This is a genomic window from Albimonas marina, assembly GCF_029223255.1.
Classification (GTDB): domain Bacteria; phylum Pseudomonadota; class Alphaproteobacteria; order Rhodobacterales; family Rhodobacteraceae; genus Albimonas.
In genome coordinates this window covers 113,377-170,309 of the sequence record NZ_JARHUC010000010.1, presented here as the reverse complement: position 1 = coordinate 170,309, position 56,933 = coordinate 113,377, and the positions used below count along the sequence as shown (strand labels likewise).

Genomic DNA, 56,933 nt, shown 5'->3' with positions numbered 1-56,933 from the left:
CCGCTGGCGCCATCGCCGGCGCCCTGAAGGCGGACCGCCTGCTGCTGCTGACCGACGTGGCGGGGGTGAAGGGCGCCGACGGCGAGGTGATGACCGACATCACCGAAGAGCAGGCCGAATCGCTGATCGCCTCGGGCGTGATCTCGGGCGGGATGATCCCCAAGTGCCGCACGGCGCTGGACGCGATCGAGGGCGGCGTGGACGCGGTGGTGATCCTCGACGGCCGCGCGCCCCACGCCTGCCTGCTGGAGCTGTTCACCTCCCACGGCGCGGGCACCCTGATCCGCCGCTCCACCCCCGACTGATCCGCCCGGCCCCCCGCGCGGGAGCCGCGGCGCGACGCCCTGCGCCCGGGGCGGGCCTCCGGCTCGCCGCGGCGGGGCGGACGCGGCGCGCGTGGCGGGCGGGGGGCCGTCGCGGCGCCCGGGCCTCCCGCGGCGCGGAGGCCGGTGGCCTTTTCCGCTGAGAAACTTGGCGGCGCCGGCTTCCGGCGGGCGCGTCATGGCCGAGCCCGCCTCGCGGCGGATCGCTTCGCTAGCATTGGGGCGCTCACAGGTCCGCCCGCCGTCCCTGGCTGCTCCACTCCACGGCGGGCTGACCAAGACCCTTCCGTCGCCCGCCCGCCCGGGGCAGGCTGCGCGAAACCGCCCCCCGGGAGGAGTCCATGCCCCACGCCCCGCAGGCCGACGCGCCGCCGCATCCCGCCCGCGACCCCCAGACCGAGACCGTGCGCCGCTACTACGAGGCCTGCACGGCCGGCGACCTCGACGGGCTGCACGCCACGCTCCACCCGGAGGTCGTGCACTATTTCCTCGCCCCCAACACCGGCTCCGCCCCCGTCCGCGGCGCCGCTCATCTCGCCCGCTACTGGCGCAAGGCGACGCGGATGCTCGACGCCCGCTGGGTGGTGGAGAGCGCGATCTCCCAGGGCCCGCAGACTGTCATCGAGTGGTCGATGTGGTGGCGCCCGCCCGGCGCCGCCCCCGAAGCGCCCCGCATCGTCACCCGCGGCGCCGAGTTCTTTCGCTTTCGCGACGGCCGGATCTCCGAGATCCGCTCCTACTACCAGCAGCGCCCCGAGACGACGGAGCTCGATGGCTACGACCACGCCGCCGCCGGCTGGTCCGTGCCGGGACGCGAACGCTCCGCCCTGCATCCGGAGGCAGACCGCGTCTCGGCGCCGAGGGAGTGACCGTCCGGCCCCGGTGAGACGGGCCTCGCCCCCGCACCCACGGCCCCGGCCTCTCCCGCCGCCGCGATCCCGTCGCCGCGACCGTCCTGCCGCCGTAGGCGAGCGCCCCCGTCCGCCTCGCCGGGCCCGTGCCTCGCCGTCCCCGTCTCCGCGCCGGCCCCGGCGAAGGCCCCGCCCCAACGGGGACGCAGGGCGGGCCGGTCGCGGCCGCGCAGCGGACGCGTCGGGGCGCCCGCGTCCCGCGCGGCGGCGCCGGCCGCGATCCGGGCCAGGCAGGGCGCTCGCCCCCCGCTGCGCTGACAGGAGGTTGACAGCAGCCCCCGCGGGACGTCCCGTCGTTCCCCAGACCGCCCCGTCCCGAAGGGAGCCCGCGCCCGATGACCTCCGCCCCCGCCGCCCGCCCCCCGCGCGCCTGACGACCCCATGCGCCGCGCCGACCGCCTGTTCGAGCTCGTCACCCTGCTGCGCGGACGCCGCTTCGCGGTCACCGGCCGCCAGCTCGCCGAGGCCCTCGAGGTCAGCCTGCGCACCGTCTACCGCGACGTCGCCGACCTGCAGGCCCAGGGCGTGCCGATCTCGGGCGAGGCGGGCGTGGGCTACCGCCTCTCGCCCGACTTCGACCTGCCGCCCCTGATGTTCGACCGCCACGAGGTGCTGGCCCTGCTGGTCGGCGGGCGGCTGGTGCAGGCGGTCACCGACCCCGCCCTCGCCGCCGCCGCCCGCTCCGCCGAGGCCAAGATCCGCGCCATCCTAGACGACCGTCTGCTGGCCGAGGCCGACGCGCTGCCCTACCGCGCGCCCGTGATCCCCTCCGACGACGCCATGCGCCTGCGCCACCAGGCGATCCGCGAGGCCTGCGAGGCGCGCCTGAAGCTCCACCTCGATTATCGAGACGCCGCCGGGGAGGCGTCCTCGCGCATCGTCTGGCCGCTGGGCCTGATCGCCTGGACCGGCCGCTGGACCCTGCTCGCCTGGTGCGAGACGCGCGAGGCCTACCGCAATTTCCGCTTCGACCGGATCGAGGCGATGCGGACCCTGACCGAGGTCTTTCCCCAGCGCCCCGACCGCAGCCTCGCCCACTTCCTCGAAACCGTGGACGGGCGCTGAGCCGGACCCGCGCCCGCCGGGCGACCCTCCCGAGCGCCCGCCAGGCGATGCGCGGATCTCGGCCTTCGATCCGTCCGCAGCGCAGGGCGCGGCGGCCCTCGCCGGCCGCTCCGACCCTGCCGCGTCGCGGGCCGATCCCGCCCGTTCCGCGCTCCGATACGCCCTTCATTCCGCCGTCGTTCGCGCCTATAACGCCCCTCCCGGCGCGCCAAGAACGCCGGTCGGAAACCCCAGAGCACCCGCCAGACCCCCGGATACGGCCCATGCCCAGACCCTCGGACGAATTCCACCGCATCAAGCGCCTGCCGCCCTACGTCTTCGCCGAGGTCAACCGCCTGAAGGCAGCCTGCCGCGCCGAGGGCATGGACATCATCGACTTCGGGATGGGCAATCCCGACGGCGACACCCCCGCCCATATCGTCGAGAAGCTGATCGAGACGGTGCAGCGCCCGCGCACCCACCGCTACTCGGCCTCCAAGGGCATCCCGGGCCTGCGACGGGCGCAGGCGGGCTACTACCAGCGCCGCTTCGGCGTGACGCTGGACCCCGAGACCGAGGTGGTGGCGACGCTGGGCTCGAAGGAAGGGCTCGCCAACCTCGCCATGGCGATCACCGCGCCGGGCGACGTGGTGCTGACGCCCTCGCCCTCCTACCCGATCCATCCCTACGGCTTCATCATCGCCGGCGGCGCGCTGCGCCACATCCCCGTGGCGGGCGGGCGCTTCGACCCCGAGCAGTACCTGCGCGACGTCGAGAACGCCTGCATCCACACCGTCCCCGCGCCGACCGCGCTGGTGGTGAACTTCCCCTCGAACCCCACCGCGCAGGTCTGCGACCTCGACTTCTACGCCGAGCTGGTGCGGCTCGCGAAGCGCCACGACATCTGGCTGCTGTCGGACCTCGCCTACGCCGAGATCTATTTCGACGAGACGCCGCCCCCCTCGATCCTCCAGATCCCCGGGGCGAAGGACATCGCGGTGGAGTTCACGTCGCTCTCCAAGACCTACTCGATGCCCGGCTGGCGCATGGGCTTCGCGGTCGGCAACCCGCGGCTGATCGGGGCGCTGGCGCGCATCAAGTCCTACCTCGACTACGGCGCCTTCACGCCGGTGCAGGTGGCCGCCGCCGCCGCGCTGAACGGCCCGCAGGAGTGCGTGGGCGAGATCCGCGCCCTCTACAAGCGCCGCCGCGACGTGCTGGTCGACGCGATGACCCGCGCGGGGTGGGAGATCCCCTCCCCCCCCGCCACCATGTTCGCCTGGGCGCCCGTGCCCGAGCCCTTCCGCGCGCTCGGCTCCATGGCCTTCTCCAAGATCCTGCTGCGCGAGGCGGCGGTCGCCGTCGCCCCCGGCATCGGCTTCGGCGAATACGGCGAGGGCTTCGTGCGCCTGGGCCTCGTCGAGAACGAGCAGCGCATCCGCCAGGCCGCGCGCGGGGTGAAGAAGCTCCTCGCCGACCCCGACGCCGCGCTCGCCCGCCACCACGAGAGCCTCGCGCAGGCGGCCGAGTAAGGCGGGGCGGCGAGCGCCCGGCGCGTCGGCAGGGCCGCGGCGCCGACTGAAGGTCGGCCCCGGACGCGACGGCCGACGCGCCGCTCCCTCCGCGAGAAGGAAGGAGCGGTCATCCCATGTGTCGCCTGGCCCTGTAGTCTCGCCGTCGCGAACGTCCCCCGAGTCGCGCGCCCGCCCGAAATGGGCGGGCGATCGACGGCGGTCCCTGATTTTCACCTTATTTCACTGAAATAATTAGAAAATAATTGGGGCGATCTCCGCCCCGCCCCAATAGCTCCCCCGAACTCTTCGGCATGACATCCGCCCCAGGACGCGCCCGCCCCAGGCGCCTCCGCCGTATCGCGGCGCGGGCTCGACGTCCGCCAGCGGCGCGACCGCCGACGCGCCGCTCCCTTGCCCGGCGTCGCGCGCAGGTCGGGCAGGAGGCCCCGGGTCGAGCCCGGGGCGCGCCTTGCGTCCAGCGTCGTGTGGGAAACGGCGGCCCCGCGCTCAGGCGGCCCGCAGGGCGCCGCGCTCGGACCACAGGCGCGCGGCTTCGGCCTCGGCAGCGGGCAGGTCGGTGCAGGCGCCGGCGGCGAGCAGCGCCGCGGCGGCGGTCGCGACAACCACCGCCTCGGAGAACGCGTCCTCCGCCTCGCCCGTCCACAGCGCCGGCAGCTTCGCGGGATCGGGCGCCTCGTCGGCCAGCCGGCGGGTCTCGTCGATGATCGGCGCGGCCTCGATCTCGATCCGCTCGCCCCCGACCACGCCCTCCAGCGTCACCGACTTCGCCGGGTTGCGCTCGAACTCCCCGCCGCCGCCCTTCAGCGCCATCTGGCGGGGCTGCTCGCGCAGGATCGAGGCCGCCACCTGCAGCGGCCGGTAGGGCGGGTGGAACACCCCCTGGACCGAGCACGCGGCCCCAGACGGGTTCATCACCCGCAGGGTCGTGTTCACCGCCGAGCGCAGGCCCAGCACGTCGCGCAGCCGCAGCAGGCGGTAGAGCTCGGGCGACATCGCCTCCAGCGGGGCGTAGCAGATGCCGCCCGCCTCCAGCGCCGCGCCCGCGGCCTCGGGCGTCTCGACCACGGGGATCCCCAGCGGGCCCAGCATCCCGCGCAGGTCCGCGGCCTCGCGCATGTGCGCGGCCGAGTTCCAGCCGTGCAGGAACACCGGCAGGCCCGCGCCCGCGACCAGCTTCGCCGCCAGCAGGAACAGCGGCAGCCCCCGGCTCTTGCCCGCGGCGTAGCTGGGCCAGTCGATGGCCGGGCGCAGCGCGCGCCAGCCCTCCAGCCCCTCGGTCGCGCCGTCGCAGAAGCCCGCGATCTCCTCGGCGTTCTCGCCGCGATAGCGCATCAGCATCAGCAGCGCCCCGACCGCCTCCGGCGCCGGGGTTCCGGCGAGCATCTGGCGCATCGCCTCCGCCGCCTCCCCCCGTTCGAGGTTGCGGGAACGGCCGGGGCCGCGGCCAAGGGTGCGGACGAGCTGCGAGAAGGTCATGCCGCCAAGGTGCGGTCGCCCATCGTCTTGTCAAGAAGCGCCTGGATCTCCGGTCGGCAGGAGCCGCAGTTGGTCCCCGCCCCCAGCGCCGCGCCGATGGCGGCGACGTCGGCCAGCCCCTGCTCGGCGATGGCCGCCGCGATCGTGTTCACCCCGACCGAGAAGCACGCGCACAGGATCGCGCCCGGATCCGGCCGGTCCGCGCCGGGGCGTCCCGCCAGCAGGTCCGGGGGCGCCTCCGCCTCGGCCAGCATCGCCGCGACATGCCCCCGCGCGACCTCCACCGGCTCCCGCGCCGCGAAGAGCGCGCCCGCGAGCCGCCCCTCGACGAAGAGCGCGAGGCGCACGACCCCGCGGGCCGCATCCTCGACCGCCGCGACCTCGCCCGCGCCGGGGGCGAGGCCGAAGAGCCTGCGCGCGAACGCCGCCCAGTCGGCGGGGGCCTGCGTCCCCGCCAGTTCCGCCCGCCAGCCGCCCTCCGCTCGGGCCAGCGCCCAGTAGTCGGCGCCCGAGCAGTCGGGCCGCGCGGCCGAGATCGCGAAGGCGTGCCAGGCGGCGGCGAACTTCTCCACCCGCACCGCTGCGCCCTTCAGCTCCGGCTGGCCCGAGACCGGGTCCACCTCCGCGCGCACCACCGCGTCCACGCGGCCCGCCGAGGACAGCTCCTCCGTCCAGTGCATCGGCGCGAAGACCGCGCCCTCGGGCGTCCGGCGCGTCACCAGCACCCGCAGCAGCGCCTCCCCCTGCGGGCTCGAGACGCGGGCGAGGTCCGCCGGCCCCACGCCCGCGCGCCGCGCGTCGGCGGGGTGGATCTCGAGGTAGGGCTCGGCGATGTGCTGGCTCAGCCGCGCCGACTTGCCGGTGCGCGTCAGCGTGTGCCAGTGGTCGCGCACCCGCCCGGTGTTGAAGCGCAGCGGGAACGCCTCCGACAGGCGCGAGGCCGGGGCCCGCGGCGTGACGGCGACGAAGCGCGCCCGCCCCGAAGGCGTGTAGAACCGCCCGTCCGCGAAGAACCGCGCCTTGCCGCCCTGCGCCGTCGCGGGCCACTGGAACGGGGCCATCGCGTCATAGGCGTCGTCCGTGATCCCGGCGCGGGCCGAGATGTCGAAGTCCCGCCCCAGCTCTCCGGCCAGCGCCGACAGGGCGGCGTGTTCGCGGAACACCTCGGCGGCGCTCTCGAAGGCGAAGGCCTCGGCGAAGCCCATCCGGGCCGCCACGTCGCAGACGATCTTCCAGTCCGGCCGCGCCAGCCCCGGCGCCGGCAGGAAGGCCCGCTGCCGGGTGATCCGCCGCTCGGAGTTGGTGACGGTGCCCGTCTTCTCCCCCCAGGCCGCGGCGGGGAACAGCACGTCCGCCTCCCGCCCCGTGTCGGTCGAGGCGATGACCTCCGAGACCGCGACGAACGGAACCGCCCGGATCGCCGCGCGCACCGCGTCGGCGTCGGGCATCGAGACGACGGGGTTGGTCGACATGATCCACAGCGCCTTGATCCGCCCCTCGGCGCAGGCGCGGAACAGGTCCACCGCCTTCAGCCCCGGCCGCTCGGCCATCGCGGGCGAGGCCCAGAAGCCCTGCACCGCCGCCCGGTGCGCCGGCTCCTCGAGGTCGAGGTGGGCGGCCAGCATGTTCGCGAGCCCCCCCACCTCCCGCCCGCCCATCGCGTTGGGCTGGCCGGTCATCGAGAACGGCCCCATCCCCGGCCGCCCGATCCGGCCCGTGGCGAGGTGGCAGTTGATGATCGCGTTGCCCTTGTCGGCGCCCGAGCTCGACTGGTTCACGCCCTGGGACCAGAGCGTCACCACCTTCTCGCGCCGCACCCACAGGCGCAGGAACGCCTCCACCTCGGCCAGCGGCAGGCCCGTCGCCTCGGCCGTGCGCTCGGGCGTCCAGTCGCGGGCCGCGCGCAGGGCGGCGGGCAGGCCCTCTGTATGGGCGGCGGCGTATTCGCAGTCGATCGCGCCCTCCGCCTCGATCCGCGCCAGCAGCGCGTTGAACAGCGCCGCGTCCGAGCCCGGCTTCAGCGCCAGGTGCAGGTCCGCGAGGTCCGAGGTCGCCGTGCGCCTTGGATCGAGCGTCGCCACCCGCATCCCCGGCCGCGCCGCCTTCGCCGCCGCCAGCCGCTGGTGGATCACCGGGTGGCACCACGCGAGGTTCGAGCCGACCAGCACCACCAGGTCGGCCTGCTCGAGGTCCTCGTAGCAGGTGGGCACCGTGTCGGTCCCGAAGGCCCGCCGGTAGGCCGCCACCGCCGAGGCCATGCACAGGCGCGAGTTGGTGTCGATGTTGGCCGAGCCGATGAAGCCCTTCATCAGCTTGTTGGCGACGTAGTAGTCCTCGGTCAGCAGCTGGCCCGAGACGTAGAGCGCGACCGAATCCGGCCCGTGCTCGGCCACCGCCTCGCGGAACTTCGTCGCCGTCAGCTCCAGCGCCTCGTCCCAGCCCGCCTCCCGCCCGCCGATGCGCGGCGTCAGCAGCCGGTCGTCGAGCGACAGCGTCTCGCCGAGCGCCGAGCCCTTCGAGCACAGCCGCCCGAAGTTCGCCGGATGCGCCGGATCGCCCGCGATCGCTGCGCCGCCGCGGCCGTCGGGCGTGGCCAGCACCCCGCAGCCGACCCCGCAATAGGGGCAGGCGGTGCGCACCGCGCCGTCGGACAGATCGCTCGCCATCTCGGTCATCCTTCGGACCTCGGATCGGGGGGCCGCGGCCCCGGGGAGGGAGGGCGGGGCGCAAGCCGGCCGGAAAGGCCCCTCGCGCGCCGCGCATCCGGCGCCCGGCCCGCGCGGCAAGCCGCGGGCCGGGCGCCGGGGCCGCGCGGGGAGAAGGCCCCTCCCCGCGCGGCAGGGCTCAGGCGCGGCCGGGCCTGCACGCCGGCCGCGCGCGCCTCATTCCGCGGCCTGCGCCAGCGCGACCGCGCCGCGGTCCACCAGCACCCGCCCGGCGGCCAGCTTCACCGGCACCGTGGGCACCGCCCCCTCGTCCGCGCCCTGGGCGAGCCCGGTGTCGAGCGCGATCACCCAGTTGTGCAGCGGGCAGGTCACGGCGCGGCCGTGCACGATCCCCTCCGACAGCGGGCCGCCCTTGTGGGGGCAGCGGTCGACCAGCGCGAAGACCTCGTTCGCGGCGGTGCGGAACACCCCCACGCAGCCGATCGGGGTCTTGAGCTTGCGCGCGCCGCGGACGGGAATGTCCTCCAGCGCGCCGACGTCCACCCATTCGGTCGTTGAAACCGTCATGGTCCGGGCCTCCTCAGGCGATCTCGGCGAGGGGGGCGAACTCGTGGGCGTCCTTGCCCTCGCTCGCGCGCTCGCTCCACGGGTCCTGCTGCATGAAGGTCTGGGCGTGGTAGAAGCGCGCGGCCAACGCCTTGCGGCTCTCGGCGTCCTCGACCACCCGCGCCTTCACGTGGTCGAGGCCGACGGCGTCGATCCACTTGTACATCCGGTGCAGGTACTGGGCCTCCTCGCGGTAAAGCTGGATGGCCGCCGCGCAGTGCTCGACCACGTCGGCCTCGGAGGTCAGCTTGCACAGCAGCTCCGTCGCCTTCACGTGCAGCCCCGCCGCGCCCCCGATATGGACCTCGAAGCCCGAGTCCACGCAGACCACGCCCAGGTCCTTGCAGGTCGCCTCGGCGCAGTTCCGCGGGCAGCCGGTGACCGCCATCTTCACCTTGTGCGGCGTCCACGAGCCCCAGAGCTTCTTCTCCAGCTCGATGCCCAGCCCCACCGAGTCCTGCGTGCCGAACCGGCAATGGTCGGTCCCCACGCAGGTCTTCACGGTCCGCAGCCCCTTCGCATAGGCCTGGCCCGAGACCAGCCCGGCCGCGTTCAGGTCCTTCCAGATCTTCGGCAGATCGTCCTTCTTCACGCCCAGCAGGTCGATGCGCTGGCCGCCGGTGACCTTCACCGTGGGGACGTTGTACTTCTCCGCCGCGTCCGCGATGGCGCGCAGCTCGGCGGGGTTGGTGATGCCGCCCCACATCCGCGGGACGACGCTGAAGGTGCCGTCCTTCTGGATGTTGGAATGCACCCGCTCGTTGATGAAGCGGGACTGGTAGTCGTCCTCGTACTCCCCCGGCCAGTCGCAGAGCAGGTAGTAGTTCAGCGCCGGCCGGCAGGAGGCGCAGCCGCAGGACGTCTTCCACCCCAGCTCCTGCATCACCGCGGGGATCGACTTCAGCTGCTGGCTCTTGATCAAGCGGCGGACGTCCATGTGGGTCAGCTCGGTGCAGGGGCACATCGGCTTGACCGTCTGCGCCTGGTAGGCGCCCCCCAGCGTCGCCTGCAGGATCTGCTCGACGAGGCCCGAGCAGGTGCCGCAGGAGGACGACGCCTTGGTATGCGCCTTCACCGCGTCGAGGCCGGTCAGCCCCTTCTCGCGGATCGCGGAGACGATGGTTCCCTTGCACACGCCGTTGCAGCCGCAGATCTCCGCATCATCCGGCAAGGCTGCAACGGCCGCCATAGGGTCCAGCCGGGACCCTCCCTGGAAGGCGGCGCCGAAGACGAGCGTGTCGCGCATCTCCGAGACGTCGGCGCGGTCCTTGAGCAGGCCGAAATACCAGTTCCCGTCGCCGGTCTCGCCGTACATCACCGCGCCGATGATGCGGTTCTCGCGCAGCACCAGGCGCTTGTAGACCCCGCGGGAGGGGTCGCGGAACACGATCTCGTCGCGGTCCTCGCCCTCGGCGAAATCCCCGGCGGAGAACAGGTCGACCCCCGTCACCTTCAGCTTCGTGGACATGACCGAGCCCTTGTAGGCCGCGGCCTCCCCCGCCAGCGTGCGGGCCAGCACCTTGCCCATCTCGTAGAGCGGCGCGACCAGCCCGTAGACCGCCCCGTCATGCTCCACGCACTCCCCGACCGCGAGGATGTCGGGATCGGACGTCACCATCTGGTCGTCCACGTGCACGCCCCGCCCGACCGCGAGGCCCGCGGCCTTGGCCAGCGCCGTCTCCGGACGGATGCCCACGGCCATCACCACGATGTCGGCCGCGATCTCGGTCCCGTCCTTCAGGCGCACGCCCTCGACGCGGTCGGACCCGAGGATCTCCGCCGTGTCGGCCTTGCACATCACCCTGATCCCGCGCCCCTCCAGCTCCTTCTGGAGGAGGTAGGCGGCGGCGGGGTCGAGCTGACGCTCCATCAGGTGGGGCATCAGGTGCAGCACCGTCACCTCCATCCCCTGCACCTGCAGCCCCGCCGCGGCCTCGAGCCCCAGCAGGCCGCCGCCGATCACCACCGCCTTCGCGCCGGGCGTCGCCGCGGCCGCGCGCATGGCGGTCACGTCGTCGAGGTCGCGGAAGGTCAGCACCCCGGGCAGGTCCTTGCCCGGCACCGGGATGATGAAGGGCTGCGAGCCGGTGGCCACGATCAGCTTGTCGTAGGGCGTCTCGCCCCGGGCCGAGATCACCACCTTGCGCGCCCGGTCGATGCCGGTCACCGCCTCGCCGAAGCGGCAGGTCACGCGGTTGTCGGCGTACCAGGCGTCGTCATGGGTGACGATCTCCTCCCAGGTCTTCTCGCCGGCCAGCACGGGCGAGAGCATCAGGCGGTTGTAGTTGCCCCGCGGCTCCGCGCCGAACAGCGTCACCTCCCAGCCGCCGGGCGAGAGGGCGAACAGCTCCTCCAGCGCCCGGCCCGAGGCCATGCCGGCCCCGATCACCACCAGCCGGGGCTTCGCGCGCTCGCCCACGGCGAGCGCGTCGGGGGCGTGCTCCATCGCGCCATCCATCACGCGGCCTCCTTCTTCGCGGTCTTCGAGGTGGGGGCGGCCGGCGTGCGGCCATGCTCGTAGTCCTCGAGGAAGCCCAGGACCTCCTCGCGATAGGCGTAGTAGTCGGGGTGCTCCAGCAGCGCCTTGCGGGTGCGGGGGCGGGGCAGGTTCACGTCCATGATCTTGCCGATGGTGGCGTGGGGACCGTTGGTCATCATCACCACGCGGTCGGCCAGCAGGATCGCCTCGTCCACGTCATGGGTGACGCAGACGGCGGTGACGCGGGTGCGCGACCACACCTCCATCAGCACTTCCTGAAGCTCCCAGCGGGTCAGGCTGTCGAGCATCCCGAAGGGCTCGTCGAGCAGCAGCAGCTTCGGGCTCAGCGCGAAGGCCCGCGCGATGCCCACCCGCTGGCGCATGCCGTTCGACATCTCCGAGGCGGGCTTGTCCATCGCGTCGGCCAGGCCCACCCGCTCGAGGTAGTGCTCCACCACCTCCTGCCGCTCCGCCTGGGTGGCCTTGGGATAAACCCGGTCCACGCCCACGGCGACGTTCTGCTTGGCGGTCAGCCAGGGGAACAGGCTCGGGCTCTGGAACACCACCGCGCGCTCGGGGTCCGCCCCCTCGACATGGCGGCCGTCGAGCACGATGGCCCCCTGCGAGATGTCGTTGAGCCCCGCGGTCATCGTCAGCACCGTGGACTTGCCGCAGCCCGAGTGGCCGATGAGGCTCACGAACTCGCCCTTCTTCAGGGTCAGGTCGAAATCCTCGACCACCGTCAGCGGCCCCTTCGGCGTGGGGTAGATCTTGTGGAGCTGCGAGTACTGCAGGTAGCGCTCGTCCGAGGTCGCCTCCGCCGCCTTCGCGTAGGCCGTGGGCAGGGCGTGCAGCGGGATCACGTCGGGCAGGCGGCGGGTCTCGGCCGACTTCGCGTCGATGCCCACGTCCATCAGGTGCTGGGTGATCCGCCCGCGCAGGGCCTTGAAGGCCGCGTCATGGTTCATCGCGGCCCGCTCCCGCGGGCGGGGCAGGGCGACCTCGTACTGCGCGCCCAGGGTCCCGTCGGGGTTCAGGCACACGATCCGGTCGGCCAGCAGGATCGCCTCGTCCACGTCGTTGGTGATCAGCACCACCGTCTTCTTCTCGACCTGGGAGATGCGCTCGATCTCGTCGGCGAGGTTGGCCCGCGTCAGCGCGTCCAGCGCCGACAGCGGCTCGTCCATCAACAGCACCTCGGGGCGCATGGCGAGCGCCCGGGCGACCGAGACGCGCTGGCGCATGCCGCCCGACAGCTCCGCCGGACGCCGGTCGGCGGCGTGGGCCAGGCCGACCATCCCGATGTAGGTCGCCGCCAGCGCCTGCCGCTCGGCCTTGGGCAGGCGGCGATGCACGGCGTCGACCGCCAGCATCACGTTGCCCTTCACCGTCAGCCACGGCATCAGCGAGTAGGACTGGAACACCAGCCCCCGCTCCGGCCCCGGCCCCTGCACGGGCTTGCCGCGGAACAGGACCTCGCCGCGGTCGGGCGCGATCAGCCCGGCCATCAGGTTGATCAGCGTCGACTTGCCGGTCCCCGAGAAGCCCAGGATCGCCAGGAACTCCCCGTCGCGGACCGTCAGCGTGATGTTGCGCAGGATCTCCTCGCGGCCCAGCCCTTCGCCGAAGCCCTTGGAGACGCCCTTGAATTCCAGAATGGGGGTCATCGTCGCCTCCTCAGCGGTTGGTCGAGAAGGTGAACATCGACTGGATCGCGAACATCAGCCGGTCCAGCAGGAAGCCGATGATCCCGATGGTGAACACCGCCACCATGATCTTGGCGAGCGAGCTGGAGGACCCGTTCTGGAACTCGTCCCAGACGAACTTTCCCAGGCCCGGGTTCTGCGCCAGCATCTCGGCCGCGATCAGCACCATCCAGCCCACGCCCAGCGACAGCCGCAGCCCGGTGAAGATCAGCGGCAGCGCCGAGGGCAGGATCAGCTTGGTGATCCGCGTCCAGGTGGTCAGCTTCAGCACCCGCCCCACGTTCACCAGGTCCTTGTCGACCGAGGCGACGCCCAGCGAGGTGTTGATCAGCGTCGGCCACAGCGAGCACAGCGTCACCGTGATCGCCGAGTTCAGGAACGACTTCGAGAACATGCCGTCGTTGGTCACGTAGACCGCCGAGACGATCATCGTCACGATCGGCAGCCAGGCCAGCGGCGAGACCGGCTTGAACACCTGGATCAGCGGGTTCAGCCCGGCCGCAGCGTAGGGCGAGAGGCCCATGGCGATCCCCAGCGGCACCGCGATCAGCGCCCCGATCAGGAAGCCGAAGAACACCGTCTGGATCGAGGTCCAGATCTGGTCGTAGTAGCTGGGCGCGCCGGTGTATTCGCGCCACTTGATCGCCTCGGTCTTGCCCGCGGCCTCCAGCTTGGCGTTGCGCGCCTCCTGCCGCTCGTAGAAGGCGGCCTCGTCGGCGGCCTTGCGCGCGGCGTCGGCGTCCAGTTCCACCGCCTCGGCCCAGACCTGCGCCGGCCCCGGCACCGCGCCCAGCGAGGTCTCGACCTGCGGCGCGAGCCAGGCCCACAGCGCGAGGAACGCGCAGATCGCCAGCACCGGCACCCCCAGCAGGCGCCACAGCTCCCGCCCCTGGGCGCGGGGATCGTCGCCGGCGGCGATCTTGAGCAGCGGCGTCAGGAACGACAGGCCGAGAATGTCGAGCCACCCCGCCGCCTTGTTGATGCGGGTGAACAGGCGGGCCTTGCGCGCGGCGCGCGCTGCGTCGGGAAACTGGTCGGGGATCGCGGTCATCTTGAAGGGCCTTTCAAGGATGGGGCGCGGGGCGCGCCGCGACTTCGGGGGGAGGGGCGGGGAAGGGGGCCCCTCGGCGGATCCGGGGCGGGATCCGCCGGGGGCGGCGCGAGCGTCGGGCCTCAGCCCTCGACGCCCGAGCCCACGACCTTCTGGTCGCCCTTCAGGCCGATGGGGAACTGCTCGAGATAGGCGTTGGGCGCGCGGCCGTCGTAGGTGACGCCGTCGATGAACTCCGACTGCGGGGCCTTGTAGCCGTCGGTGGCGAAGTCGAAGTCCGCCTCGCTCGCCAGCCCGTCGTCGATCAGCGACTTCGCCGCCGCCAGGTAGATGTCGGGGCGATAGACGTCCTTCGCCGTCTCGTCGTACCAGGCGTCCGGCTTCGCCTCGGCGATCTGGCCCCAGCGGCGCATCTGGGTCAGGTACCAGACCGCGTCCGAGTAGTAGGGATAGGTCGCGTGGTGGCGGAAGAAGACGTTGAAGTCGGGCACCTCGCGCTTGTCGCCCTTCTCGTACTCGAAGGTCCCGGTCATCGAGTTGGCGATGACCTCGGCGTCGGCGCCCACGTATTCGGGGCGGGAGAGGATCTCCACCGCCTCGGCGCGGTTGGCGTTGTCGTTCTCGTCCAGCCACATGGCCGCGCGGATCAGGGCCTTGGTCACGGCGATGGCGGTCTGCGGGTTCTCCTCGGCGAAGGCCGCAGTGATGCCGAACACCTTCTCGGGGTTGTTCTTCCAGATCTCGTAGTCGGTGATCACCGGCACGCCGATGCCCTTGAAGACCGCCGCCTGGTTCCACGGCTCGCCCACGCAGTAGCCGTAGATCGTCCCGGCCTCGAGCGTCGCGGGCATCTGCGGCGGGGGCGTCACCGACAGCAGCGCCTCGGCGTCGATCTGCCCGGTCACGTTCTCGGGGGAGTAGTAGCCGGGCTTCACGCCGCCGGCCGCCAGCCAGTAGCGCAGCTCGTAGTTGTGGGTCGAGACGGGGAAGACCATGCCCATGTTGAAGGGCTTGCCCTCGGCCCGGTACTTGTCGATCACCGGCTTCAGCGCCGAGGCCGGGATCGGATGCACCGGCTTGCCGTCGGCGCCCATGGGGATGTGCTTCTTCATCTCCGCCCAGACCTCGTTCGACACGGTGATGCCGTTGCCGTTCAGGTCCATCGAGAAGGGCGTGATGATGTGCGCCTCGGTGCCGTAGCCGATGGTGGCGGCCAGCGGCTGGCCCGCCAGCATGTGGGCGCCGTCCAGCTGCCCGTCGATCACGCGGTCCAGCAGCACCTTCCAGTTGGCCTGCGGCTCGAGCGTCACGAACAGGCCCTCGTCCTCGAAGAAGCCCTTCTCGTAGGCGATGGCCAGAGGCGCCATGTCGGTCAGCTTGATGAAGCCGAACTTCAGCTCGTCCTTCTCCACCACGTGGACCTCGGCGAAGGCCGGCGCGGCGAGGGCGATCAGGGAGGCGGCGCCGAGGAGGGCGGCCGCGCCTTTGACGTGGGTCATGCTCTGTCTCCGGTCGTCCCTGCGCGCCGTCGCCGGTCGGCAGGGGGAAAAACGAAAAAAAGGCCGCGCGATCGAGACCCCGGACCGATGAGAGGTCCGAGACGATCGAGCAGCCTTGCCCGCGTTACCCGTGCTTTGGGTGAGTGGCGCGCCGGACTCCATTGCCCTGCGCTGAAATTTTCCTAGCCCGAATCCGCGCCAGGACGCAAGTGCAAAAACCCGCTCCGGCGCCAAGGTCGCGGGCGCCCATCCGCGGACGCCTGATTCTTGTGCAGATCGGGCCTCAGCTGGCGTGCAGCGGCCGCCGGCGTTCAGGCGGCCTCGGAGGGGTCGAAGACCCGGCCGTCGAAGAACAGGTCCGGCCCCAGGATCATCCGCCCCGCCGCCGAGGCGACGGCGGTGGGCTGGTCCAGCGCGCCCTCCAGCTTCTCCGAGGCGCCCGGCAGGTCGGCCCCCGCGGGGCCGAGGTTGCGCCGGTAGAGGTCGGTGCGGAAGCAGGCCCGCGCGGCCTTCGCGGCCTCGGCCCGGTCGAGCCCGTTGCGCTCGGCCATCCGGGTCGCCATCCACACCGCCTGGCTGCGCCAGGGGAAGGTGGCGGCGGCGTCGAAGAACTCGACGAAGCGGGGCGCGCGCCGCTCCTCCCCCGTCGGCGCCACCACCAGCCGCCCGGCCAGCGAGCGCTCGATGATCTCCGAGGGGACGTTGACGTAGTCCGGCCGGGCCAGCAGCTCGCTCGCCGCCAGCCGGTGCGCGGGATCGGCCAGCCAGCGCCCCGCGCGCCAGACCGCGCGCATCAGCTGCTCGGCCTTGGCCGGCTGCTCCTCCGCCCAGCCGCGGCGCACGGCGAGCACCTTCTCGGGCGCGAAGCGCCAGATCGCGCAGCCGGGCAGGATCAGCTCCGCCACCCCGGTCTCGACGGCGACCGAGCCCCAGGGCTCGCCCACGCAGAAGGCGTCGATCTCGCCCGCGGCCATCGCCTCGGCCATCTGGGGCGGGGGCACGGTGCGCACGTCCAGCCCCTGCGGCGCCTTCAGCCCCAGCGCGTCCAGCCAGTAGTACAGAAGCTCGGCATGCATCGAGAACGGGAAGGGCACCCCCAGCCGCAGCCGCCCCTCCGCCGCCTCGATCAGGCGCCGGCCCACGGCGGCCGCGTCCATGAAGCCCGGCCGCTCCCCCAGCGCCGCCATCCGCTCGGCCAGCGGCATCGAGACGCCGATCACGTCGCCGTTCATCGACATCATCGCCAGCGCGTCCAGCGGGGCGGGAATGCCGCCGAGGCCGAGGCTCATCGCCACCGGCACCGGGGCCAACATGTGCGCCGCGTCCAGCGCCCCCAGCGCCAGCCGGTCGCGCAGGGCGGACCAGGAGGGCGCCTTGCGCAGCTCCAGCGCCAGCCCCTCCTCCTCGGCGAAGCCGATCTCGCGCGCCACCACCAGGGGCGCGCAGTCGACCAGCGGGATGAACCCGACCTCGATCGCCTCGCGGTTCATTTCAGAAGCTCCGCCGCCGTGATCAGCGCCTGCGCCACCTCGGCCACCTTGCGCCCCTGGTCCATCGCCGCGCGCCGGATCAGCGCGTAGGCCTCGTCCTCCGAGATGCCGCGCGCCTTCATCAGGATGCCCTTGGCGCGGTCGATGGTCTTGCGCTCGGCCAGCGCCGCCTTGGTCGCGGCGAGCTCCGAGCGCACGCGCGCGAACATCTGGAAGCGCGCCACGGCGGCGTCGATGATCGGCTTGATCCGCTGCTTCTGAAGCCCGTCGACGATATAGGCGCTGACGCCCGCCTCGATCGCCGCCTGGGTCAGCGCCCCGTCCGAGCGGTCGACGAACATCGCCACCGGCCGCTCCATCGGGCCCGAGGCCAGCGCCAGCTCCTCGAGCACGTCGCGCGACGGGTTCTCGAGGTCGATCAGCACCACGTCGGGATTGATCTCCGACAGGCGGCGCGACAGGCCGGTGTCGTCGCCGATCACGATCACCTCGTGGTCGCCCGCGTCGCGCAGCCCGTCGACGATCATCAGCGCGCGATCCCGGTCGCGCTCCACCACGGCGATCTTGAGCGTCTTGGCCAAGGATGGCCTCCCCTTCGGTCCGCGGCGAGTGTTGCGCCGCAGCACGCCCGACGCAAGCCCGCGCAGGGGGCGCGACGCTGCGCTCCTGCCGCAGCGTCGCCTGCTTAAGAGGCTGTCGGCCCCTGCGGCGCCCAGCTCTTGCGCGCCGAACCTGCCGTTAATCTGAACACTGCACAACGTTTCGGCAACCTGAGCTAATGCGTCGTGTTCGTCCTCTCATGCGTCGCAGCCGCTCCGCCCGGTCCGCGCCGCGCCCCCGGCCCCTTTCCCGCCGCGAAATCGCCACCAAGCGGCGGGGCCCCGCGCCACTTGGCCCGGCGCTTGCAGGTAGGGCCTCGGCGCCTACGCAACCCGATCCGGGACACACCAAGAGGGAGATGCCAATGATTTCCGCCCGCAAGACCGCGCTCGCCGCGGCCACGGCCCTGACCACCATGACCCTGGCCCTGTCGGCCCAGGCGCAGGAGACCATCAAGGTCGGCATCCTGCACTCGCTGTCCGGCACGATGGCGATCTCGGAGACGACGCTCAAAGACGTCATGCTCATGCTCATCGAGGAGCAGAACAAGAAGGGCGGCGTGCTGGGCAAGCAGCTCGAGGCCGTCGTCGTCGACCCCGCCTCCGACTGGCCGCTGTTCGCCGAGAAGGCGCGCGAGCTGATCTCGGGCAACGGCGTCTCGGCGGTGTTCGGCTGCTGGACCTCGGTGTCGCGCAAGTCCGTGCTGCCGGTGTTCGAGGAGCTGAACTCGATCCTCTTCTACCCCGTCCAGTACGAGGGCGAGGAGTCGCAGCGCAACGTGTTCTACACCGGCGCCGCCCCGAACCAGCAGGCGATCCCCGCCGTCGACTACCTGATGAACGAGGAAGGCGTCGAGCGCTGGGTCCTGGCCGGCACCGACTACGTCTACCCGCGCACCACGAACAAGATCCTCGAGGCCTACCTCAAGGCGAAGGGCGTGGCCGAAGAAGACATCATGATCAACTACACGCCGTTCGGTCACTCCGACTGGCAGACGATCGTGTCCGACATCAAGGCCTTCGGCTCGGCCGGCAAGAAGACCGCGGTGGTCTCGACCATCAACGGCGACGCCAACGTCCCGTTCTATAAAGAGCTCGGCAACCAGGGCGTTTCCGCCACCGACATCCCCGTCGTCGCCTTCTCGGTCGGCGAGGAGGAGCTCGCCGGCCTCGACACCGCGCCGCTCGTCGGCCACCTGGCCGCGTGGAACTACTTCCAGTCGGTCGAGGCGGACGTCAACGCCGAGTTCATCGAGTCCTGGAAGGCCTTCGCCGGCGCCGACCGCGTGACCAACGACCCGATGGAGGCCCACTACATCGGCTTCAACATGTGGGTGAAGGCCGTCGAGGCCGCCGGCACCACCGACCCCGACGCGGTGATCGACAGCCTGATCGGCGTGACCGTCCCGAACCTGACGGGCGGCTACTCGGCGATGATGCCCAACCACCACATCACCAAGCCGGTCCTGATCGGCGAGATCGAGGACGACGGCCAGTTCTCGGTCGTGTGGGAGACCCCGGGCCTGGTTCCCGGCGATGCGTGGTCGGACTTCCTGCCCGACTCCAAGGACCTGATCTCCGACTGGCGCGCCCCGATGTCCTGCGGGAACTTCAACGTCGCCACCGGCAAGTGCGGCGGCAAGGGCTCGTAAGCCCTTCGCCCGAACCGTCGAGCAGAGGGAGGGCGGACCCGAGCGGTCCGCCCTCCGCCCGCCCCCGCCGCCGCCGGCCCTGCGCGTTCCGCGCGCCGCGCGCGCCCCGGGGCCTGAATGATCCAGGGCCGCCTAAATGAAGCTCCTCCGCTTTCTCGCCCTCGCCGTCGTCTTCGCGCTCGGCGCGCTGGCCGCCGAACGCACCCTCGCCGATGCGGCGCAGGTCTCGGCGGTCGTGCAGAAATTCTCCCAGGCCAAGAAATTCCCCCAGGTCGAGGCCGTGATCCAGGAGCTCGGCGCGCTGGGCGATCCCGCCGCCGTGCCCGCCCTCCGCGCGCTGGGCTCGTCCGACCTGAAGGTCGCCCCCGACGGCAAGGTCGTGATCGAGGCGCCCTCGGGCCTGCTCGATCCGGTCAGCGGCGAGAAGGTCGCCGACAAGGGCGCCAAGCTCGACCGGATCCGCATCAAGAACTCGATCCGCTCGATGATCGACGAGACGATCTCGGCCCTCACCCTGCGCGCCGCCGACCCGGTGGTGCGCATGTCGGCCGCCGACACCATCTTCGCCGCCGCCGACCCCGAGCAGCTCGCCCCCGTCCAGTCCGCCTTCGAGGCCGAGCAGGACCCGGACGTGAAGCGCCGGCTCGGCCAGGCGATCGCGGCGATCCAGCTCGCCTCCTCCGACGAGCCCCAGACCATCCGCGACGCGATCGAGGTGATCTCCGAGCGCGGCGACCAGGCGGCGCTGGGCGTGCTGCTGGGCTACCGCAACCAGGCGGAAGGCGAGATGGCCGACGCCGCCGACGCCGGCATCGAGGCGATCGAGACCAAGCTTGCCATGTGGCAGGCCGGGCAGAACATCTGGTACGGGATCTCGCTGGGCTCGGTCCTGTTCCTCGCCGCCATCGGGCTCGCCATCACCTTCGGCGTGATGGGCGTCATCAACATGGCCCATGGCGAGATGGTGATGCTGGGCGCCTACACCACCTTCGTGGTGCAGGAGACGATCCGGAACTCCTTCCCCTGGCTGTTCGACTGGTCGCTGCTGATCGCCCTGCCGCTCGCCTTCCTGGTGGCGGGCCTGGTGGGGCTGGCGATGGAGCGCGGGATCATCCGCTTCCTCTACGGCCGCCCGCTCGAGACCCTGCTGGCCACCTGGGGCGTCTCGCTGATCCTCCAGCAGGCGGTGCGCACCATCTTCGGCCCCAACAACCGCGAGGTCGGCAACCCCTCCTGGATGTCGGGCGCGTTCGAGCTGGGCGAGCTCTCGATCACCTGGTCGCGCCTGTGGATCGTGTGCTTCGCGCTGGCGGTCTTCGTGATCCTGCTGCTGGCGATCAACCGCTCCTCGCTGGGCCTGCAGATGCGCGCCGTCACCCAGAACCGGCGCATGGCCTCGGCCATGGGCATCCGCACCCCCTGGGTCGACGCGCTGACCTTCGCGCTGGGCTCGGGCATCGCGGGGATCGCGGGCGTCGCGCTCAGCCAGATCGACAACGTCTCCCCCAACCTCGGGCGCGGCTACATCATCGACAGCTTCATGGTCGTGGTTTTCGGCGGCGTGGGCAACCTGTGGGGCACGCTGGTGGGGGGCCTGACGCTGGGCGTCGCCAACAAGTTCCTCGAGCCTTACGCGGGCGCGGTTCTGGGCAAGATCCTGATCCTCGTCTTCATCATCCTCTTCATCCAGCGCCGGCCCCGCGGCCTGTTCGCGCTGAAGGGACGCGCGGTCGAATCATGATTTTCGGACGATTTCTCGCCGGGGGTCTGAAGTCCCCCGTGGTGCTCGTCGCCATGCTGGTCATCCTCGGGATCGGGGTGCTGATCCCGGTGCTGAACATGGCGGTCGAGCCGGGCTCGACCTTCCACGTGGCCGACCACATGGTGCCCCTCTACGGCAAGTACCTGTGCTACGGCATGGCCGCCCTCGCGCTCGACCTGGTGTGGGGCTACTGCGGGATCCTCTCGCTGGGCCACGGCGCCTTCTTCGCGCTGGGCGGCTACGCCATGGGCATGCACCTGATGCGCGAGATCGGCACGCGCGGCGTCTACGGCGACCCGATCCTGCCCGACTTCATGGTGTTCCTGAACTGGAACGAGCTGCCCTGGTTCTGGTACGGCTTCGACCAGTTCTGGTTCGCCTGCCTGATGGTGATGGCCGTCCCCGGCCTGCTCGCCTTCATCTTCGGCTGGTTCGCCTTCCGCAGCCGCGTCACGGGTGTCTATCTCTCGATCATCACCCAGGCGATGACCTACGCCCTGCTGCTGGCCTTCTTCCGCAACGACATGGGCTTCGGCGGCAACAACGGCCTGACCGACTTCAAGGACGTGCTCGGCTTCGACCTGCAGGCGGCCGAGACCCGCTCGGCCCTGTTCTTCCTCACCGCCTTCTTCCTGGCGCTCAACCTGCTGATCGCCGCCGCGATCACGGGGTCCAAGTACGGCAAGATCCTGCGCGCCGTGCGCGACGCCGAGAGCCGGACGCGCTTCCTCGGCTACCGGCCCGAGAACATCAAGCTGTTCGCCTGGGTGGTCTCGGCCGTGATGGCCGGCATCGCCGGCGCCCTCTACGTGCCCCAGGTCGGCATCATCAACCCCGGCGAGTTCGCCCCCGCCAACTCGATCGAGATGGTGGTGTGGACCGCCGTCGGCGGCCGCGGCACCCTGGTCGGGCCCATCGGCGGCGCGGTGCTTGTGAACGCGGCCAAGTCCTGGTTCACCGGCGTCCTGCCCGAATACTGGCTGTTCGCGCTGGGCGGCCTGTTCATCCTGACCACCCTGCTCCTGCCCGAGGGCGTCGCCGGCCTGATCCGCAAGGCCTTCGGCCGCCGCGCCCGCACGCCCCGCGGCAAGGACGAAGAGACCGACGCGCCCGTCGCCGACGCCCCCGCGGGCGCCCTGCGTCCCGGCGCGGGGGAGTGAGCGCGATGACCGAGATCCCCGTGAAGCTTCCCCTCAAGACCCCGGCCGAGCCGCGCCGGGCCGCGCCGAAGCACGCCCCCGTCCCCTCGGCCCGCAAGGACACGCTCCTCTACCTCGACGGCGTCTCGCGCTCCTTCGACGGGTTCAAGGCGATCAACGAGCTGAGCTTCGTGCTGATGAAGGGCGAGATGCGCGCCATCATCGGCCCCAACGGCGCGGGCAAGACCACGATGATGGACATCATCACCGGCAAGACCCGGCCCGACAAGGGCGACGTCTACTTCATGGGCGACGTCGACCTGACCAAGCATGACGAGCCCACCATCGCCCAGATGGGGATCGGCCGGAAGTTCCAGAAACCCACCGTGTTCGAGACCCAGACGGTCGCCGACAACCTGCTCCTGTCCCTGAAGGGCGAGCGGCGCGGGATCCCCGCGCTCTTCTACCGAAAGAACCGCACGGACGAGCAGCGCATCGACGAGATCCTCGCCAAGATCCGCCTCGGCGCCCGGCGCAACGAGCTCGCGGCCTACCTCTCGCACGGCCAGAAGCAGTGGCTCGAGATCGGGATGCTGCTGGCACAGGACCCCAAGCTCCTGCTCGTCGACGAACCCGTCGCCGGCATGACCGACGCCGAGACCGAGGAGACCGCCCGCCTCCTGCGCGAGATCGCGGTCGATCACTCGGTGGTGGTGGTCGAGCACGACATGGGCTTCGTGCGCGAGCTCGGCGTGAAGGTGACCTGCCTGCACGAGGGCCACGTCCTGTCCGAGGGCTCGCTCGACCACGTCTCGGCCGATCCGCAGGTCATCGAAGTCTATCTGGGGCGCTGAGCATGCTGACCGTCGAGAACGCCACCCTCCACTACGGCGCCGCCCAGGCCCTGCGCGGCGTGAACCTGACCGTCGAGCAGGGCAAGATCACCTGCCTGCTCGGGCGCAACGGGGTCGGCAAGACCTCGCTGATCCGCTCCATCGTGGGGCACCACCCGCTCTCGGGCGGCTCCATCGCCTTCGACGGCGTCGCGCTGGGCCGCCGCTCCTCCCACGACCGCGCCCGCGCCGGCATCGGGCTGGTGCCGCAGGGCCGCGAGATCTTCCCCCTGCTGACGGTGAAGGAGAACCTCCAGACCGGCTACGCCGGTCTTCCGTCGAAGGACCGCACCATCCCCGACTACGTGTTCGAGCTGTTCCCGATCCTGAAGACCATGCTCAACCGCCGCGGCGGCGACCTCTCCGGCGGCCAGCAGCAGCAGCTCGCCATCGGCCGGGCGCTGGTGATGCGCCCCAAGCTGATCGCCTTCGACGAGCCCACCGAGGGCATCCAGCCCTCGATCATCAAGGACATCGGCCGCGCCATCCAGTTCCTGCGCGACGAGCACGGCCTGACCATCCTGCTGATCGAGCAGTACCTCGACTTCTGCCGGGAGCTCGCCGACCGCATCTACATCATGGACCGCGGCGAGATCGTCCACTCCGGCCCCGCCGAGAGCCTGGACGACCCGGAGGTCCGCAGGCACCTGACGGTCTGAGGGACCGAGGGGGCCTCCCGAGGGGATGCCCCGCGCGACCGCGAGGGCGGCCGCGCGGGGCGGGAGGCGGAAACGGCGCGCTCCGCGGCAGGAGCGCGCCGTTTTCATGTCCGGTTTGATGTCGGGGGACCGGATCGCGGCGGGCAGGGAGGCGCCGCGTCGGGCCGCGCGCCCGTGGCCCGGGCGCGCCCGCGGCGCGGGGCAGGCGGGGGCGCGGGTGGGAAGGCGGCCTGGGGAGAGCGGCGTGCCGGACAGGCTCGGGGGGAGGCCGCTTCAAGACTCACCCGGGAACAGGCCCCGCGCCTGCTCCCCGGATCCGTCTCTCGCGGTTGATGCCTGAGCGACTCGTCGGGAGGGGTCAAGGACAAGCCCCGCTTGCGCGGGGTCGCTTCGCGATCCCTGACCCCTCCCGCCGAGTCGCTCTTTACGGCATCAGCGAGAGACGGCTCCGGGGAACAGGCGCTCGACACGGGAGGCCCGGCGGGGGCGTCGGCGGCGGGCGGGGCAGGACGGAGGGCGGCCGGCCGGGGGGAGGGGGCCATGGGCGCGACGGACGGAATGCGCCGCGGGCGGGGCGGGGCGGCCGGCGCGCGGGGCGACGCGGCGCCTGCGGCGGGTGGCGGGCGCGACGCGAAAGGGGCGCGGACCGGCCGCGCCCCTTCGGGACGTTCTCAGCGATGGGCGGCGAGGGTCACATCGGATCGGGGCCGCGCTTGATGGCGGCGACGCCGGTGCGGGAGACGTCGACCAGGCCCAGGGGGGCCATCAGCTCGACGAAGGCGTCGATCTTGTCGGGGGCGCCGGTCAGCTCGAAGACGAAGCTCTTCAGGGTCGTGTCCACCACCGAGGCGCGGAACACCTGGCTCAGGCGCAGGGCCTCGACGCGGGCCTCGCCGGTGCAGGCCACCTTCACCAGCGCCAGCTCCCGCTCGACCGAGGGGCCCTCCATCGTCAGGTCGTGGACGTCGATGACCACCACCATCCGGCTCAGCTGCGCCTTGATCTGCTCGATGATCGCGGGCTCGCCCGTCGTCACCACCGTGATCCGCGAGCGCCGCGAGGCGTGGTCCGTCTCCGAGACCGTCAGGCTCTCGATGTTGTAGCCGCGCCCCGAGAACAGGCCGATCACGCGCGCCAGCACGCCCGCCTCGTTGCGCACCAGCACCGCCAGCGTCCGGCGCTCCTCGCCCTCGGCGAGGCTGGGGCGAAGCGAGTAGGCGGAATGGGCCGTCGAGCCCTGGGGGATGTTGAGCGCGTTCATGCGAAGTCCGTCTTTGCGGGCGCCGGGCCGTCAGCCGCGGCGCAGAAGTCCGAAGGCCCAGTCGCGGCCCTGGCCGCCGCGATAAGCCAGGTGAATCCACAACATGGCGTGCGCCTCGGTCAGGCGCGCCGCCGACAGCGGGCCGGCGTGCACCGCCTCGAAGCCCACGTCCTCGATCAGCCCGCGGGCGGTCTCGCAGGCCGCGGCGTCGTCGCCGCAGTGGAACATGACCGAGCGTCGGCCCTCGAAGACCGGGTCGACCATGCCGCCCCAGCCGGTGGTGTTGAAGGCCTTCACCACCCGCGCGCCGGGCAGCAGGGCCTGCACCCGCTCCCCGCCCGAGACGTCGAAGCCCATCGAGAGCTCCGGCCCCGCGGGGGTCGCGCGCAGGGGGTTGGTGGCGTCGATCACCGTCTTGCCCGCCAGCGCCTCGGCCAGCGGGGGCAGCGCGGTCTCGACCGCGCCCCAGGGCAGGGCGATCACCGCCACCTCGCAGGCCTGGGCCGCCGCGATGGGCGCCGCCGCGCGGGCCCCGTCGCCGGTGCGCGCGACGACCGCGCGCACCGCCTCGGCCCCCGGATCGCGGGAGCCGTAGATCACCCGATGGCCCGCCGCGGCGAAGCGCCCGCCGAGCGCCTCGCCCACCGGGCCCGGGCCGAGGATCGCGATGTCGGTCATGCCGTTCCTCCCCCCGGCCGCGCCGGCCCTCAGACGAGCACCGAGCCCGAGACGTCGATCGCGCCCTCGGTCGAGGCCTCGCCCAGCAGCATCTCGTTATGCGCCTTGCCGGACGGGATCATGGGGAAGCAGTTCTCGTGCTTCTCGACCAGGCAGTCGAAGATCACCGGACCGTCGTAGTCCAGCATCTCCATGATCGCGTCGTCCAGGTCCGCGGGATCCGTGCAGCGGATGCCCTTGCACCCGAAGGCCTCGGCCATCTTCACGAAGTCAGGCAGCGCCTCGGAGTAGGAGTGCGAATACCGCTCCCCATGCAGCAGCTGCTGCCACTGGCGCACCATGCCCAGACGCTCGTTGTTGAGGATGAACTGCTTCACCGGCGCCATGTACTGAACCGCGCAGGAGAGCTCCTGCATGGTCATCATGAAGCTGGCCTCGCCGGCGACGTTGATCACCAGGCTCTCGGGATGGGCGATCTGCACGCCGATCGAGGCCGGCACGCCGTAGCCCATCGTCCCCAGCCCGCCCGAGGTCATCCAGCGGTTGGGCTCGTCGAAGCCCAGGAACTGGGCGGCCCACATCTGGTGCTGCCCGACCTCGGTGGTGATGTAGCGGTCGCGGCCCTTGGTCAGCGCCTCCAGCCGCTCGAGCGCGTACTGCGGTTTGATCACGGACTTCGAGTTCTTGTAGGTCAGGCACTTGATGGCCTTCCAGGCCTCGATCTGGGTCCACCAGCCGGCCAGCCGGTCGCGGCGGGTCTGGGAGCCGCGGGCGCGCCACTTCTCCAGCACGCGGGCCAGCGTGGTCCCCACGTCGCCCAGGATCGGAACGTCGACATGGACGTTCTTGTTGATCGAGCTGGGGTCGATGTCGATATGCGCCTTCTTCGAGTTCGGCGAGAACGCGTCCAGCCGCCCGGTGATGCGGTCGTCGAAGCGCGCGCCGATGCAGAACATCGCGTCGCAGCCATGCATGGCCATGTTCGCCTCGTACATGCCGTGCATGCCCAGCATCCCCAGCCACAGCTTGCCGGAGGCGGGATAGGCGCCCAGGCCCATCAGGGTCGAGGTGATCGGGAAGCCCGTCTCCTCGGCCAGCTCGCGCAGCAGGCGCGAGGCCTCGCGCCCCGAGTTGATCACGCCGCCGCCGGTGTAGAGGATCGGCCGCTCGGCGGTCTCGATCATCTCGACCATGGCCATGACCGCGTCGTCGTCGGGCTCGCGCCGGGGGTTGTAGGGCAGCTCCTCGGCCTCGGAGGGGTCGTTGTAGGTGCCGGTGGCGAACTGGACGTCCTTGGGGATGTCGATCAGCACCGGGCCGGGGCGGCCGGCCATGGCGACATGGAAGGCCTGGTGGATCACGTCGGCCAGGTGGTCCGTCTCCTTCACCAGCCAGTTGTGCTTGGTGCAGGGGCGGGTGATGCCGACGGTGTCGGCCTCCTGGAACCCGTCGGAGCCGATCAGGAAGGTCGGGACCTGGCCGGTCAGGACGATCATCGGGATCGAGTCCATCAGCGCGTCGGTCAGCCCGGTGACCGCGTTGGTCGCGCCGGGGCCCGAGGTGACCAGAACGACGCCCGGCTTGCCGGTCGAGCGGGCGTAGCCCTCGGCCGCGTGGGTCGCGCCCTGCTCGTGCCGGACCAGGATGTGCTTGATGTCGTTCTGCTTGAAGATCTCGTCGTAGATCGGAAGCACCGCGCCGCCGGGGTAGCCGAACACGGTGTCCACGCCCTGATCCTTCAGGGCCTGGACGACGATCTGGGCGCCGGTCATCTCACGGGGCATCGGTTCTTTCCTCTGGCGTATGGTCTGGTCGGGCGGAAGGGGGTCTTTCGGTCGGGGCTGATCATCGCGCCGGGCACAAAAAAACCCCCGGTCGAAGGGGGCATGCGGGCGCTTGGGGAACGAGAACCTCGTCCGCCGTCAGTCGCGCCCGTCCCTAAGTACGATGAGAGCCATGTCGGGTCCCCAGCCTTCCGTCTTTCCGCAGCCGGGTGACTACCGGGCGCCGGGGCGCCGGTCAACCCCGAAACCCGGCCTCGGCGGAGAAAATTGCGCGCCGCCCGGTCTGCGCGCAACTTTCCGTGCTTCTCCCGCAACGTCGCGGGGTGCAGGCGCCCCCGACGGGCGGCGCGCCGAGCCCGCGGGCGCGGCGACGACGGCGGGCCGGGCGCTCCAGCGGCGACGTCTGCGCCGGGGGCCGGGAGCGGGAGCGGCGCGTCGGCCCTCGCGCCCCTGGCCGGCGGCCGGCCCGCGCCGCGGCCCAGCCCCTGCGCATGGGGCGGAGGTCGCGTCACGCGCGCGTCGAACTCAGGCGTCCACCTCAGCCGTCCACCTCAGGCGCGGGGGCGGGGCCCGGCGGCGGCGAGGATCGTGCGGCCCCGGCGTCGGATCGACCGGCGAACCGCGGCGGCTCGCCCCGCGCCCGCCAGCGCCGCGCAGCCCAGCGCCAGCAACCCCGCCGCCCCCGGCAGCGGCACGGCCTCGGTGCGCGCCCGGATCTGGAGGTTGTCGTAGATCGCCGTCGCCCCCACCCAGGAGCCGTCGGTGTAGGTGTAGAAGCCGAAGCTCAGCGGGGCCGCCCCGGCCTCGAGGCTCAGCGTCGCGAACGGGTCGGCCCCGATGCCGTAGAACCGCGTGAAGCTGGCCGCGGTCAGGCCGCCGGCTTGGAAGCGATGCCACGACCCGTCGTTGTAGACGCCCGAGATCCCGGCGAGATTGCCGGTGTAGCCCCAGCCGTGGCCGTCCTGTTCGAGGTAGAAGCCGACCTCCTGCAGGGCCGCCTCCTCGAGAGACGCGTAGAGACCGTCGAGGAACCTGAAGTCGATCGTGAACTCGAAATCCACGACCCGCCGGCCGCCCAGGCCCAGGCTCTCGTCCGGCAGCCGGTGCACGCCCACGACGTAGCCCGCGTCATATTGCGAGACGAGATAGCCCGGCGCCGCCAGCCCGTCGGACAGGTCCTGGGCCGCGCTCGGCGTCCCGAAGCCGGAGTCGTCGAAGCTGGTGGCGACGGCGCCGGGGCCCCAGTCGGATTCGGTGATCAGGGTGGTGACGATCGTCGCCTGCGCCGCGGCGCCCCACAGCGACGCCGCGATCGCGACGGGCGCGACCAGCCAAGCGTGTTTCATCCGGGTCGCCCTCCTCGTCCATGCCCAAACAGCGTGCGACGGAATGACGTCTGCGGCAAGCCGCATGTGTCGGCCCGGCCCCCGCCCCCCGGCGCGGGGCGCGGCCTCGTGGGGGTCCTGCCCCTCGGCCCACGGCGCGCGAGGGGGCCGGGCCCGCCGCCTCACTTCCGCACGAAGGCCCTCAGCGCCACCAGGCTCAGCGCGGCGGCGGGCAGGGTGGCGAGGAAGATCCAGCGCGCGGAGGTGGCCAGCGCCTCCGGGTCGCCCGCCTCGGCGAAGCCGGCGGCGTTGGCGGCGACGCCGGCGAAGGCCGCCCCCGCCGCATAGCCCAGCTGCTCCGAGGTCGGCAGGCCCGAGGCGACGCGGGCCCGGTCCTCCTCCGCCGACAGCGCCTGGGCGCGGCGCAGCACGAAGGTCCAGGACATGCCGAAGCCCGCCCCCTCGACGATGCCCACCGCCACGATCGCCCAGACCGGCCCCTCCGGGAACACCAGCGCCTGCGCGAGCGGGGTGGCCGCCACAAGGCAGACCCCCACCGTCACCGCCAGCGGATCCCGCCGCTCGGGCCAGGAGGAGACGACGACCGCCGCCAGGCTCCAGGTCACCGACAGGCTCGCCAGCGCCAGCCCCGCCTCGATCGGCGCCACCCCGTGCAGGCGGATCAGCAGAACCGGCCCGTAGGCGAGATAGGGCACCGTCGCGAAGCACAGCGCGAACATCATCAGAAGCGAGGCGCCGGTGCGGTCCGACAGCCGGAAGGCGCCCGGCGGAAACATCCGGTCCTCGCCCCGCGCGGCGTCGCGCCGGAAGGCCCAGACCAGGCACCCCAGCCCCGCCAGCAGGAACAGGCTGGTCTTCACCGGCGCCACCTCGACGCCGCCCGCCGCGATCAGGAACACCCCCGCCGAGATCAGCCCCAGGCGCGCCAGCGGCGGGCGCGAGGCCGCGCCCGGCGCCGCCTCCGGCCTCGCGCCGCCCGCGCCCTTCAGCCCGAAGGCCAGCAGCAGCGCCAGCGCCGCCGCCTGCAGCCCGAAGCACCAGACCGCCGCCCGCCAGCTTCCCGCCGCGACGAAGGCGCCCCCGAACAGCGGCCCGATCAGCGCCGAGACGCCCCACAGCGTCGAGATCACCGCCACCACCCGCGCCGACAGCCGCCGCGGGAACAGCTGCCCCGCCGCCACGAACCCCAGCGCCACCAGCCCGCCGCCGCCCACGCCCTGCGCCAGCCGCGCGGCCAGCACCACCGGCATCGTCGGCGCCATCGCCTGCACCGCGCAGCCCAGGCCGAACAGCGCGGCCGCCGCCGTCATCACCGGCCGGAGCCCCTTGCGCCGCGCCGCCAGCCCCGCGACCGAGGAGGCCGAGATCGACCCCACGAGGTAGAGCGCCGTCGACCACGCCACCCAGCGCTCGCCCCCGATCTCGTCGAGCATCGCGTCGATCAGCGTGGCCGTGACCATCGAGTTCGCCGCATGCAGCCACACCGCGAGGCTGACCATCGCCAGCGCCGGCAGATGCGCCCGCGTCAGCAGCTCCCCCCACCGCGCCGAGCCCTCGGCGGCGGCGGCGGCGGACAGGTCGGGCGAGGGGATCACGGGATCGGGCGCGGTCATCGCGGGCTCCGGCAGGTCATGCGGCGAGGTCCAAGGGCTAGGTCCTCGACCAAGGTCGAGGTCAAGGGCCTCACGACGACGCCGCGGCACGCCCGGATGGGATGAGACGCGACGGGCCGCAGGGCCGGCGTCGCGCCGCGAAACAGAATACGACGGCGCCCGAAGGATCAGCGCGGCACGAAGCCGCCCCGACGCGACGTCGGCCGGGCAGGGGACTTCGAAAGGGGCGCCTCGCAGGCCCCCCGCGCGCGCCCCGCGCCTCAGCCCAGCAGCCGCAGCCCCTCGTCAGGGTCCTCCGCGGCCGGCCAGTCCCCCAGCCGGTTGCGCATCCAGGTGAGCTGGCGCTTGGCGTAGCGGCGGGTGGCCTGCACCGCGGCCTCGCGCGCCTCGGCCAGCGAGATCTCGCCCCGCAGATGCGCCGTCAGCTCCGCCGCCCCGATCGCCTTCATCGCCGCCGGCGAGGGCGACGGCCAGTCGAGCGCCGCGCGCGCCTCCTCCAGCGCGCCCTCCGCCAGCATCTGGTCGAACCGCGCCTCGATCCGGGCATAGAGCCGCTCGCGCTCCGGCATCAGCCGCAGCGGCCGGGCGTGGGCGAGGGGCAGCAACGGCGGCGGCGTCGCGTCCTGCATCTCCGACAGCGGCCGGCCGGCGACGTGGAACGCCTCCCACGCGCGCATCACCCGGCGGGGATTGCGCAGGTCGATGCGGGCATGGGTGGCGGGGTCGAGCCGGGCCAGCTCCGCCGCGAACCCCTCCGCCCCCAGCTCCGCCAGCCGCGCCTCCGCCGCCGCGCGGACCTCCGGCGGGGTCTCGGGGATCTCGGCGAGCCCCTGGGTGAGCGCGGTGAAATAGAGCCCCGTGCCCCCCACCACGATCGGCCGCAGCCCGGCCGCCCGCGCCGCCTCGAGCTCGGCCGCCACCTCCCGCAGCCAGCGCCCGGCGGAGTGGGTCTCCTGCACCGGCACGTGGCCGTAGAGGCGATGGGGCGCCTGCGCCTCCTCCTCCGCCGAGGGCCGCGCGGTCAGCACCCGCCAGCCGTCGTAGACCTGCAGCGCGTCGGCGTTGATCACCACCGAGGGCGCCCGCTCCGCCAGCCGCAGCGCCAGCCCCGACTTGCCCGAGGCGGTCGGGCCGGCGATCAGGATCGGGCGCGGGTCGGGGCTGAGATCGGGGCGGGCCATGCCCCGCTGATCGCCCGCCCGCGCGGCCCGGTCAAGCGGGGGCGGGCAGGGCGAGGGGGCGGCGCCGCGCGGGCGAAGCCTGCGCCACGCGGCGGGGGACGGCGGCGGACACCGGGGGGCGGAGCGCGGCGGAGGCCCAGCCCCTGCCGCGGGCGCGGGCCTCAGCCCTTCGGCAGCGCCGCCAGCGCCGTCGCCACCTGCGCCGCGAGGCGGGCGTTGTTCAGGACCAGCGCCACGTTCGCCTCCAGGCTCGCGCCGCCGGTCAGCTCCAGGATCCGGCCCAGCAGGAACGGGGTCACGGCCTTGGCGGCGACGCCCTGCGCCTCGGCCTCGGCGATGGCCTGCTCGATCAGGGGGGCGAGCGTCTCGGCGGGGATCTCGGCCTCGGGCGGGATCGGGTTCGCCAGGAGCTGGCCCCCCTCGATCCCCAGCGCCCCGCGCAGTCGGTGGGCGCGCGCGACCGCCTCGGGCGTCTCCATCGTCAGCGGCGCCGGCAGGCCCGAGGCGCGCGACCAGAAGGCGGGGAAATCGCCGGTCCGCCAGCCGATCACCGGCACGCCCAGCGTCTCCAGCACCTCCAGCGTCCTCGGCAGATCCAGGATCGCCTTGGCCCCGGCCGCGACCACCGTCACCGGGGTGCGCGCCAGCTCCTGCAGGTCGGCCGAGACGTCCCAACTCGCCTCCGCGCCGCGGTGCACGCCGCCGATGCCGCCCGTGGCGAAGACCTCGATCCCCGCGAGCCGGGCGCAGATCATCGTCGCGGCGACCGTGGTCGCCCCCGGCCGCCCCGTCGCCAGCGCCGCGGCGAGATCCGCGCGCGAGAGCTTGGCGACGCCCTTCGCGACGGCCAGCCGCTCCAGGTCGTCCGCGCCCAGCCCCACCCGGATCGCGCCCTGCATCACCGCCATGGTGGCGGGAACCGCGCCGGCGTCGCGCACCGCGTCCTCGATGGCGCGGGCGACCTCGAGGTTGCGCGGATGCGGCAGGCCATGGGTGATGATCGTGCTCTCGAGCGCCACCAGCGGGCGGCCCGCGTCGCGGGCGGCGGCGGCCTCGGGGGACCAGACGAGCGGCGGGGTCATTCGGCGGTCTCCATGCGGGCGCGGGCGGCGCGCAGGCCATGCTCCAGCGCCTCGGTCGCGCCTTCGCCCTTCAGGCGGGCGTGCAGGTAGGCCGCGAACAGCGCGTCGCCGGCCCCGGTGATCATCAGCAGGCTCGGCGCCGCGGGGGCGGGGATCGGGATGCGCGCGGCGACGCCCTGGGCGTCGGCGGCCGCGGCCGGGGCGGGGCCGTCGGTGACCGCGACCTCGGCCAGCCCCAGCGCCCGCAGCGCGGCGGCGGCCTGGGCCGCGTCCTCGAACCGCCGCCCGGCCAGGGTCTCGGCCTCGGCCCGGTTGCAGATCAGCAGGTCCAGCGCCCCCAGCAGGCCCGCCAGCCGCTCCGCCCGCGCGGGCGATGCGGGGTTCGCCACCAGCCAGGGGCGCGCGCCGGGCGGCAGGGCGGCATGGGCCGCCACGATCGCGGCCAGCGTCTCGGCGGGCAGGTTCGCCTCGATCACCCAGGCGGCGGCGTTGGCGGCGGTGGGGGTCAGCACCTCGCGCAGATGCTCGGGCAGGGCGGCCTCGCAGCCGGGCAGGTCGGCGACCGCCGCGGCGAGGCCCCCGGCCCCGTCCTCGATGGCGAGATAGAGGCCCGTCGGCGCCTCCGGCCCCATCCGGCGCAGGCTGACGCCGCGGGCCGAGAGCCGGGCCGCCAGCGCCGCCCCCTCCGGATCGCGCCCCACGGGCGCGGCGAGCACCGTCGGCCGGCCGAGCGAGGCGAAGGAGAGCGCGAGGTTCAGCGCCACCCCCCCGGGCCGGCGGATCATCCGCCCCGGCAGGTCGCCCCCGGGCGCGAGCGGGCCCGAGGGCCGCCCCACCATGTCCCAGTGCGCGCCGCCCAGGCAGATCACCGCCGGGCCGCGCGGCGCGGGGCGCGCGGCGGCGTCGGCGGGGGCGGCCGCGCCCGGCTCGGCGCGCTCGTCCTTCATCGACGGGCCCCGGCGGCGGGGGCCGCAGGGACGGCCGAGGGGAGCGCGCGCGCGCCGCCGGCGGCGGCCATGAGAGGGGCGGGGAGCATCCTGTCTCCGGTCCGGGTCCTGAGAGGGCGGACTCTCCGCCGCCCGGGCGCGAAGGTCAATCGGCGCCCCGGCGTCGGGGCGCGCGACGGGTCGGCGCGGGGCAGGGGCGCGGGGAGCGAGGGACGGAGGCGCCCTGCGGGCGGGCTTGGGCCCGGGGCCGGCGGGGCGCCGGGAGACGCGCAGGCCGCTTCTGAACTCACCAGGGAACAGGGCCGCGCCTGTCCCCCGCAGCCGTCCGTCGCTGAAGATGCCTGAGCGACTCGCGGGGAGGGGTCAAGGACAAGCCCCGCTTGCGCGGGGTCGCTGCGCGATCCTGGACCCCTCCCCGCGAGTCGCTCTTTACGGCATCAGCGACGGACGGCTCCGGGGAACAGGCGCTTCGCGCGGGCCTCCGGCGCGGGCGCCGGGCTGCGGGCCGGGGGCGCGCGGGGGGATGGGACGGGGGATCGGCGGAGAGGGGGGCTCCGGAGGCGCGCGGAGGGCGCCTCCGGGGCCGGGCTCAGAGGCCCATCAGGTCGTTGTAGGTCACGAACACCATCAGGCCGACCACCACGGCGAGGCCGAAGCCGGTGGCGTATTCGGCGGCCTTCTCGCCCAGCGGGCGGCCGCGCAGCGCCTCGATCGCGTAGAACAGCAGGTGGCCGCCGTCCAGCACCGGGATCGGGAACAGGTTGATCATGCCGATCGAGGCCGAGATCATCGCGATCATGCCCAGGAACGCCACGATCCCCGCCCCCGCCGCCTGGCCCGAGAGCGAGGCGATCTTGATCGGCCCGCCCAGGCCCGAGCTGTCGGCCTGGCCGTCGATGATCGCCCCCACGTAGGCGAAGGACGAGGCGATGATCTGCCAGGTGCGCACCGCCCCCAGCTCGACCGCCTCCAGCGGGCCCGGCGTCACCACCTCGGGCGCGAGCCGCGGGATCGCGGTCACCCCGATCAGCGGGCGCATCTCGATCCCCCCGTCGGCGGTGGGATAAGGCTGCATCTTGGCGGTCAGCAGCGTCTCGCGCGGGCCCGTGCCGTCGTCGAGCACCATCTCCACCGGGTCGGCGCCGCCCGAGGCGATCACGATCCGCTGCAGGTCGGCGAAGGCGCCGACCTTCTGGCCGTTGATCGTCAGGATCCGGTCGCCGGGCTTGAAGCCCGCGGCCTCGGCCGGGCTGTCGGGCGTCACCGCCCCCACCACCGGCGGGATCGCGGCCGGCGTCTCGAGCGCCAGCTCCTGCCCGTCGCGCCGCACCACCACCTCGAACCGCTCGCGCCCGGGCTCGGCGTCCGAGGCGGCGGCGAAGGCGCGCGAGATGTCGGCGAAACGCTCGACCGGCGTCCCCTCGACCGAGATCACCTCGTCGCCGACCTGCAGCGGGTCGAGCCCCGCCTCGATCGCCGTCGCGCTCTCGTCCACCGCGCCGATCACCGGCCGGTCGGAGCCGATCCCGAGGCTCATCGCGAGCCCCGCGTAGATCACGATCGAGAGGATGAAGTTGAACCCCGGGCCCGCGGCCACCGCCAGCGCGCGCTTCCACAGCGCCGCCCCGGGGAAGGAGCGGGCGCGCTGCGCCTCGCTCATGTTCTCCAGCTCGTGCAGGTCCGCGCGGGCCGAGGCGGCGTCCCCGTCGCCCAGGAACTTCACGTAGCCGCCCAGCGGCAGCACCGCGAGCCGCCAGCGGGTGCCGCGCTTGTCGACCCAGTGGAAAAGCTCCTTGCCGAAGCCGATCGAGAACACCTCGGCGTGGATCCCGCACCAGCGGGCCACGATGTAGTGGCCGTATTCGTGGATGAAGACCACGACGCCCAGCACCACGAGGAACGAGGCGATGGCGAAGCCGACGCCGCCGACGCTCGACAGCAGGGAGAACGCGTCCATGGGACCTCCGAACAGGCGCGCGCGACCCCCGCACGCGGATGAACCGCCGTAAATCTAGGCGAACGCCGCCCCTTTTCCCAGCCCGGCGGCGCGGAATCGCGCTGCGATGCGCTCCCCCGCCGCGGCCCGGGCGCGCACGTCCATGGCGAAGACGTCGTCCAGCGTCGAGGCGGGGCCGAAGGGCGCCAGCGCGCCCAGCACCTCCTCGACCACCTCGGCCATGCCCATGAAGGGCAGCCGGCGGTCCATGAACGCCTCCAGCGCCGCCTCCTTGGCGGCGTTCAGCGCGCAGCCGGCGAGGCCGCCCGCCTCCATCGCCTCGCGCGCCAGGCGCAGGGCGGGGAAGCGCACCTCGTCGGGGGCGCGGAACTCCAGCGCGCCGATGGCGGCCAGGTCCAGACGCTCGACGGGCAGGGGGGCGCGGGCGGGGTGGTGGAAGGCGTGGCCGATGGCGTGGCGCATGTCGGGCGCCCCCATCTGGGCCAGCACCGCCCCGTCCACGTAGGCCACGGCCGAATGCATGATCGACTGCGGATGCACCAGCACCTGCACCTGCGCCGGCGTCAGGCCGAACAGGTGCATCGCCTCGATCATCTCCAGCCCCTTGTTGAACATCGAGGCGCTGTCGATCGAGATCTTCGCCCCCATGTCCCAGTTGGGATGGGCCACCGCCTCCTCGGGCGTGGCCTTGGCGATGCGCTCCAGCGGCCAGTCGCGGAACGGCCCGCCCGAGGCGGTGAGCAGGATCTTCTCCACCGCCGCGCGGTTGGGCCGGTCCAGCACCTGGAAGATCGCGTTGTGCTCGCTGTCCACCGGCAGCAGCAGGGCGCCCGCCGCCGCCGCCTCCTCGATGAAGAGGGGGCCGGCCGAGACCAGGCATTCCTTGTTCGCCAGCGCCAGCGTCGTGCCCTGCCGCAGGGCGGCGAGCGTGGGGGCGAGGCCGGCCGAGCCGACGATGGCGGCCATGGTCCAGTCGGCGGGACGGCCCGCCGCCTCGATCACCGCGCGCTCGCCCGCCGCGGCCTCGATGCCCGTGCCGGCCAGCGCCTCCTTCAGATCCTCGTAGCGCGAGGGATCGGCGGTCACCGCGATCTCGGCGCGGAACTCCCGCGCCGCCTCCGCAAGGGCCGCGATGTTGGAATGCCCGGTCAGCGCCACGACCTGCGCGGCCTCGGGCCCCGCGTGGCGCAGGATGTCGAGGGTCGAGCGGCCGATGGAGCCGGTGGCCCCCAGCACCGAGATCCGCCGCCCCGGGGGCGGCGCCTCGGCCGGCGCGACGTCGCCCTCGCTCACCATATGAACACCGATTTTCCGCGCAGGAAGGTGATGATCGCCGCGACCAGCGCCGCGGCCATCAGCCCGTCCATGCGGTCGAGCAGGCCCCCGTGGCCGGGGATCAGGTTGGAGCTGTCCTTGACCCCGGCCTTGCGCTTGATCGCGCTCTCGGCGAGGTCGCCGCCCTGGCTGACCACGGCCATCACGCCCGAGACGATGGCGACCTCATGCACCAGCGTCCCCGTGGTGGCCGAGGAGAAGATCGCCCCGGTGACGGTCGCGCAGGCCATGCCGCCGCCCAGCCCCGCCCAGGTCTTCGAGGGGCTGACGCGGGGCCACAGCTTCGGCCCCCCGATGATGCGGCCGGCGAAATAGGCGCCCACGTCGGTCGCCACCACCACCAGCACCACCCACAGCACCGCCTCCCAGCCGTAGAGGGGATCGTCGCGCAGGCCGACCAGGCCCGCGCAGGCCACCGCCACGTAGCCGCCGCCGATCAGCGTGACCAGCCGCGCCCAGCGGCCGTCGCCCCGGGTCAGCAGGATCGCGGCCAGCAGGCAGGCCGCGGCGACGGCGAGGCCGGAGCGGAAGAAGGCGCCCTGGGTGGCGAGGCTGGCGGCGACGCCCGCGGCGGCGATCGCCCAGCCGGCGCCGTCGAAGCGGCCGGCCACCATGCGCCGCAGCTCCCAGCCCATGCCGCCCGCGCAGGCGGCGGCGAACAGGGCCGCGACCCAGCCGCCGACGCCCAGCGCCAGCGCGGCCAGCGCGGCCATCGCCACCCCGGCCAGGGTGCGGGCGCGAAGGTCGGCGAAGCTCCGCGCCTTGGGGGCGCCGGGGGCCATCGCGGTCAGCCGACCGCCCCGAAGCGACGCTGGCGCGCGCCGAACGAGGCCAGCGCCTCGCCGAAGCGCTCGACCGTGAAGTCGGGCCAGAAGTCGTCGACGAAGGCGAATTCGGAATAGGCGGTCTGCCAGGGCAGGAAGTTCGAGGTGCGCATCTCGCCCGAGGTGCGGATCACCAGGTCCGGGTCCGGGAAGCCGCAGGTGTTCAGCCGCGCCTCCAGCGCCGCCGCGTCCACGCAGGCGGGGTCCAGCCGGCCCGCGGCCACGTCCTCGGCCAGCCGGCGCGCGGCGGCCGCGATCTCGTCCCGGCCGCCGTAGTTGATGGCGATGGTCAGGTTGAGCTTGTCGTTCTGGGCGGTGTCCGCCTCCAGCCGCGCCATCGCGGCGGCGAGGTCCGGCGCCAGGCGCCCCCGCTCCCCGATGAAGCGCACGCGGGCGCCGCGGCGCTTCAGCTCGCGCCCCTCGCGGCGGATGTAGATGGCGAACAGCTCCATCAGCCCGGTCACTTCCTCGGCCGAGCGCTTCCAGTTCTCGGTCGAGAAGGCGTAGAGGGTCAGCCACTCCACCCCCAGGTCCGGGGCGGCCTCGACGATGCGGCGCACGGTCTCCGCGCCCCGGCGGTGGCCCGCCAGGCGCGGCAGGCCGCGGGCCTTCGCCCAGCGGCCGTTGCCGTCCATGATGATCGCCACGTGCCGCGGCCGCGCCCCGCCGTCGCCGGCCGCCTGGGCCGCGCCGGCGAGTCCGGGGGTCTTGACCTCCTCCGCGGACTGGGCCGCGGTCAGGGGCGAGGAGTTGAACATTCGCTGCTCCCGAAGACGCGGATCCGTCCGCGCCCGTGTTCATTGCCGATCCAGCCGTGATCCCCTCGTGACTCGCCCTGCGTCTGGGCGGTTCGGAGGCGCGTTCGCGGCCGTCGGACGGCGCCGGGCGCCGCGCGGACGCGCGTCCGCTCAGACCTGCATGATCTCTTCCTGCTTGTGCTCCAGCGCCGCGTCGATCTTCTTGATCGCCGCGTCGGTCAGCGCCTGGATCTCGTCCGAGTAGAACTTGGCGTCGTCCTCGCTCAGCCCGTCCTTCTGCGCCTTCTTCACGGTGTCCATGCCGTCGCGGCGCACGTTGCGCACGGCGACCTTGGCGGATTCGGCGTACTGGCCGGCGACCTTCGCCAGCTCGCGCCGCCGCTCCTCGTTCAGCTCGGGGATCGGCAGGCGGATCAGGGTGCCGTCGACCACCGGGTTCAGGCCCAGGCCCGACGAGCGGATCGCCTTCTCGACCTTGCCGACCATCTGCTTGTCCCAGATCGCCAGCGTGATCATCCGCGGCTCGGGCACGTTGATCGTGCCGACCTGGTTCAGCGGCGTGTCCACGCCGTAGGCGTCGACCATCACCGGATCCAGCATCGAGGCCGTCGCGCGCCCGGTGCGCAGCGAGGCGAATTCCTGGCGCAGAGAGGCGAGGGCGCCGTCCATCCGACGCTCGATGTCGTCGGTGTCGATCTCGATCTCATCGCTCATAGAGGGTCTCCTCGGCGCGCGGGGTTGAGCGTCCCCGCGTCATGACTGCTCGACAATGGTGAATTTTCCGCGACCGCTCAAGACCTCCGCGAATCCGCCCGACTGGTGCAGCGAGAAGACGATCAGCGGCAGGTTGTTGTCGCGGGCCAGCGCGATGGCGGAGGCGTCCATCACCTTGAGATTCTTGATCAGCACCTCGTCGTAGCTCACCCGGTCGTAGCGCTTGGCGTCCGGGTTCGTCTTGGGGTCGGCGGTGTAGACGCCGTCGACCTGGGTGCCTTTCATGATCGCGCCGCAGTTCATCTCCATCGCGCGAAGGGTCGCGGCGGTGTCGGTGGTGAAATACGGGTTGCCGGTGCCGGCGGCGAAGATCACCACGCGGCCCTTTTCCAGGTGCCGGATGGCCCGCCTACGGATGTAGGGCTCGCAGATCTGGTCCATCGGGATAGCCGAGACCACCCGGGTCTGCACGCCGAGCTCCTCGAGCGCGGACTGCATGCCCAGCGCGTTCATCACGGTCGCGAGCATGCCCATGTAGTCGGCCGAGGCCCGCTCCATCCCCTGCGCCGAGCCCTGCAGCCCGCGGAAGATGTTGCCGCCGCCGATCACCAGGCACAGCTCGACGCCGATGTCGTGGACGCGCTTCACCTCGGCGGCGATGCGGGCGACGGTGGGGGGGTGGAGCCCGAAGCTCGTGTCCCCCATCAGGGCCTCGCCGGATATCTTGAGCAGCACGCGCGGATAGAGAAGCGGGGCGGGCGGTTGAGCGGCCTCGGTCATGCGCGGGAGTCTCCTGTCGGCGGGCGCGCGCAATGTGTCGGAAGGGGGCCCGGGGCGCAAGCGTCGCAAGTGCGGCGCGACGCCCCCGCGGCGCCGGCGCCCGCCGCGGCGGCGGATGCCGCGGGCGGCGCCCGTCCCGTCGGCGCCCCGAGGACGGCGCGCGGGGCGCGAGGGGGGGCCTCGCGAGGCGGGGCTCTCTCGGCGTGCGCGCTGCGCGCGGGCGCCCCCGCGGGGGCGCCGGAAGGTCGCTTCGGGAGCTCACCCGGAAACAGGGCCGCGCCCGCTTCCCGCAGCCGTCCGTCGCTTCAGATGCCTGAGCCCCGCGGGGCGCGGGGTCAAGGACGAGCCGGCTTCGCCGGTCGCGTTCCGCGATCCTTGACCCCGCTCCCCGCGCGGCTCCGATCGGCATCAGCGACGGACGGCTCCGGGAAACAGGCGCTTCGCGCCCCTGGCAGGCGGCGCGCCTGGCGCAGGCCGGCGGGCGGAGGCGCCTGTCGGGCAGGGGAGAGGGAAGGGGCGCCCCCGGCCTCGGGGGCGCCTGCGGGGCGTCAGCCGCGCTTCTGCATCGCCTTGTCGGCGCGGGCCACCTGCTTGGGCACGCAGCCGCGCGAGCCGGAGCGGCGGCCGTCCTTGTTGTAGGTCACCACGCAGCCGTCGTTGAAGCGCACGGTGGCCGAGCCGTTGTCGAGCCGCTGTACCGTCAGCCCGCCGCCGCCGCGGGTGGTCGCGTCGTCCTGCACGGCGGCGTCCGCCCGCTCCACCTGGCCCGGCCGGCAGGCCTGGGAGCCGGAGCGGCGGCCGCTCTCATTGTAGGTGACGATGCAGCCGTTGTCGTAGCGAACGGTGTAGGAGCCGTTGGCGTGGCGGTTCACCTGCGGGGCCCCGCCGCCCGACTGGGCCTTGAGCGGCTCCGGCTGGGCGCAGGCGGAGAGGGCGAGAGCCGCGCAGGCGGCGAGGAGGGGGAGTGCGATCCTGATCATGCGGGCGACAGTAGCGCGCGCAGACCCGATGTCACGTGAATGATCGGTGATGGATCGGGCCTCGCGATGCCGCGAAGGCCGGGCGCCGGGCCGCGTCGCGAGGCCCGGCGGCTCAGTCGAGGGCGAAGCGATGCAGGCCGCGCGCCTCCAGCCAGGGGTCGAGCGCAGGATCGGCCAGGAAATCCTGCAGCCGCGCCGCCGCGGGCCGCGCGTCGGCCGCGCCGGGCGCGAGGAACATCGACATGCGGATCGCGGGGACCACCGCCTCGGGGAACACGCCCGCCAGCTCCAGCCCGGGATAGGAGAGCACGGTGGTCAGCGGCGCGACGGCGAGCTCGGTCTCGCCGGCCGCCGTCGCGGCCGCGGGCTCTCCCCCGCCCATCGGCCGGAAGCGGGGATCGGAGGCGCCCTCCATCCCCAGCCGCGCCAGCGCCGCGAGGAAGGTCTTCCCGCTGGTCCCCGGCGCCGTGTAGCCGACCGAGGCCGCGCCCCGAAGCAGGTCCGCGAGCGCCGCGGCCTCCCGCGCGACTTCGCCGCCCGTCCCCGACCTCCGCGCCACCGCCAGCGGCGCCGCGCCCAGCGGCCGGTGGCTTTCGGGCGCGGCGAGCCCGTCGGCGAACAGCGGGGCCGCGTGCTCGGGGTTGGTGATCCCTAGGTCGTAGGCCTCGCCCCCGCGGATCCGCTCCGCCACCGCGGGATTGAGATCCAGCCGCAGCTCCACCGCCTCCCCGGTCTCGTTCCGGAACCGCGCCGCCACCTCGCCCAGCAGGATGCGGACGGCGACGGGACCGAAGAGGACGGCGGGCTGAACGGCGGTCATGGCGCGGGATTTCCGTTGCGGCAGGGGCGACCACAAGAGGTCCCGAACCCCGCCGCTGTCAACGAAGACCGAAGCTCCGGACGATGCCCCCCTCGGCGGCCCCGGCCCCGCATCGCCCCGCCCACAGACCTCGCGCCCCGGCGCGCGCCCTGCGGCCCTCGCAAAGCGCCTGTTCTCCGGAGCCGTCTCTCGCGGATGCCGTAAAGAGCGACTCGGCCCGCGGGGTCAAGGATCGCGTAGCGACCCTCCGAAGGAGGGCTTGTCCTTGACCCCGCGGGCCGAGTCGCTCAGGCATCCATCAGCGAGAGACGGCTCCGGAGGACAGGCGCGGGCCCTGTTCTTGGGTGAGTCAGGAGCCCGCCGGAGGCTCCGGCGCACGCCCCCCAGGCGCGCCCTCCGACAGGGGCCCAAGCCCGCCCGCAGGGCGCCCCCTCTCCGATCCCTTTCCGATCCCCTCGCCCCGAACGGAAACCGCCCCGCGCGAGCGCGGGGCGGTTCGATCTCAGGTCCCGAAGCGGGAGGAAGGCGATCAGGCGCCCGAAGCGGCCTTGGCGACCTCGGCGGCGAAGTCTTCTTCTTCCTTCTCGATGCCCTCGCCGACCTCGACGCGGGCGAAGCCCACGACCTTGATGTCGGCGCCGGCCTCGGCGACCGCCTTCTCGACGGTCAGGTCGGGGTTGATCACGAAGGACTGCTTCAGCAGGCAGACCTCCTGGAAGTACTTGTTCAGGCGGCCGACGATCATCTTCTCGATGACCGCGTCGGGCTTGCCGGACTCGCGGGCCTGCTCGGTCAGCACGGCCTTCTCGCGCTCGACCAGCGCGGGATCCAGGTCGGCCTCGGACAGCGAGGCCGGGTTGGTCGCGGCGACGTGCATCGCCACCTGCTTGCCGATCGCCTCCATCGCGGCCTTGTCCGAGCCGGTCAGCGCGACCAGCACGCCGATCTTGCCCATCGAGGGCGCGGCGGCGTTGTGGACGTAGGAGGCGACCACGTCGCCCTCCAGGCGCGCCATGCGGCGCACCGACATGTTCTCGCCGATGGTGGCGATCTTGTCGGTCACGGTCGCGGCGACGGTCTTGCCGCCCAGGTCGGCGTTCAGCAGGCCCTCGAGATCGGAGGCGCCCAGGGCGGCCTGCGCGATCTTGGAGACCATCTCCTGGAACTCGGCGTTGCGCGCCACGAAGTCGGTCTCGGCGTTCACCTCGACGGCGACGCCCACGCCCTCGCCGGCGGCGACGGCCACCAGGCCCTCGGCGGCGGTGCGGCCCGACTTCTTCGCGGCCTTGGCCAGGCCCTTGGTGCGCAGCCAGTCGACCGCGGCCTCCATGTTCCCGTCGTTCTCGACGAGGGCCTTCTTCGCGTCCATCATGCCCGCGCCCGTCGTGTCGCGGAGCTCCTTCACCATCGCAGCGGTGATCGCCATCGTCTCTCTCCTGGTCCGTCGTGCGCCGCCCGGAGGGGGCCGGAGGGGCCTCGCGCGAATCCCGCGCGGCGGCCCCGGGGGTTCCGGGGGCTTGGGTCCACGCCCGCGCCCCGCTCGTCAAGCGGCGCGGGCGTCATGGTTCCGTCATTCGCACGCCCCCGCCGTCGCGGGGGGGGCGCGTCCCGCCGCCGAAGGGGCGGGACGCGAGGGTCTGGACTGCGCGCCCGGGCCTCAGCCCTGGGCGGCTTCCTCGGCCGGGGCCTCGGCGGCGCCTTCCTCGGCGGCGAACTCCTCCTCGGGAAGGTCCTCCATCTCGCCGATGTCGAAGCCGCTCTCGCCCATGGCCGCGGCCATGCCGTCCAGCGCCGCACGCGAGGCCAGGTCGCAGTAGAGCGAGATGGCGCGCGAGGCGTCGTCGTTGCCCGGGATCGGGTAGGCGATGCCGGTCGGGTCCGAGTTGGTGTCGAGGATCGCGACCACCGGGATGCCCAGCTTGTTCGCCTCGGCGACGGCCAGGTCTTCCTTGTTGGTGTCGATCACGAAGATCAGGTCGGGAACGCCGCCCATCTCGCGGATGCCGCCCAGCGAGGCGTTGAGCTTGTTGCGCTCACGCTCCAGCGACAGACGCTCGCGCTTGGTGAAGCCCTCGGCGCCGGCCTCGAAGATCTCGTCCAGCTTGCGCAGGCGCTCGATCGAGTTCGAGACGGTCTTCCAGTTGGTCAGCGTGCCGCCGAGCCAACGGTGGTTCATGTAGTACTGCGCGCAGCGCTCGGCGGCCTCGGCCAGCGGCTGGGCCGCCTGGCGCTTGGTGCCCACGAACAGGACGCGGCCGCCCTTGGCGACGGTGTCGCGGATGGCCAGCAGAGCGGCGTCCAGCAGCGGGACGGTCTGCGTCAGGTCCATGATGTGGATGCCGTTGCGCTCGCCATAGATGTAGGCGCCCATCTTCGGGTTCCAGCGGTGGGTCTGGTGGCCGAAGTGAACGCCGCACTCGAGCAGCTGACGAAGGGAGAACTCAGGCAGGGCCATGGTTCGCACGTTCCTTTCCGGTTTGCGCCTCTGCGGGGGTGAGGACCGGAGGGTCCAACCGGAGGACCGGACGGGATGTCTCCCCGGCCGGCCCGAACCCCGCATGCGGATTTGGATGGCGGGCCTCTAGACGCTCCCGCCCCTCCCGTCAAGCCCGCCCGTCCCCGCGAGGTCTCCGCGACGTCTCCGGGGCGCCTGCGGCGCGTCCCGCCGGCGCTCGCCGGCCTCCGGCGCAGCCGGGCCGCGCGGTCGGCGGAGAGGAGGCGCCCTGCGGGCGGGCTCGGCCGCGTCGCGCGAAGGGCCGCCGCCGCACCCCTCCTCCGGCCGCCGCGCGAGCCGGGACGGGGACGCCGGGCGGGGCGGTCGCGGCCGCGCAGCGGACGCGCCGGGGCGCCCGCGTCCCGGGGGACGAAGGCGCAGGCGACGGGCCGCCCGCGCCTCAGGCCCCTGCGGCGTCGAGGAAAAATCCGCCGCGCGCCCCGCTCAGGGCCGCAGCACCACCGCGCCCGCCAGGGTCCGGCTTTCCAGCAGGCGGTGCGCCTCGGCGGCCTCGGCCAGCGGCAGCTCGCGCTCCACCCGGGTCTTCGCCACCCCCGCCTCGATCGCCGCGAAGAGGTCCGCGGCCATCGCCTCCGCCCGCCAGGGATCGGCCAGGTAGGCGAAGACCGACGGGCGCGCCAGCGAGTTCGAGCCCTTGAACAGACGCGACACCTCCAGCGGCGCCACCGGTCCCGAGCTCTGGCCGAAGTTCACCAGCCGCCCCAGCCGCGCCAGGCAGTCGAGCGAGCCCTCGAACGTGTCCTTGCCCACCGAGTCGTAGGCCACGTCCACGCCCCGCCCGCCGGTGATCTCGGCCACCCGCGCCACGAAATCCTCCTCGCGGTAGAGCACCACGTGATCGGCCCCGCAGGCGCGCGCCACCTCGGCCTTGGCGGGCGAGCCCACGGTCGCGATCACCTCCGCCCCCAGGGCCTTGGACCAGGCGACCAGGATCTGCCCCACGCCGCCCGCGCCGGCATGGACCAGCGCGGTCTGCCCCGCCTCCAGCGTCCATACGTCCTTCACCAGCATCCGCGCCGTCAGCCCCTTCAGCGTCAGCGAGGCCGCCTGCACGTCGCTCACCCCGTCGGGCAGCTTCAGCGCCAGGCCCGCGGGGATCACCGCCGCCTCGGCGTAGCCGCCGTAGCCGCGCGTCACCCAGGCGATGCGCTGGCCGACGGAGATGCCCTCGACCCCCTCGCCGACCGCCTCGACCACGCCCGCCGCCTCGATCCCCGGCACGCCGGGCAGCGGCAGGGTCGAGTAGAGGCCCGAGCGCACGTAGACGTCGTGGAAGTTCACGCCCGCCGCGGTGATCCGGGCGCGCAGCTCTCCCGGCCCGGGGCGGCCGGGATCGTGATCCTCCATCGCCAGGGCCTCGGGGCCGCCGGGGCGGCGCAGCACGATCGCGCGGGTCATCGGGAAACCTCCGGGCTGGGGAACGGGTCGCCCGCAGGAGTAGGTCCGACCGACCGGCCGGTCAACGCCGCCCGCCCTCGGAACCGGAAGCCATCCAGGCGGCCCGCCCCGCAGGCCCGAGGCCATCCAAGCCGACGGCCCCGCTGGCCGGACGCCGTCGAAACCGCCCGCTCCGGACCCGGGCGCCGTCGACGCGGCCCGCCACGGAGGCCGGACGCCGTCGACGCCGCCCAGCGTCCCCGCGGAGCCGCAAGTAGCGACCCGCCGCGGCATGACGCCCGCGCTCCGGTCCGCTGGGGCGGGACCGGAGCGCGGGCCGCGGGGCGGGGGGACGGCCCCCGCCCCGACCTCCGGCGCGCGCGCCGCATCCGGCGCCGCGCCCCGACCGCGGCCCGCCCCGCCGGGCGCGGAGGCGCCGTCCGGTCGTCGCGATCGCGTCTCTTCGGGACGGCGGAGGGCGCCGCCCCCCGCCTCTAGACCGCGTCTCAGGCCCCCCCTTTCAGGTCCCGTCTCGGGTCCGCCCCCTCAGCCCCTGCGCGCCTCCACCCGGCGGATGTCGACCTCGCCGAAGCCGCGCAGGTCGCGCACCTCGCCGGCGGACCACTGGAAGGCGTCGCCCAGGCCCGCGGCGAACTCGGCGGTGGCGGCCACCGTCATCGGCTCGGCCTGCGCCTGCAGCCGCGCGGCCAGGTTCACCGGCGGCCCGAACACGTCGTAGACGTACTTGTGCACCCCCACCACGCAGCCCACCACCGGCCCCGAGGCGATGCCGATCCGGCAGCGCCACTGGTGCGGATGCGAGGCGTTGCGCTTCTCCAGCCAGCGGATGAAGCGCAGCGCGCAGCGCGCCGCCGCCTGGGCGTGGTCGGGGTCCGCATGCGGCAGCCCCGCCACCGCCACGTAGGCGTCGCCGATGGTCTTGATCCGCTCGCAGCCGAACTGCTCCCCGATCCGGTCGAAGGTCGAGAAGATGTCGTTCAGCTCGCTCACCGTCACCTGCGGATCGCGCGCCACCGCCATCTCGGTGAAGCCCGCGAAATCCAGCATCAGCACCGAGACCGGCTCGTAGCGCTGGGGCGAGACCACGCCGAAGGTCTTGAACTCCTCGTAGATCGAGCGGGGCATCAGGTTCAGGAGCAGCTTCTCCACCCGCTCCTTCTCCCGCGCCAATTCCCGCGCGCGGCGGTCGGCCATCTCCGAGAAGCTGTCGATCATCGCGCGCATCTCGGCCACGCGGCTGACGTCGCGCAGCTCCAGCAGCGTCTCATCGCCGAAGGGCCGCGCGGTCAGCGCCCAGACCTTCTGCCGGCGGCCGGAGCGGGCCGAGAACTCCGCCTCCGCGCGTCCCCGCTCGGCATGGCGGGCGAGGAACGCGGGCGCGTCGAGCTCGGGCGCAGCCTCGGCCAGCGTCCGTCCCGTCGCGGCCTCGGGCAGGGCCGCCTCGAAGGCCGCGTTCAGGCGGGTCAGCCGCAGCTCCGGCCCCCGCGCCAGCGCCACGCCGGCCGACAAGGCGTCGAACGGATCGGCGGGCGATGCGGCGGCTGCCGCTCTCGCGGCCGCCGCCGCCGGATCGCCCGGCGCCGCGCGCGGGAAGGGCAGGGGCCCGGCCCCCGCCCCCCCGTCCCCATCCGTGGATCGGGCCATCACGCGGCCCTCCGGGTCACCACCACGGGGCGCTGCGCGTCCACCGCCGCCAGGATCTGGGCGCGGTCCTCGGCCTCGATCCCGTTGACGATCAGCGCGTCCTCCAGCAGCACGCGCATCTCGTCGAAATCGTCGTCGCCGATCCCCAGCCGCGCATGGGCCAGCGCCAGCCGCTCCAGCGAATAGTCGGCGGGCCCGCCGGTCAGATGCGCGAAGAGCTTCGTCTGGTGCTCGATCACCCGGTCGAGGTCGACGCTCTCGAAGAACCGCGCGAGGTCGTCGTGGTCCAGCATCCGGTCATAGAAGTCGAGCACGATGCGGCTGATCGCGGCGAAGCCGCCGCAGCGGTCGTAGAGGCTCCTTCGGGTCGAGGCGTTCATAGGATTGGCTCCGGGACAGGTGCGCCGCCGTCCGACGCAATCCCTCCATCTCCCGCGCACGTGGGACCGACCGTTTGAGCGACCGTTGGTTTTTCATTCGTGCGCGAACAATCCCGCCCGAACCGCCGCCGCCTCCGCCGCGATCGCCGCCCGCTCCCCCTCCGGCGCGCGGCGCGAAAGGTCCGCCAGCGCCCGCGCCAGATCCGGGCGCAGGCCCGCCGCGCGCGCGACCTCCGCCGCCCGGCGCAGCCGCTCCGCCGCCGGCCCGTCGGGCGCCCCGGCCGCCAGCGCGCGCAGGAGCCGGGTCTCGATCCAGGCGGGCAGGGGCGCGTCGAGCCGCGCCAGCGCCGCGCGCGTCGCCCCCGCCTCGCTCGCCATCGCGCCGGCGGCATCGGCCAGCGCCTCGGCCGCGCCCGCGATCACCGGCATGTCGGCGGCCCGCGCCGCGGGACCCGCCCGGCGCAGGGCCTCCAGCGCCCGGGCCGGGTCGTCGCGCGCCAGCCAGGCGTCGCCCAGCGTCAGCAGCAGCCAGGGCCCCGCGGGCAGCATCGCGGCGTCGAGGCTCTCCTCGGCCAGCGCCTCCGCCTCCGCCAGTGCCGCGTCCGAGGGGCCGGCCGCGACCTCTGCGTGCAGCGCGAACTGCACCGCCGCGTGCAGGTCCTGGCGCCGCCCGCCCGCGCGCGCCGCGGCCAGCGCCCGGTCGGCGTGGCGGCGCGCCGGCGCCAGCCGCCCGCACATCGCCTCGGCCATCGCCAGCGAGCCCAGGTGCCACACCTCCCGCGTGATCAGCAGCCCGAAGCGCTCGCCCGGCCAGCGCGCCGCGATCTCGGCCGAGGCGCGCTCCAGCCGCCCCAGAGCCGCGCGCGCGTCGCCCGCCATCAGGTGCGCGAGCCCCGCCGCCCCGTCCGCCTCCAGCGCGTGCCGCTCCATCCCGCGCGCGAGCGCGCCCGCCTTCAGCGCGTCGGCGGCCGCGATCGCCTCCTCGACCCGCCCGAAGGTGCCCAGCGTGTAGGCGAGCTTCAGGGCCGCGTCCCCCCAGCGCTCGGCGTCGCCCGCCTCCAGCGCCAGCGCCTGCGCCTCGGCCACGCCCGAGAGCGCGGCGTCATAGGCGCCCAGGCCCACGTAGGCGATCTGCATCCGGTTCAGCACGTCGATGCGCCGCGCCTCCCGCTCGGGCGAGGGGGGCAGGGCCGCCAGCGCCTGCGCCGCCCGGTCCAGCGCCGCCGCGGCGGCGGCGTAGGCGCCGCGGTCCGCGGCCCGGTCGGCGGCGCGCAGCGACAGGCGCGCCGCCGTCTCGGCCATGCCTGCGCGGAAGGCGTGCCCCGCCAGCCGCTCCACGCCCGCGTCCGCCCCCCCGCCCGAGGTCTCCCCCGCGTCGCGCAGGGCCTCGAAGGCCTCGGCATGCAGGGCCCGGCGCTCGTCGGCCATCAGCGATTCATAGGCCGCGTCCCGGATCAGCGCGTGGCGGAAGGCGCGCGTCGGCTCGGCGGCGCCGAAGCGCTCCAGCAGCAGCTCCGCCCCCTCCAGCGCCGCCAGCGCGCCGGCCAGCGCCTCGGCCGGCAGGCCGGCGAGCCGGGCGATCGTCGCCTCCGCCGCCTCCCGCCCCAGCACCGAGGCCACCTGCAGCACCCGCCGCTCCGGCCCCCGCAGCCGGTCGATGCGCGCGGCGATCAGGGGCTGCACGGCGTCGGGCGCCTCGATCTCCAGGATCGGGCGGGGGGCGCGCCAGGCGCCGGGCCGCCCCTCCAGCCGGCCCGCGTCGACCAGCGCGTGCACCGCCTCCTCCAGGAACAGGGGCAGGCCGTCGGTCCGCTCCACCAGCAGCCGGCGCAGGACGGCGGTCGAGGGGTCGGTCCCCACGATCGCCTCGACCATCGCCTGCGCCTCCTCCACCTCCAGCACGTCCAGCCGCAGCAGCCGCCCGGCCGAGCGCGACAGCCACTCGGGCCGATGCTCGGGCCGCGCGGTCGCCAGCATCAGCAGCGGGATCCGCGCCGCCGCGTCCGCCAGCCGGTCGAGCGCGGCGAGGCTCTCCGCATCCGCCCAGTGCAGATCCTCGAGCAGCAGGGTCACAGGCGCGCGGGCGGCGCGCAGGGCGATGAAATCGCGCAGCGCGTCGCCCAGCCGGCGCAGCCGCTCCCGCGGGCCGGCGGCCTCCCACTCCGCATCCGCCGCCGGCAGGTCCAGCGCGAAGCGGAGCGCGGGGGCGAGACGCGCGGCGTCCAGCTCCGCCAGCGCCGCCTCCAGCGCCTGCGCCGCGACCCCCGGCGTCTCCGCCCCCGCCAGCCCCAGCAGCGCCTGCATCAGCTTGCGCACCAGGCTCAGCGGCGCGCCGCGGTCGTAGTCCATCGCCCCGCACTCGGTCGCGACCACGCCCGAGGCGTCCAGGAACTCCCGCGCCAGGCGGGACTTGCCCGCGCCCGGATCGGCGAGGATCAGCACCGCCCGCCCGCGCCCCCGCCGCGCGTCCTCCAGGTGCTGGGCGAGCTGGGCGAGCTCCGGCGCCCGCCCCACGAACTCCGTGGCCCGCCGCCCTGCGCGCAGCCGCCAGCGGGAGGGGTTGGGCTCCACCGCCACCAGCGCCGTCACCCGCCGCTCCGCCAGCGCGGGGGCCGCGCCCGCGATCTCCTCGCGCCGGGCGCAGGGCCCGACCGCGTCCGCGGCCCGCGCCGTCAGCCCCACCACGCCCTCCGGCAGGATCGGCGCCAGCTTCCGGGCCCGGCGCAGGGGCGGGCCGGCGACCGTGCCGTCGGCGCCCACGATCGCCTCGCCCGCGTCCACCAGCACCCGCACCGCCGCCTCGCCCGCGCCGCGCACCGCCTCGCGCAGGGCGAGCGCGGCGAAGCAGGCCTGCAGCGCGTGGGTCTCCGAGGGCGCGGCCGCGCCGAAGGCCGCCGTCAGGCCCGCGTCGCCCGCCGCCAGCACCTCGCCGCCATGCGCCTCGACCGCCGCGCGCGCCGCCGCGACGAGCGCCGAGGCCGCGTCCAGCGCAGTCTCCACCGGCAGGTCGTCGTCGTCCTCGTCCCAGGGCGCGAGGATCTCGGCCTCCAGCACCGACAGCCGCCGCCGCCGGGGCGCCGCCGGCGCCTCCGCAGGGCCTTCCGCCGGCAGGACCCCCGCGGCCGGCCAGCGGGCGGGCAAGGTCTCCCGCCAGCCCGGCGGCGCCTCCCGCAGGCCCTCGACCGCCGGCGCCTCCGCCAGCCGCTCGAGCGCCGACGCCTCCGCCAGCCGCTCGAGAAGCGCTGGGGTTTCCCCGGGCGGACTGGGCCCCGCCGTCGCCTCCGCCGTTCGCTCCAGCGCAACGGGCGCGCCCGCAGGCGTTTCCATCGCCGACGCAGGCGTCGGCTCGGGCGCCGCCGCCGGCCCTCCGCCCAGGTCGATCGCCCCGGCGCGGGCCTGGCCGCGCGCCGCCTGCAGGCGGGCGGCGACCGCCTCGTCCTCGGGCGCGAGCGTCGCCAGCGCCTCCAGGTGGGGCAGGGCGCGCAGCGGATCGTCCGCCAGCCGCCCCGCCAGCGCCGTCAGCAGGCGCAGGCGGCGCGTCTCCAGCTCGAAGATCCGGGCGGTGCGCCAGGCCTCGTAGTCGGGGCAGCGGTCCAGCGCCACGTCCTCCAGAAACCCGCCCGCCGCGCGCGCCGCCATCGCCTCCAGCGCCTCCAGCGGCGCGGCGTCCAGGTCGGCCGACTCCAGCTCCGCCGCGTCCACGCGCACCCCCTCGACGTCCAGGCGCACCGTCTCGCGGTCGGCGATCAGGCGGCGGCGGTCGGGGGCGTCGACCAGCGGGCGGATCTTGGCGAGGCTCCAGCGCAGCGCCGCGCGCGGGTCGTCGGGGATGTCGAAGAACACCTCGCACAGCCGCTCCCGCCGCACCGGCCGGGGCGCCAGCGCCAGCCACGCGATCAGCGCCCGGGTCTTGCGCGAGGGCGGCAGCGCCTGCGCCTCGCCGTCGCGCAGGACGGCGAAGGGACCCAGCATGCGGATCTCCAGCGCAGACGTCATCCTTCCCCTCCGCGGTCGCGCCCCGAGGGGCGCCGCCGCGGAAAGGATACACGTTTTTCGGTCCACGACATGAAGCGAGGCGCCGCAATGCGGGACGAACCGCCTCCGCCCGCCGACGGGCCCCCCGCCGCGGTTTCAACCTCCGCCCGCCTGCCGCCCGCCGGCCCCTGACCGGCTTTCTCCGGGCCGACCTCGTCCGACGCCTCCCGCCCCTGCGCCGTCCCGACGCCACGGCGACCGACCCGGAGGCCGCCCCTCCGCGCTTAGCCTCCGCCGAGACCCGCCCCCCTGGCCCGCTCGGCGGCGCCCGCCGTCAGCCCGCGTCCACCCGGATCGCGACGGGCGTGCGGTTGGTCAGCGCGTCGAACACGGCCGAGCGCGCGCGGCTGCGCTCCACGATCCCCGCCAGCGTCTCGGGCGACGCGTCGCCGCGCACCCGGAAGGTCACCCGGATCCCCTCGAAGCCGTTGCGCACCTCGTCCGAGACGCCGAAGCCCCCGCGCAGGTCCATGTCGCCTTCCACCGCGACGGAGATCTCGTCGAGCCGCACCCCCCGCGCCGCGGCGATGTTGGCGATGCCCGCGGTCAGGCAGCCCGCGAGCCCGTGCAGCACCCACTCCATCGGGGTCGGCCCCGCGCCCTCGCCGCACAGGGCCGCGGGATGGTCGCTCTCGGGGCGGAAGGCCTGCGGGTGCATGCGCGCGCCGCCGGCGGCCGCGAAGCCCTCGATGCGCCCCAGCATGTGGGCGCCCCCCATCCAGTCGCCGCCGGCGCGCCAGGTGACCCGGGCGAGCTCCGGCTGCGCCCCGATCCGCGCCGCGACGTCGAGCAGTTCCGGCGTCTTCACCCCGTTCATCGCCTCCGGTTCGCGGCGGGCCGTCGTCTCCACGCTCGGCAGGCTCATCGTCGTCTCCTTCGCCGCGGGGACGCCCCTCGCCCCCGTCTGACGCCCCCGTCCTCGCCCCCTCCCGTTTGAGCGACCGTGGGAGCGACCGCAGGATCGTCCGCCCACCCTGGCCCCCGTCCGCCCCTTCCCCCATCCTCCCCGACGCCCGCCCCACGCCCATGGCGCTGCGCCTGCCTCAGGGCCCCGAGCGCCTGTTCTCCGGAGCCGTCCGTCGCTGATGCCTTCAAGAGCGACTCGGGGGGCGGGGTCAGGGATCGCGAAGCGACCCCGCGCAAGCGGGGCTTGTCCTTGACCCCTCCCCCCGAGTCGCTCAGGCATCTTCAACGACGGACGGATCCGGAGAACAGGCGCGGCCTCTGTTCTCTGGTGAGCTCCCGAAGCGACCTTCCGGGCGCGCAAGCGCCCCCCGCGCAGCGGCCAGCCGACGAGCCCCGCCTCGGAGGCCCTCACTCTCCCCCGGCCCGCGCCGCCCGCATTCCACAGCGAAAGTCGGTAATGTCGCGCCCCCTTCCGGTTGCGGCCCCCCGCCCGAGGGTCTTTATTCGTCCCGAGGCGCCCGCGCGCCCCGCATCCCGGGACAGGCCCATGACCCAGGCGATCGCCGACCCCTCCGCCCCCCCGTCCGCCGCCGCCGCGTCCCCCCGCGGCCGGGTCTCGGCCGTGCGGGGCCTGGTCGTCGACGTGGCGGTCGAGGGTCCCCTGCCGCCGGTGCACGAGGGGCTGACCCTCGAGGCCCCCTCCGGCCCGGTGGTCGGAGAAGTCCACGCCCACCTCTCCCCCGCCTCCCTGCGCGCCATCGCGCTGGGGGCGACCCAGGGCCTCGCCCGCGGGGCGCCGGTGCGCTTCCATGGCGGGCCCCTGACGGTGCCCGTCGGCCAGGCCACGCTCGGGCGCCTGCTGAACGTGCTGGGCGAGACCGGCGACGACGGCCCGCCGCTGCCCATCGACACGCCCCGCGCCTCGATCCACCGCCCCGCCCCGCCGCTGGCGCATGACGCGGGCGCCGGCCAGGTCTTCTCCACCGGCATCAAGGTCCTCGACCTCCTCGCCCCCATCGCCCAGGGCGGCAAGGCCGCGATGTTCGGCGGCGCGGGCGTCGGCAAGACCGTGCTGGTGATGGAGCTGATCCACGCCATGGTCGCCGGCTACGACGGCATCTCGGTCTTCGCGGGCGTGGGCGAGCGCTCCCGCGAGGGCCACGAGATGCTTAGTGAAATGAAGGCCTCGGGCGTCCTCCCCTCCACCGTCCTCCTCTACGGCCAGATGAACGAGCCGCCGGGCGCCCGCTGGCGCGCGCCGCTGGCCGCCCTCACCATCGCCGAGCGCTTCCGCGACCACGACCACCGCAACGTCCTGCTGCTGATGGACAACGTCTTCCGCTTCGTGCAGGCGGGCGCCGAGGTCTCGGGCCTGCTCGGCCGGATGCCGTCGCGCGTCGGCTACCAGCCCACCCTCGACACCGAGGTCGCGGCATTGCAGGAGCGCATCGCGTCGGCCGGCGCCGCGGCCGTCACGGCGATCGAGGCCGTATACGTCCCCGCCGACGACTTCACCGACCCCGCCGTGACCGCCATCGCCGCCCATGTGGACTCGATGGTCGTCCTCTCCCGCCAGCTGGCGGCCGAGGGCATCTACCCCGCTATCGACCCGATCCAGACCACCTCGGTCCTGCTCGACCCGCTCTTCGTGGGCGAGGAGCACGCCCGCACCGCCGCCCGCGTGCGCGAGCTGATCGAGCGCTTCAACGAACTGCGCGACGTCATCGCCCTGCTGGGCGTCGAGGAGCTGGGCGCCGAGGAGCGTCGCCTCGTCGCCCGCGCCCGCCGCCTGCAACGGTTCCTCACGCAACCTTTCTTCGTGGCCGCCGACTACACCGGCATGGAGGGCCGCTCGGTCCCCGTCGCCGACACCATCGCCGGCTGCCGCGCCATCCTCGATGGCCACTGCGACGACTGGCAGGAGAGCAGCCTCTACATGATCGGCGACCTCGCCGAGGCCGAGGCGAAGGAGACCGCCGCCCGCGCCGCCGCCGAACCGCCCGCGCCGGAGGCCGCGTCATGACCTCCTGCGCGGCCCCTCCGCCGGGCAGGGCGCCCGCCGCCCCGTCGCCAGGCCGCGCCCCCTCGGCGGAGGCCGCCTCGTGAAAACCCTGCACCTCACCGTCGCCACGCCGCTCGAGGTCGCCGTCGACGCCCCCGACGTCGCCTCGGTCCGGGCCGAGGACGCCTCGGGCGGCTTCGGCATCCAGCCCGGCCACGCCGACTACCTCACCGCCATGGAAGCCTGCGTCCTGCGCTGGCGCCCCGCCGCCGGCCCCTGGCGCTACGCCGCCCTGCGCGGCGGGGTGCTGAGCGTCGAGGCCGGGTCCCGCGTCCGCGTCGCCTGCCGCGAGGCGATCCTGGGCGACGACCTCGCCACGCTCGAGGCTCAGGTCGCCGCCGCCCGCGCCGACGCCGCCGAGGCCTCCCGCGCCGCCCGCGCCCAGCACGTCCGCCGCCATGCCCAGGCGGTGCGCGAGATCATGCGCCGCATGGGGCAGGGCGGCTACGACGAGCGGGCGCTGGCGCAGGTGTTCGAATGACCGCCCCCGACGCCCCTCCGCCCGGCTCCGGAACCCCGCCCCCCGCCGCCGCGCCCTCCCGCGCCCCCGCGACCACGCCCCCCGGCGCCGCCGTCCCGCGCCCGACCGCGCCCGACCCCTGCGACCCCGTCGCCGACGCCGCCCAGCGCGCCGGCCGGCGCGAGGCGGCGGGCCGCGAGGACCCCGAGCCCTCGCTCGGCCGCCGCTTCGGCCAGATCGGCGTGCTCGGCTGGATGATCGCCGGTCCGGCGGTGGGGGGCGCGGCGCTGGGCGCCTGGCTCGACGGGCTGATGGGTTCGGGCATCACGCTGGCCGCGGCGCTGACCATGCTCGGCGCCGGCCTCGGCCTGTGGTTCGCGCTCAACTGGATGCACCAGCAATGACCCGCCCCGCACGCCGCCTCGCCCCCGCCCGCCGCCCTGCGATCCGGGCCAGCTTCGCAGCTCGCCCGGCCGCCGCCCCGGCGCGCGCGTGTCCCGCCGCTCTGGCGCCCGCAGGGCCCGCCTTCGCTCCTGCGCCCGCTTCCACCGCCACGCCCGCTCCGCACCGGAGGCGCCGATGACCGGCTTCTCCGTCACGCCCTGGGACATCCCCGCCGCCGCCCTCGCGCTGATCGCCTGCTGGTGGGCGGGTGAGGCGCATGTGCGGTCCCTGAAGCGGGTGACGGAGCTGTTCCTCGAAGGCAGCCTCTCCGCCGTCGGCCTGCAGCTCCTGCGCTTCGCCGCCGTCGCCGCGCTGCTGGGCCTATGCGCCTGGGCCGGGCCCCTGCCGCTGGTCGCGGGCTGTCTCGGCCTGATCCTCGGCCGACGCCGCGCGCTCAGAAAGGCCCGCGGGATGGAAAGCCCGTGATGGAAAGCCCGCTCCTCTCGCCCCCGATCTTCCACCTCGGCCCGCTCGCCGTCACCGCCCAGGTCGCGACCACCTGGGGACTGATGGCGGCGCTGGGCGTCCTCAGCTGGCTCGCCACCCGCCGCCTCTCCACCCACGCCCCCTCCCGCCTCCAGGCGGCGCTGGAGTTCCTGGTCGCGACCCTCGACGCCCAGATCCGCGACACGGTCGGCCGCGACCCCGCCCGCTACCGCGCCCTGATCGGGATGCTGCTGGTCTTCATCTTGGCCGCCAACTGGTCCTCGCTGATCCCGGGCGTCGAGCCGCCCACCGCCCACCTCGAGACCACCGCCGCCCTCGCCGCCCTCGTCTTCGTCGCCACGACCTTTCACGGCGTCCGCGCCCAGGGCCCGCTCGGCTACCTCAAGAGCTTCACGGAGCCCGCCTGGATCCTCGCCCCCCTCAACCTGATCGAGCAGCTGACCCGCGCCTTCTCCCTGATGGTCCGCCTCTTCGGCAACGTGATGAGCGGGGTGTTCGTGATCGGCATCCTGCTCTCGCTCGCCGGGCTGCTCGTCCCCATCCCCCTGATGGCGCTCGATCTTCTGACCGGCGCCGTGCAGGCCTACATCTTCGCCACCCTCGCCTGCGTCTTCATCGCCTCGGCCGTGAACGGCGAGGGGGGCCCGAAAGGAGACCGCCCATGACCCCCGAAATCATCTCCATCCTCGGCGCGGCGCTGGCCGTGTCCTTCGGCGCCATCGGCCCCGCGCTGGGCGAGGGCCGCGCGGTCGCCGCCGCCATGGACGCCATCGCCCGCCAGCCCGAGGCGGCCGGCACCATCTCGCGCACCCTCTTCGTGGGCCTCGCGATGATCGAGACCATGGCGATCTACTGCCTGGTCATCGCGCTGCTGCTGCTGTTTGCCAACCCGTTCGTCGGCTGAGCGCCATGGACTTCGACTGGACCAGCTTCGCCTTCCAGGTCGTCAACGTCCTGATCCTGCTGGCGATCCTGCGCCATTTCCTGTTCCGTCCCGTCGCCGCGATCATCGCGAAACGCCAGGCCGAGGCCGCCTCGGTCCTCAAGGACGCCGAAGCCGAGCAGGCCGCCGCGAAAGCCGCCGCCGACGCC

General features: G+C 73.9%; 48 protein-coding genes (2 of these 48 only partly in view). 16 read left to right on the top strand and 32 right to left on the bottom strand.

The genetic code is table 11. The features are described 5' to 3' along the window. From argB to P2H44_RS23325, 4 genes are all read left to right on the top strand, one after another. A protein-coding gene (argB, locus tag P2H44_RS23340) for an acetylglutamate kinase (RefSeq protein WP_275767550.1) crosses the window boundary here: on the top strand, positions 1-305 show its final stretch. 592 nt of this gene lie to the left of the window's left edge; only the last 305 of its 897 coding nucleotides appear in the window; the start codon falls outside the window, past its left edge; the stop codon is at positions 303-305. Positions 306-664: 359 nt separating this feature from the next. Further along, positions 665-1,192: a nuclear transport factor 2 family protein gene (locus tag P2H44_RS23335; protein WP_275767549.1), complete on the top strand. Its 528-nt coding sequence runs from the start codon at positions 665-667 to the stop codon at positions 1,190-1,192. Between the two features lie 423 nt (positions 1,193-1,615). Further along, on the top strand, positions 1,616-2,299 hold the full coding sequence (locus tag P2H44_RS23330; RefSeq protein WP_275767548.1) for a helix-turn-helix transcriptional regulator: 684 nt from the start codon (positions 1,616-1,618) through the stop codon (positions 2,297-2,299). Positions 2,300-2,562: 263 nt separating this feature from the next. Continuing rightward, positions 2,563-3,810 (top strand): LL-diaminopimelate aminotransferase, encoded by a 1,248-nt coding sequence (locus P2H44_RS23325; RefSeq protein ID WP_275767547.1) that lies wholly within the window; start codon positions 2,563-2,565, stop codon positions 3,808-3,810. A gap of 489 nt (positions 3,811-4,299) precedes the next feature. Here the strand turns inward: P2H44_RS23325 and P2H44_RS23320 are convergent, their stop codons facing one another. From P2H44_RS23320 to P2H44_RS23280, 9 genes are all read right to left on the bottom strand, one after another. Beyond that, entirely contained in the window at positions 4,300-5,289 is a 990-nt protein-coding gene (locus P2H44_RS23320) for a glycosyl transferase family protein (RefSeq protein ID WP_275767546.1), read from the bottom strand. Beyond that, a complete protein-coding gene (locus tag P2H44_RS23315) occupies positions 5,286-7,955 on the bottom strand; it encodes a nitrate reductase (RefSeq protein WP_275767545.1) in 2,670 nt (889 codons plus the stop codon). The genes P2H44_RS23320 and P2H44_RS23315 overlap by 4 nt, the downstream gene beginning before the upstream one ends. Before the next feature lie 216 nt (positions 7,956-8,171). Continuing rightward, complete coding sequence (gene nirD / locus P2H44_RS23310; RefSeq protein ID WP_275767543.1) at positions 8,172-8,522, bottom strand: nitrite reductase small subunit NirD; 351 nt, start codon at positions 8,520-8,522, stop codon at positions 8,172-8,174. A 13-nt stretch (positions 8,523-8,535) separates the two neighbouring features. Continuing rightward, the gene (gene nirB, locus P2H44_RS23305; protein WP_275767541.1) at positions 8,536-11,019 is read right to left on the bottom strand and encodes a nitrite reductase large subunit NirB; all 2,484 of its coding nucleotides are present in this window, start codon (positions 11,017-11,019) and stop codon (positions 8,536-8,538) included. Further along, positions 11,019-12,707, bottom strand: a complete 1,689-nt coding sequence (locus P2H44_RS23300) for an ABC transporter ATP-binding protein (RefSeq protein ID WP_275767539.1) — start codon at positions 12,705-12,707, stop codon at positions 11,019-11,021. The genes nirB and P2H44_RS23300 overlap by 1 nt, the downstream gene beginning before the upstream one ends. 10 nt (positions 12,708-12,717) lie before the next feature. Next, positions 12,718-13,797, bottom strand: a complete 1,080-nt coding sequence (locus P2H44_RS23295; RefSeq protein WP_275767537.1) for an ABC transporter permease — start codon at positions 13,795-13,797, stop codon at positions 12,718-12,720. A gap of 122 nt (positions 13,798-13,919) precedes the next feature. After that, complete coding sequence (locus P2H44_RS23290; protein ID WP_275767535.1) at positions 13,920-15,296, bottom strand: CmpA/NrtA family ABC transporter substrate-binding protein; 1,377 nt, start codon at positions 15,294-15,296, stop codon at positions 13,920-13,922. Positions 15,297-15,607: 311 nt separating this feature from the next. After that, positions 15,608-16,786: a CmpA/NrtA family ABC transporter substrate-binding protein gene (locus P2H44_RS23285; protein WP_275767533.1), complete on the bottom strand. Its 1,179-nt coding sequence runs from the start codon at positions 16,784-16,786 to the stop codon at positions 15,608-15,610. After that, positions 16,783-17,313, bottom strand: coding sequence for an ANTAR domain-containing response regulator (locus P2H44_RS23280; protein ID WP_462976319.1), 531 nt, complete (start codon positions 17,311-17,313; stop codon positions 16,783-16,785). The genes P2H44_RS23285 and P2H44_RS23280 overlap by 4 nt, the downstream gene beginning before the upstream one ends. Before the next feature lie 437 nt (positions 17,314-17,750). Here P2H44_RS23280 and urtA point away from each other — a divergent pair, with 437 nt between their 5' ends. The 5 genes from urtA to urtE all read left to right on the top strand — a co-directional run bounded on the left by urtA (position 17,751) and on the right by urtE (position 23,490). Beyond that, positions 17,751-19,037 carry an urea ABC transporter substrate-binding protein gene (urtA, locus tag P2H44_RS23275; protein WP_462976318.1) on the top strand — a complete coding sequence of 429 codons (1,287 nt, stop codon included), beginning with the start codon at positions 17,751-17,753 and terminating at the stop codon, positions 19,035-19,037. Between the two features lie 136 nt (positions 19,038-19,173). Then, positions 19,174-20,778 carry an urea ABC transporter permease subunit UrtB gene (gene urtB / locus P2H44_RS23270; protein ID WP_275767529.1) on the top strand — a complete coding sequence of 535 codons (1,605 nt, stop codon included), beginning with the start codon at positions 19,174-19,176 and terminating at the stop codon, positions 20,776-20,778. Next, positions 20,775-21,959, top strand: coding sequence for an urea ABC transporter permease subunit UrtC (urtC, locus tag P2H44_RS23265; protein ID WP_275767527.1), 1,185 nt, complete (start codon positions 20,775-20,777; stop codon positions 21,957-21,959). Before urtB ends, urtC begins: the two co-directional genes overlap by 4 nt. Positions 21,960-21,964: 5 nt before the next feature. Next, complete coding sequence (urtD, locus tag P2H44_RS23260) at positions 21,965-22,792, top strand: urea ABC transporter ATP-binding protein UrtD (protein ID WP_275767525.1); 828 nt, start codon at positions 21,965-21,967, stop codon at positions 22,790-22,792. Positions 22,793-22,794: 2 nt separating this feature from the next. Continuing rightward, complete coding sequence (urtE, locus tag P2H44_RS23255) at positions 22,795-23,490, top strand: urea ABC transporter ATP-binding subunit UrtE (protein ID WP_275767523.1); 696 nt, start codon at positions 22,795-22,797, stop codon at positions 23,488-23,490. Between the two features lie 691 nt (positions 23,491-24,181). On the opposite strand, the gene ilvN is transcribed toward urtE, so the two are convergent. The 23 genes from ilvN to P2H44_RS23140 all read right to left on the bottom strand — a co-directional run bounded on the left by ilvN (position 24,182) and on the right by P2H44_RS23140 (position 52,387). Then, complete coding sequence (gene ilvN, locus P2H44_RS23250; protein ID WP_275767521.1) at positions 24,182-24,751, bottom strand: acetolactate synthase small subunit; 570 nt, start codon at positions 24,749-24,751, stop codon at positions 24,182-24,184. A gap of 30 nt (positions 24,752-24,781) precedes the next feature. Continuing rightward, the gene (locus P2H44_RS23245) at positions 24,782-25,429 is read right to left on the bottom strand and encodes an NADPH-dependent F420 reductase (RefSeq protein WP_275767519.1); all 648 of its coding nucleotides are present in this window, start codon (positions 25,427-25,429) and stop codon (positions 24,782-24,784) included. 29 nt (positions 25,430-25,458) lie between these two features. Then, complete coding sequence (locus P2H44_RS23240) at positions 25,459-27,213, bottom strand: acetolactate synthase 3 large subunit (RefSeq protein ID WP_275767517.1); 1,755 nt, start codon at positions 27,211-27,213, stop codon at positions 25,459-25,461. A 551-nt stretch (positions 27,214-27,764) separates the two neighbouring features. After that, entirely contained in the window at positions 27,765-28,559 is a 795-nt protein-coding gene (locus P2H44_RS23235) for a hypothetical protein (RefSeq protein WP_275767515.1), read from the bottom strand. A gap of 161 nt (positions 28,560-28,720) precedes the next feature. Then, complete coding sequence (locus P2H44_RS23230; protein ID WP_275767513.1) at positions 28,721-30,172, bottom strand: MFS transporter; 1,452 nt, start codon at positions 30,170-30,172, stop codon at positions 28,721-28,723. A 260-nt stretch (positions 30,173-30,432) separates the two neighbouring features. Beyond that, positions 30,433-31,353 carry a tRNA (adenosine(37)-N6)-dimethylallyltransferase MiaA gene (gene miaA, locus P2H44_RS23225; protein WP_275767512.1) on the bottom strand — a complete coding sequence of 307 codons (921 nt, stop codon included), beginning with the start codon at positions 31,351-31,353 and terminating at the stop codon, positions 30,433-30,435. A gap of 161 nt (positions 31,354-31,514) precedes the next feature. Next, a complete protein-coding gene (locus P2H44_RS23220; protein WP_275767510.1) occupies positions 31,515-32,435 on the bottom strand; it encodes a pseudouridine-5'-phosphate glycosidase in 921 nt (306 codons plus the stop codon). Continuing rightward, on the bottom strand, positions 32,432-33,382 hold the full coding sequence (locus P2H44_RS23215; protein WP_275767508.1) for a PfkB family carbohydrate kinase: 951 nt from the start codon (positions 33,380-33,382) through the stop codon (positions 32,432-32,434). The genes P2H44_RS23220 and P2H44_RS23215 overlap by 4 nt, the downstream gene beginning before the upstream one ends. Positions 33,383-33,971: 589 nt before the next feature. Continuing rightward, a complete protein-coding gene (rseP, locus tag P2H44_RS23210) occupies positions 33,972-35,339 on the bottom strand; it encodes an RIP metalloprotease RseP (protein WP_275767507.1) in 1,368 nt (455 codons plus the stop codon). A gap of 54 nt (positions 35,340-35,393) precedes the next feature. Next, positions 35,394-36,635 (bottom strand): 1-deoxy-D-xylulose-5-phosphate reductoisomerase, encoded by a 1,242-nt coding sequence (dxr, locus tag P2H44_RS23205; RefSeq protein WP_275767505.1) that lies wholly within the window; start codon positions 36,633-36,635, stop codon positions 35,394-35,396. Beyond that, positions 36,629-37,456 (bottom strand): phosphatidate cytidylyltransferase, encoded by an 828-nt coding sequence (locus P2H44_RS23200; RefSeq protein ID WP_275767503.1) that lies wholly within the window; start codon positions 37,454-37,456, stop codon positions 36,629-36,631. Before P2H44_RS23200 ends, dxr begins: the two co-directional genes overlap by 7 nt. Positions 37,457-37,461: 5 nt before the next feature. Next, entirely contained in the window at positions 37,462-38,256 is a 795-nt protein-coding gene (uppS, locus tag P2H44_RS23195) for a polyprenyl diphosphate synthase (protein ID WP_275767502.1), read from the bottom strand. Positions 38,257-38,406: 150 nt separating this feature from the next. Next, positions 38,407-38,970 (bottom strand): ribosome recycling factor, encoded by a 564-nt coding sequence (gene frr, locus P2H44_RS23190; RefSeq protein ID WP_275767501.1) that lies wholly within the window; start codon positions 38,968-38,970, stop codon positions 38,407-38,409. A 39-nt stretch (positions 38,971-39,009) separates the two neighbouring features. Then, positions 39,010-39,750, bottom strand: coding sequence for a UMP kinase (pyrH, locus tag P2H44_RS23185; RefSeq protein ID WP_275767499.1), 741 nt, complete (start codon positions 39,748-39,750; stop codon positions 39,010-39,012). Between the two features lie 548 nt (positions 39,751-40,298). Then, a complete protein-coding gene (locus tag P2H44_RS23180; protein ID WP_275767497.1) occupies positions 40,299-40,730 on the bottom strand; it encodes a hypothetical protein in 432 nt (143 codons plus the stop codon). Positions 40,731-40,842: 112 nt separating this feature from the next. Beyond that, on the bottom strand, positions 40,843-41,550 hold the full coding sequence (locus P2H44_RS23175; RefSeq protein WP_275767495.1) for a substrate-binding domain-containing protein: 708 nt from the start codon (positions 41,548-41,550) through the stop codon (positions 40,843-40,845). 529 nt (positions 41,551-42,079) lie between these two features. Continuing rightward, the gene (gene tsf, locus P2H44_RS23170; RefSeq protein WP_275767494.1) at positions 42,080-42,976 is read right to left on the bottom strand and encodes a translation elongation factor Ts; all 897 of its coding nucleotides are present in this window, start codon (positions 42,974-42,976) and stop codon (positions 42,080-42,082) included. Positions 42,977-43,207: 231 nt separating this feature from the next. Beyond that, positions 43,208-44,005, bottom strand: coding sequence for a 30S ribosomal protein S2 (gene rpsB / locus P2H44_RS23165; protein ID WP_275767492.1), 798 nt, complete (start codon positions 44,003-44,005; stop codon positions 43,208-43,210). Between the two features lie 483 nt (positions 44,006-44,488). Continuing rightward, entirely contained in the window at positions 44,489-45,463 is a 975-nt protein-coding gene (locus P2H44_RS23160; RefSeq protein WP_275767490.1) for a quinone oxidoreductase family protein, read from the bottom strand. Between the two features lie 525 nt (positions 45,464-45,988). Further along, a complete protein-coding gene (locus P2H44_RS23155) occupies positions 45,989-47,107 on the bottom strand; it encodes an adenylate/guanylate cyclase domain-containing protein (protein ID WP_275767488.1) in 1,119 nt (372 codons plus the stop codon). Further along, positions 47,107-47,487: a group I truncated hemoglobin gene (locus P2H44_RS23150; protein WP_275767486.1), complete on the bottom strand. Its 381-nt coding sequence runs from the start codon at positions 47,485-47,487 to the stop codon at positions 47,107-47,109. Before P2H44_RS23150 ends, P2H44_RS23155 begins: the two co-directional genes overlap by 1 nt. A gap of 93 nt (positions 47,488-47,580) precedes the next feature. Beyond that, complete coding sequence (locus P2H44_RS23145) at positions 47,581-51,483, bottom strand: AAA family ATPase (RefSeq protein ID WP_275767484.1); 3,903 nt, start codon at positions 51,481-51,483, stop codon at positions 47,581-47,583. 313 nt (positions 51,484-51,796) lie between these two features. After that, entirely contained in the window at positions 51,797-52,387 is a 591-nt protein-coding gene (locus tag P2H44_RS23140) for an OsmC family protein (protein WP_275767482.1), read from the bottom strand. A 588-nt stretch (positions 52,388-52,975) separates the two neighbouring features. Here P2H44_RS23140 and atpD point away from each other — a divergent pair. The 7 genes from atpD to P2H44_RS23105 all read left to right on the top strand — a co-directional run. Then, a complete protein-coding gene (atpD, locus tag P2H44_RS23135; protein WP_275767481.1) occupies positions 52,976-54,451 on the top strand; it encodes a F0F1 ATP synthase subunit beta in 1,476 nt (491 codons plus the stop codon). Positions 54,452-54,530: 79 nt separating this feature from the next. Continuing rightward, positions 54,531-54,971: a F0F1 ATP synthase subunit epsilon gene (locus tag P2H44_RS23130; protein WP_275767480.1), complete on the top strand. Its 441-nt coding sequence runs from the start codon at positions 54,531-54,533 to the stop codon at positions 54,969-54,971. After that, entirely contained in the window at positions 54,968-55,354 is a 387-nt protein-coding gene (locus P2H44_RS23125) for an AtpZ/AtpI family protein (RefSeq protein ID WP_275767478.1), read from the top strand. Before P2H44_RS23130 ends, P2H44_RS23125 begins: the two co-directional genes overlap by 4 nt. 175 nt (positions 55,355-55,529) lie before the next feature. Then, positions 55,530-55,820: a hypothetical protein gene (locus P2H44_RS23120; RefSeq protein WP_275767476.1), complete on the top strand. Its 291-nt coding sequence runs from the start codon at positions 55,530-55,532 to the stop codon at positions 55,818-55,820. Next, positions 55,820-56,506, top strand: coding sequence for a F0F1 ATP synthase subunit A (locus P2H44_RS23115; protein WP_462976317.1), 687 nt, complete (start codon positions 55,820-55,822; stop codon positions 56,504-56,506). The genes P2H44_RS23120 and P2H44_RS23115 overlap by 1 nt, the downstream gene beginning before the upstream one ends. Then, on the top strand, positions 56,503-56,745 hold the full coding sequence (locus P2H44_RS23110; RefSeq protein WP_275767473.1) for a F0F1 ATP synthase subunit C: 243 nt from the start codon (positions 56,503-56,505) through the stop codon (positions 56,743-56,745). The genes P2H44_RS23115 and P2H44_RS23110 overlap by 4 nt, the downstream gene beginning before the upstream one ends. Before the next feature lie 5 nt (positions 56,746-56,750). Continuing rightward, positions 56,751-56,933 carry the 5' end (the start) of a F0F1 ATP synthase subunit B family protein gene (locus P2H44_RS23105; protein ID WP_275767471.1) on the top strand. It continues 573 nt past the right edge of the window, so the window shows 183 of its 756 coding nt (coding positions 1-183); the start codon lies at positions 56,751-56,753; its stop codon lies beyond the right edge, outside the window.

Coding starts and splice junctions, on each gene's coding strand:
- P2H44_RS23220 (WP_275767510.1), bottom strand. CDS start 32,435: ATGACCCCGCCGCTCGTCTGGTCCCCCGAGGCCGCCGCCGCCCGCGAC.
- nirD (WP_275767543.1), bottom strand. CDS start 8,522: ATGACGGTTTCAACGACCGAATGGGTGGACGTCGGCGCGCTGGAGGAC.
- P2H44_RS23140 (WP_275767482.1), bottom strand. CDS start 52,387: ATGAGCCTGCCGAGCGTGGAGACGACGGCCCGCCGCGAACCGGAGGCG.
- P2H44_RS23215 (WP_275767508.1), bottom strand. CDS start 33,382: ATGAAGGACGAGCGCGCCGAGCCGGGCGCGGCCGCCCCCGCCGACGCC.
- P2H44_RS23150 (WP_275767486.1), bottom strand. CDS start 47,487: ATGAACGCCTCGACCCGAAGGAGCCTCTACGACCGCTGCGGCGGCTTC.
- P2H44_RS23320 (WP_275767546.1), bottom strand. CDS start 5,289: ATGACCTTCTCGCAGCTCGTCCGCACCCTTGGCCGCGGCCCCGGCCGT.
- P2H44_RS23200 (WP_275767503.1), bottom strand. CDS start 37,456: ATGGCCCCCGGCGCCCCCAAGGCGCGGAGCTTCGCCGACCTTCGCGCC.
- P2H44_RS23235 (WP_275767515.1), bottom strand. CDS start 28,559: ATGAAACACGCTTGGCTGGTCGCGCCCGTCGCGATCGCGGCGTCGCTG.
- P2H44_RS23335 (WP_275767549.1), top strand. CDS start 665: ATGCCCCACGCCCCGCAGGCCGACGCGCCGCCGCATCCCGCCCGCGAC.
- urtA (WP_462976318.1), top strand. CDS start 17,751: ATGATTTCCGCCCGCAAGACCGCGCTCGCCGCGGCCACGGCCCTGACC.
- P2H44_RS23230 (WP_275767513.1), bottom strand. CDS start 30,172: ATGACCGCGCCCGATCCCGTGATCCCCTCGCCCGACCTGTCCGCCGCC.
- P2H44_RS23300 (WP_275767539.1), bottom strand. CDS start 12,707: ATGACCCCCATTCTGGAATTCAAGGGCGTCTCCAAGGGCTTCGGCGAA.
- rpsB (WP_275767492.1), bottom strand. CDS start 44,005: ATGGCCCTGCCTGAGTTCTCCCTTCGTCAGCTGCTCGAGTGCGGCGTT.
- P2H44_RS23145 (WP_275767484.1), bottom strand. CDS start 51,483: ATGACGTCTGCGCTGGAGATCCGCATGCTGGGTCCCTTCGCCGTCCTG.
- tsf (WP_275767494.1), bottom strand. CDS start 42,976: ATGGCGATCACCGCTGCGATGGTGAAGGAGCTCCGCGACACGACGGGC.
- P2H44_RS23240 (WP_275767517.1), bottom strand. CDS start 27,213: ATGCCCCGTGAGATGACCGGCGCCCAGATCGTCGTCCAGGCCCTGAAG.
- ilvN (WP_275767521.1), bottom strand. CDS start 24,751: ATGAACGCGCTCAACATCCCCCAGGGCTCGACGGCCCATTCCGCCTAC.
- P2H44_RS23155 (WP_275767488.1), bottom strand. CDS start 47,107: ATGGCCCGATCCACGGATGGGGACGGGGGGGCGGGGGCCGGGCCCCTG.
- P2H44_RS23285 (WP_275767533.1), bottom strand. CDS start 16,786: ATGAACCGCGAGGCGATCGAGGTCGGGTTCATCCCGCTGGTCGACTGC.
- urtC (WP_275767527.1), top strand. CDS start 20,775: ATGATTTTCGGACGATTTCTCGCCGGGGGTCTGAAGTCCCCCGTGGTG.
- P2H44_RS23120 (WP_275767476.1), top strand. CDS start 55,530: ATGACCGGCTTCTCCGTCACGCCCTGGGACATCCCCGCCGCCGCCCTC.
- dxr (WP_275767505.1), bottom strand. CDS start 36,635: ATGGTGAGCGAGGGCGACGTCGCGCCGGCCGAGGCGCCGCCCCCGGGG.
- P2H44_RS23125 (WP_275767478.1), top strand. CDS start 54,968: ATGACCGCCCCCGACGCCCCTCCGCCCGGCTCCGGAACCCCGCCCCCC.
- uppS (WP_275767502.1), bottom strand. CDS start 38,256: ATGTTCAACTCCTCGCCCCTGACCGCGGCCCAGTCCGCGGAGGAGGTC.
- frr (WP_275767501.1), bottom strand. CDS start 38,970: ATGAGCGATGAGATCGAGATCGACACCGACGACATCGAGCGTCGGATG.
- P2H44_RS23115 (WP_462976317.1), top strand. CDS start 55,820: ATGGAAAGCCCGCTCCTCTCGCCCCCGATCTTCCACCTCGGCCCGCTC.
- nirB (WP_275767541.1), bottom strand. CDS start 11,019: ATGGATGGCGCGATGGAGCACGCCCCCGACGCGCTCGCCGTGGGCGAG.
- pyrH (WP_275767499.1), bottom strand. CDS start 39,750: ATGACCGAGGCCGCTCAACCGCCCGCCCCGCTTCTCTATCCGCGCGTG.
- P2H44_RS23290 (WP_275767535.1), bottom strand. CDS start 15,296: ATGACCCACGTCAAAGGCGCGGCCGCCCTCCTCGGCGCCGCCTCCCTG.
- atpD (WP_275767481.1), top strand. CDS start 52,976: ATGACCCAGGCGATCGCCGACCCCTCCGCCCCCCCGTCCGCCGCCGCC.
- P2H44_RS23295 (WP_275767537.1), bottom strand. CDS start 13,797: ATGACCGCGATCCCCGACCAGTTTCCCGACGCAGCGCGCGCCGCGCGC.
- P2H44_RS23110 (WP_275767473.1), top strand. CDS start 56,503: ATGACCCCCGAAATCATCTCCATCCTCGGCGCGGCGCTGGCCGTGTCC.
- urtB (WP_275767529.1), top strand. CDS start 19,174: ATGAAGCTCCTCCGCTTTCTCGCCCTCGCCGTCGTCTTCGCGCTCGGC.
- P2H44_RS23315 (WP_275767545.1), bottom strand. CDS start 7,955: ATGGCGAGCGATCTGTCCGACGGCGCGGTGCGCACCGCCTGCCCCTAT.
- rseP (WP_275767507.1), bottom strand. CDS start 35,339: ATGGACGCGTTCTCCCTGCTGTCGAGCGTCGGCGGCGTCGGCTTCGCC.
- P2H44_RS23280 (WP_462976319.1), bottom strand. CDS start 17,313: ATGATCGTCGACGGGCTGCGCGACGCGGGCGACCACGAGGTGATCGTG.
- miaA (WP_275767512.1), bottom strand. CDS start 31,353: ATGGCCCGCCCCGATCTCAGCCCCGACCCGCGCCCGATCCTGATCGCC.
- P2H44_RS23245 (WP_275767519.1), bottom strand. CDS start 25,429: ATGACCGACATCGCGATCCTCGGCCCGGGCCCGGTGGGCGAGGCGCTC.
- P2H44_RS23175 (WP_275767495.1), bottom strand. CDS start 41,550: ATGACCGCCGTTCAGCCCGCCGTCCTCTTCGGTCCCGTCGCCGTCCGC.
- P2H44_RS23325 (WP_275767547.1), top strand. CDS start 2,563: ATGCCCAGACCCTCGGACGAATTCCACCGCATCAAGCGCCTGCCGCCC.
- urtD (WP_275767525.1), top strand. CDS start 21,965: ATGACCGAGATCCCCGTGAAGCTTCCCCTCAAGACCCCGGCCGAGCCG.
- P2H44_RS23330 (WP_275767548.1), top strand. CDS start 1,616: ATGCGCCGCGCCGACCGCCTGTTCGAGCTCGTCACCCTGCTGCGCGGA.
- P2H44_RS23160 (WP_275767490.1), bottom strand. CDS start 45,463: ATGACCCGCGCGATCGTGCTGCGCCGCCCCGGCGGCCCCGAGGCCCTG.
- P2H44_RS23180 (WP_275767497.1), bottom strand. CDS start 40,730: ATGATCAGGATCGCACTCCCCCTCCTCGCCGCCTGCGCGGCTCTCGCC.
- urtE (WP_275767523.1), top strand. CDS start 22,795: ATGCTGACCGTCGAGAACGCCACCCTCCACTACGGCGCCGCCCAGGCC.